We start from the raw sequence: 57,671 nt of genomic DNA on the forward strand, positions 1-57,671 counted from the left end.
GGTCGGGCAGAGGGCCGGGAAGAGACTCCAGGGAAGAGACTCGCTTCGCTCGCGGTCGGGCTCAGGGCAGGGAAGAGACTCGCTGCGCTCGCGGTCGGGCTGAGGGCGGGGAAGAGACTCCAGGGAAGAGACTCGCTTCGCTCGCAGTCGGGCTCAGGGCAGGGAAGAGACTCGCTTCGCTCGCAGTCGGGCTCAGGGCAGGGAAGAGACTCGCTTCGCTCGCGGTCGGGCTCAGGGCAGGGAAGAGACTCGCTTCGCTCGCGGTCGGGCTCAGGGCATGGAAGAGACTCGCTTCGCTCGCTGTCGGGCTTAGGGCAGGGGAGACTCACTGCGCTCGCGGTCGGGCTCGGGGCCAAGTGCGAAGGGAGGGACTCGAACCCCCACGACCTTTCGGTCACCGGCTCCTAAGACCGGCGCGTCTGCCATTCCGCCACCCTCGCGCCGCTTCATTGTACGGGAGACCCGGCAGACGAGCGTATGGGGCTGCTACGTCTCAGCCTTTTCCAGCGACAGTCTGACAGCGAAGCTCTGCCTTCTCCCTCTCCTCCGCCTCTGCCCTCTGCCCTCTGCCTCCGCCTCTGCCCTCTCCCTCTGCCTCTGGCTCTGCCTCTGCCCCTGCCTCTGCCCTCTGCCCTGCCCTCTGCCCCTGCCTCTGCCCTCTACCCTGCCCTCTGCCCCCTGCCCCTGCCTCTGCCCTCTGCCCTCTGCCCGACAGGGAGCGATGCGAAGCGAGCGACCTTCTTCTCTGCCCTGAGCCCGACAGCGAAGCCGCGCCTGCGCCCGACAGGGAGCGAGCGAAGCGAGCGACTCTCTTCCCTGCCCTTAGCCCTTTGCCCGACAGCGAGCGAAGCGAGTCACCAGCGCTGGCCCGCTTTCTGCACGACCGCAGCGTGACGAATTTCACCCGAGGCCCCAGCAGCCCATCAGGAGGACGACTCTCATGAAGCGAGTACTCACGGCAACTTGTCTCGCGGCCAGCGTCGCGGTTGGTCTCGCGGCACAATCCACCGGCACTGCCGGAACCGCGGGCGGCACCGGCACGACCGCGCAGGACCCGCAGGGCGGGGGACAGCGCGGCGGCGGTCCGCGAACGGTGACCGGCTGCCTGCGCGCCGGTGATACGGCCGGCACGTTCATGCTCACCGACGTTCAGGGGCTCGGCGGCGGCCGCCAGGGCGGCGCGGGCGCCACGGCGGGCGGCACTACCGCGGGCGGCACCACCGCGGGCGCCACCACGGCAGGCGGCACCACCGCCGGCGGCACGGGCGCGGCCGCGACGACGGGCGGCGGCCAGGGACCGGCGATGAGCATCAACCTGACGGCTGACGCCGGCGTCGATCTCAAGCCGCACGTGGGACACAAGGTCGAAGTCACCGGCACGCTCACCGGCGGCCGCCGCGGCGGCGGTGGCGGCAGCGCGACGACCGGCACCGCGACCGGCACCACCGCCGGCAGCGGAACGGCGACCGGCACCGGCACCGGCAGCACGTCCGGCACCGGCACCGCCGGCGCGACCGCGACGGGTCAGGGCGGCGGCCGCGGCATGGGTCCGCGCAGCATGACCGTGACCTCGGTGCGGATGATCTCCGAGTCCTGTTCGTAACCAGTGGCCGGTGACCGGTCACCGGTCGCCGTCAGTGACCGCGGCCGGCTCGCGCGCTCGGTGAGCCGGCCGTGTCATGTACGAGGTTCCTATGGCCCGTTCGATGTGGAAAGGCTCGCTCGCGTTCGGCCTCGTGAACATTCCCGTGGAGCTCTATAGCGCCACGCGCGATCACCGGCCGAAGTTCCGTCTGCTGCACGCCAAGGACGAAGAGCCGGTGCGCTACGAGCGGGTGTGCCAGAAGGAAGGGAAGCCCGTGGCGTGGGAGGACCTCGTCAAGGGCTACGAGTACGCCAAAGGCCAGTTCGTCGTCCTCACCAAGGACGACTTCAAGACCGCGGCGCTCGAGAAGACCAGGACGATCGACATCCTCGACTTCGTCGATCCCAGGGAAGTCGACGAGCGCTACTTCGAGACGCCGTACTACCTGCAGGCGGGCAAGGGGGCGGAGCGCGCCTACGTGCTGCTGCGCGAGGCGATTCGCGCCTCGGAGAAGATCGGCATCGCGAAGATCATCCTGCGCGACGCGCAGCATCTCGCGGCGGTCGAAGCGATCGGCGACGCGCTGGTGCTGACGATGATGCGGTTCTCGGACGAACTGGTGGATCTGAAGGAGTTCGACTTTCCGCAGAAGGCGGAACTGCGCGCCGCGGAGTTGAAGATGGCGCAGCAGCTCATCGACAACCTGGTGTCGACGTGGAAGCCGGAGAAGTACACCGACGAGTACAAGGAGAACCTGCTCCGCGTCATCAACGCCAAGGTGAAGGGCAAGCGCCCGAAGCTCATCGACGAGGATCGCACGCCGAAACAGGCGGAAGTCGTTGACCTGATGGCACGTCTGCGCGCGTCGCTCGAAGGGCGCGGAACGAAAGCGGCCGGGGCGGGATCCTCGCGGAAGACCGCCGCATCTAAAGGACGAAAACCCGCGCGCGGCAGGAAGCGCGTGGCATAGACTGATCAGCTTCCGGCTCGTCGCTTCCAGCGTTCCGCTGGCATTCGGGAGCGGCTGGCTGGAACTGGGGGCGACATGCTTTCTACGGCGATCGACACCCGGGGTGCGGTCGAGCAGTACCGCCGCAATCGCGCGCGCACCGAAACGATCTTCGATCTCATCGCGCCGGACGCGTACTACTCGCGCCCGATCGCGCTGCGCAATCCGATCGTCTTCTACGAGGGGCATCTTCCCGCCTTCAGCGTGATCGCGTTCCTGCGCCGCGGGCTCGGGCTGCCGCCCGTCGATGCGCGGCTCGAGAGGCTGTTCGAGCGCGGCATCGATCCCGACTCCGCCGAGAGCGCCGTGCCGCGCAGCGGCGCGTCCACGGTGTGGCCGTCGCGCGACGAGGTCCGCGGCTTCGCCCGCGCGTGCGACACCGCGATCCTGGCGGCGATCGACGGCATGCGCTCCACACCCGAGGCCATCGAAGGGCTCTACACCGCGCTCGAGCACGAGGCGATGCACCAGGAGACGCTGCTCTACATGTGGCATCGGCTGCCGTATGAGCTGAAACGCGGGCGATCGGGCGCCGGGGATCGGCGCGATGCCGCGGTCGTGGCTCACGCGCCGGCATCCGTGGTGATCCCGGCCGGTCCGGCGACGCTTGGCGCCGATCGCCGCGGCGTCATCTTCGGCTGGGACAACGAGTTCGATCAGCACACGGTCGCCGTCGAGGCCTTCGGCGTCGACGTGCTTCCGGTGACCAACGGGCGGTTCCTCGAGTTCATGAACGACGGGGGCTACAGCCGTCGCGACTTGTGGAGCGAGGAAGGCTGGGAGTGGATCCAGAAGGAGGGCGTGTCACATCCCGCGTTCTGGTTGCCGGCTGACCCCTCGCTCCTCGCCTCCCGCACCTCGATCCTCGATCCTCGATCCTCGACCCTCGACCAGTGGCACTGGCGCGGCATGTTCTCCCCCGTCCCGCTGCCCGCTCACGCACCTGTCTATGTCTCCCACGCCGAGGCCTCTGCCTACGCGCGATGGAAAGGGCGCCGGCTGATGACCGAGCCCGAGTGGCATCGCGCCGCGGAAGGGGCGACGCCGGGTCATGCCGACTTCGCCGGCTACGATCCCGTCCCCGCCGGCTCGTATCCGCAGACCGCCAGCCGCTGGGGCGTGCACGAGTTGATCGGCAACGGGTGGGAGTGGACCTCCACCGTGTTCGCCCCGTTCGCCGGCTTCACCGCGATGCGCTCGTATCCCGAGTACTCGGCGGACTTCTTCGATGGCCGGCATTACGTCATGAAGGGCGCCTCCCCGGCGACCGCGATCGAGCTCACCCGTCCGAGCTTCCGCAACTGGTTCCGCGGCAACTATCCGTACGTGTATGCGAAGTTCCGCACGGTGGATCGGCAACCGGGATCGGGCACCGGGCAACGGGGATCGGGGGCCGGAGAACGGTAATGCGCACACCTGGCCCTCCGCACCTCGAACCTCGACCCTCGAACCTCGACCCTCGAACCTCGCGCCTCGAATCCGGCTTCGCCGCCGACGTCCGCCGCGATCTGGCCCTCGCGCCCAAGCAGCTCCAATCGAAGTACCTTTACGACGCGCTCGGCTCGTCGCTCTTCGAGGCGATCTGCCGGCTGCCGTGGTATCGCATCACCCGGGCGGAGCAGGCGCTGCTCGAACGGCACGCGCCGGAGGTCGTCCGCCGCATCGCGCACGATCCGCGGGCGGTGCCGCTCATCGTCGAGCTGGGCTGCGGCAGCGGCGAGAAGATCGTCATCCTCGCCGAGGCGCTGCAGCGATCCGGCCGCCACGGCCGCGTGCACCTGATCGACATCTCGCGTCAGGCGCTGGAGCAGTCCGAGCGCACGCTCGGCCGCCTGCACCACATCTCCGTCGTCGGCCACCGTGAGACCTACGAAGTGGGCCTGCGCCGCGCCGCCGCGGCGCGCGAGCCCGGCAATCCGATGCTCGTGCTGCTGCTCGGGTCGAACATCGGCAACTTCGATCGACCCGCCGCGCATGATTTCCTGTCGGCGATCCGGGACGCGCTCGCCCCGGGCGACTCGCTGCTGCTCGGCGCGGATCTCGTCAAGCCGGAACGCGCGCTGCAGCTCGCCTACGACGATCCGCTCGGCGTCACCGCCGCGTTCAACAAGAACCTGCTGGTGCGGATCAATCGAGAGCTGGGCGGGACGTTCGATCTGGACGCCTTCCGGCACGTCGCGGTGTGGAACGCGGCGGAGCGGCGCGTCGAGATGCACCTGGAGAGCCTCGAGGAACAGCGGGTGCTGGTGAACGGCGAGGCCGTCGACTTCGCGCGAGGCGAGCGGATCTGGACGGAGAGCTCCTACAAGTACGCGCCGTCGGAAATCGCCGACATGGGCCGCGCCGCGGCGTTCGTCACCGCCGAGCAGTGGCTCGACGAGGACGCGGGTTTCGCCCTGACGCTGCTGCGCGCGCGCTGAAACGGCCGGCCGTTCGCGCGTCTCAGCCGCCTGTTGACGCGGGTGGGGACGGGTTGGGACGCGGTTCAGATATCGCGCGCGAACGGACCGTTCCAGCCCTTGCGGGTCAGCATCTCTTCGAGTTCGACCGACCGGCGGTTCAGCGCCGACGAATCATCGAACGTCTCCACCCGTTCCGTGCCGTCCGGCAGCGTGACGACGAGCGCGAAGCGATCGCCCTCGACCTGCTGCCGGATCTCGCACCGCATGTGTTCACCGGACCGCTCGTAGAACCAGATCACGATCCGGCTGCACCGCAAGAAGTGCGCCCGGGGGGTGCCGCGCCGTTTGCGTGCGCGGCCTCGCCGGCGCCGGCGCCCGGCGCCGCGTCTGTTCAGATCCGGCACAGCTGTCCCACGCTTTCGTTCGGCGAAAACTGAGGCCCCTGCAAACCCCTGGAGGCCTTCGCTCGTCTAAGCCTCCAGTCCGGTGCTAAGAATTTGCCTCCTCACGCTGGCACTCGCCGCAGGGCTTGACGCGGCGCCTCGGCCGAGCGCTTCGATCGCCGCCGTCCCGGTCCCCTCGGCGACGGCCATCAAACTCGACGGCGAGTTCAACGAAGCCGTCTGGGAGCGCGTGCCGGCGGTGGGCGGGTTCCGCCAGCGCGAGCCCAAGGACGGCGAGGCGGCGACGTATCCGACCGAGGTCAAGGTCGTCTACGACGCCGAGCACATCTATGTCGCGGTGCTCGCCCGCGATCCGGAACCCGCTCGCATCATCGGCCTGCGCACGCGCCGGGATTCGGACTCCCCCTCCGACTGGATTCGGGTGTTCATCGACTCGTTCTACGACCGGCGGTCGGCGTTCGAATTCGCGGTCAATCCCGCCGGCGTGAAGCGCGACGTCGCCTGGTCGAACGACAGCAGCGAGGACCCCGGGTGGGACGGCGTGTGGGACGTGTCGGTCTCGCAGTCGTCGGACGGCTGGCGCGCCGAGTTCCGCATCCCGTTCTCGCAGTTGCGCTTCCGCCGCGCGGACAACGCGACGTTCGGCTTCGCGGTGGCGCGCCAGATCGGGCGCCTCAACGAGACCGACACCTGGCCGCTGCTCTCGAAATCGGCCAGCGGCGTCGTCTCCTCGTTCGGCGATCTCACCGGCCTGCAGCTGACTCAGTCACCCAAGCGCCTCGAGGTGATGCCGTACGTGGTCGGACAGGTGAACACGCAGCCGCGCGAGCCCGGCAATCCCCTGGTGTCGGCGCGCGAGCCGAAGGGGGCGATTGGCGCCGATCTCAAGTATGCCGTGCGCCCCGGATTGACGCTGACGGCGACGGTGAATCCGGACTTCGGCCAGGTCGAGGCGGATCCGGCGGTGGTGAATCTCAGCGGGTTCGAGACGTTCTTCTCGGAACGGCGCCCCTTCTTCGTCGAAGGGAGCGGCATGTTCACGTTCAATCTCGACTGCAACGACGGCAACTGCAGCGGGCTGTTCTACCCGCGGCGAATCGGCCGATCGCCGCGCGGCTATCCCGCGCTCGTCGAAGGACAGTACGCGCGCGTGCCGCAGCAGAGCAGCATCGTGGGCGCGGCCAAGCTCACGGGGCGGCTGGGGCGCTTTTCGTTCGGCGCCCTCAATGCCGTCACCGCAGACGAGGAAGCGACGATCGCGCACGGTTCGCTGCGCACGCGGCAGTCGGTCGAACCGCTCTCCAACTTCACCGTCGTCCGCAGCCGCCGCGAGTTCGCCAACCAGTCGACGATCGGGTTCATGGTCACCGCGACGACGAGGCGGTTGAGCACGTTCACGGATTTCCTGCCGGAGAACGCGTTCACCGGCGGGCTCGACTGGGATCTCCGCCTCAAGAAGCGCTACGCGCTCCAGGGCTACTGGGCCGGCAGCTCGGTCAGCGGCAGCGAAGACGCGATCGCGCAGCTGCAGACGAGCACGGTGCACAGTTTCCAGCGTCCGGACGCCGATCACGTGGAGCTGGACGCGGCGCGAACCTCGCTGCGCGGCGGCGGCGGACAGATCGCGTTCAGCAAGATCGCCGGTTCGAAGGTCCGTTTCAATTCCAACTACAGCTTCAAGACGCCCGGCTTCGACATCAACGACCTGGGATTCATGCGCCGCGCCGACACGCGCTCGATGAGCAACTGGCTGCAGTGGCGCAACGATCGCCCCACGAAGTACACGCGCACCTTCCGGTTCAACGTGAACCAGTGGGCGACGTGGAACTTCGCCGGCGAGCGGCTGAATCTCGGCTACAACGTCAACGCGCACGCGTCGTTCCACAACCAGTGGAGCACCGGGATGGGGCTCAACGCCAATCCCGCGAACTTCGACGACCGCGCCACGCGCGGGGTCGGCCCTGGCGCGCTGGGCATGCCCGGCTGGAGCTACTGGAGCTATCTCAGTTCGGACAGCCGCAAGCCGATCGGCTTCGACGTGTTCTTCAACGTCGGCGGCGATCGCTCCGGGTCGAAGTACAGCGGCATCGACACCAACGTGACGATCCGTCCGACGTCGTATCTCTCGATCAGCGGCGGTCCGGGCTGGAACTTCAACCTGCAGGATGCGCAGTGGGTGGAGAACGCCGCGGACGGCCGCTACGTCTTCGGCCGTCTCGATCAGACGACCGTGTCGTGGACGACGCGCGTGAACTACACCATCACGCCGGATCTCAGCGTGCAGATCTATGCGGCGCCGTTCGTCTCGGCGGGCGAGTACGATCGCTTCAAGCGCCTGGTCGACGGCCGCGCCGCGCGCTACGACGATCGCTACGCGGCGATCGACTACGAGGGCAATCCCGATTTCAACTACCGCTCGTTCCGCACCACGAACGTGCTGCGCTGGGAGTACAAGCCCGGCTCGGCGCTCTTCGTGGTCTGGCAGCAGGGGCGCGAAGCGGTGCTCGACAGCGGCCGCTTCGACTTCGCCCGCGATTTCGGCGGCGCCTTCACCGCGCCGGCGCGCAACGTCTTCCTGGTGAAGTGGAGCTACTGGATCAACCGCTGATCTCGAAGCTCCTTCACCTTCGCCCCTTCGCCCCTTCGCCCTTCGCCCCTTCGCCCTTCGATTCCTTCGCCCTTCGACCTTCGATTCCTTCGAGGTGGAGACGTGTGCTCCTTCGTCCCCCTTCGTCAACCTTCGATACTTCGATTAAAACGACAGCAGCACGTCACACGACGTCATATCTCTCCGCCGCCCGATCGATCTCCCCCTTGATCTGCTCGGCCAGCGAACGCGGCGCGACCACCCGCGCCAGCGGACCGAACGACAGGATCCAGCTGCGCAGCGCCCAGTCGTTGCACACGTCGAGCGACAGCACCACGCCGCCGTCCTTGCGATCCGACGTCGCCTGCGACGGATGCCACCGGCGCTCGCGGATGTAAGGGGCGATGCGCGGCTCGAAGGCGATCTCGATGTGTTCGGGCGGTCCCTCGTTGATGCCCAGCGAGTGGGCGAACGCCGCGTCGGGGATCTCGGCCGGCGTGAAGCGCTCCTCGTGGAGCGAGATGGCGCGGATCCGCTCCACGGCGAACGTCCGCAGATCCTTGTATTCCGGCACGAACGCCAGCAGATAGAGCCCGCCGGGGGAGTAGATCAGCCGGTACGGCTCGATGACGTACGCCTTCTCGCGGCCGCTCGACATCGAGAAGTAGGTCATGGTCGCGCGGCGATGATTGAGCGTCGCATCGAGCAGCCGCGCGATGTGCTCCCGTTCCGCCTTCGCCGCGCCGGGCTGCGACGCCCGCGGCGGCGCGCCCTTGGCCTGAAACACCAGCGGCAGGCGGTCGAGGAACTGGCGCATCCCCGGCGTCAGCGCGCCGGCGAGCTTGTCGAACGCCGCGGCCACATCCTGCTGGAACGGGGTGGCGGCAAGACACTCGACCAGCGTCCGGCTGAAGTACAGGGCACTCAGCTCCGCGAGGGTGAACCCGGTGTCGTCGAGGCGTCGGAAGGCCTTCGCTTCCAGCAGCCAGTAGCGCTTGCCGTCGATGACCTCGTCGAACAGCGGGAACCCCGAGGCCTGCAGCGCCTCGAGATCGCGGCGGATCGTCCGCGTCGTCACCCCCGTGCGGGCCGCGAGGTCGTCGATGGTGAGCCGGCGCGAGGCTTCGAGATCCCGCAGGATCGACCACTGCCGGATGACTTCCGCGTTACGCGGCATGTTCACCCGAGGGGCTGGCGCGGTTCACTCGCTGCCGGTGGTTCGCGCTCACGATGTCACCGTCTGATAGCCCGAGGCCGCGATGCGGGCCTCGAGCGCCCGGCGCCGCCGTCCGTGCCAGGCGCCCCAGAGGAAGTGTCCCGGTCCCATCAGACAGAGCGATGCGGGGGAGAGCGGCGCCCAGGCGAGCGGCGCGAGCGCCGCGATCGACAGCGCGACGAATCCGACCAGCGTGCTGACCACCATGTGCCCGGCGAGCGACATCAGATCGAACACGTCCAGCTCGGTCAGCTCGAGGTCGCGCCGCCGCGCATAGGCGCGCGCGTAGAGCAGCACGAACATCAGCATCATGAGAATGAAGCCGATGGCGTAGACCACCGACGCGTTCGCGAGCTGGAACAGCGCCATGGGCTCGGGCGGGTGCGCGCGCGGCACGAACCGCGCGAACATCGAGTCGAACATGAACTTCAACGGGTAGACGTAGAAGAGCACGACGAACAGCAGCGCCGCGTTGATCAGGATGGTGACGTTGTCCTGCAGCCCGTAGCGGCGGAAGAACGCGTTGTGCTCGTGCCAGATCCACACCAGCAGCGCGAAGCAGCAGGCGAAGGCGGGAAACCCCGCCATCACGTCCATCAGCTCGGCGTAGCTGCGCGGCACCTCGAGGGAGACGACCAGCAGCGTCAGCGCGAACCCGAACACCGCGTCGCTGAACGCCTCCAGACGCGTGATCTCATGCCGCGGCATCGCGCTGATAGTAGATCATCGCGATACCACCGCCGTTCCGGCCGCCGTCGACGTGTTGCCGGCGCCGTCCGTGCAGGTGATCGTGATGGTGTAGACCCGTCCCGTCCCGGTGCCGGATCGCTCGGCGCGCAGCTGGACGCGGTGCGCGTCGAGCACCAGCCAGTCGACGCTGGTATTGCCGTCGCCGGTCGTGTTCGGGGCTTCGTTGCTGGACACGCGCAGCGAGCACGCCGGCGCGCCGCTGAAGTCGGCGGCGGTGTAGCCCACGGTCACGTCCACCATGCGGTGGCTCGGCACGCCGAGATCGTCCGGGGTCGTGGTCACCGCGGCAATCGCCGGCGCCGTGGTGTCGACGACGCGGAGCGACGATTGAGCGGCGGCGTCGGCGAAGTTCTGGCTGCCGGCAAAGCTGAACGCGACCGTGTAGGGCGTGGACGACGCGGCGAGCGCGCCGGTGGGCACCGCGGCGGTGAAGCGGCCGTCGGCGGCGATCGACGCCTGCGCCGTGGCGCCTCCCACGGTGACTGCCACGGCGCCGGCCGGAATCAGCGCTCCGGCCGACAGCGTGCCGCTGATGTTCACCGACGCCGTGCCGGCCTCCACGGTCGGCGCGTCGAGGGCGCTGAACGCAGGTGCCGCCCTGGCGATGGTGATCGTCAAGGTGGCGTCAGGCGCCGGCTCGTAGAGCGCGCTGCCTGCCTGCGACGCGGTGATCGTGCAGGTCCCGCCCGAGACGATGGTCGCGAGCACGCTGCCGTTCGAGCCCTGCCCGGTGCAGGCGCCGCCGGCGGTGAGGCTCACCGGATTGCCGGACGCGCCGCCGGCGGCCGTGATGGCGAAAGGCTGATCGCCGTAGGTCGGCGACGGCACCGGCGTGCCGAATGCAATCGTCTGCGTGCCCTTGACCAGCGGCGGATTGTCGCCGTTGATGCCGGCCTCGACGCAGCGCTGAATCGGCTCCGGCAGGTTCGAGAACAGGTCGTAGCCCGTCAGCGCCTCGACGGCATCGACGGTCGTCAGATAGTTTTCCCAGAGATCGTTCCTGATGCCCTGCGTGTTCGGCATGATCACGGCGATCGTCCGCGACGAGCAGCTCACGCGCGCGGCGTCGTCGCCGCCATCCTTGGGCAGCACCAGCGCCGCCTTCCACGTGTACGCCGGCACCGTGACGTGTCCGTTCGCCACCGTCGCGGTGACGCCGCCGTTGCTGCCGGAACCGCCCACCCCCGCGCCGCCGGCGACGACATACAACTCGTCCCCGGGGAGCAGCGTGCGCAAGTAGTTCTCGAGCGCCGCCCACGGGCCCTGGTTGTTGTCCGGCGCCTGCGCCAGCATGTTGGTCATCAGGAACGTGGCCTGGTTGATCGGGATCGAGGTTTCCCTGTCGCGGTCCGCATTCGGCACCATGTGCCCGCGATCGAATCCCGTGTCCGAGAAGTCGAACGACTGCACGCGGTACCAGTCGGGTGGCACCGCCGGATCGGCCCGGAAGCTGTCCACCCGCGTGAGGCTGCCGACCCACTCGTCCGAGAGATGCCAGCTGACCCAGTTCGGGCGGCCGAGATCGCGGTTGTACGCCAGCGCGAACTCCGGCTTCTCCATCAGGTAATCATCCGGCTGCCCGACGCTCGCAATCGCCCCGCTCGGATTCCCCATCGTCAGATGCACGCTCGGCGGATACGGCGGCGCGGTGCCGGCCGCGACCGTGAAGGTCCAGACGTAATTCGCCGGCAGCGTGTCCGTGTCGGGCGCGCTGTCGTCCAGATCCCGATCGGCGACCTGATCCTTGAAGATCGTCACGGTGCACTGCTCGCCCGGCAGGAACGGGCTATTCGGCGTGATGTAGTGGGCCTGCCCGCCGCCGGCGAACGTCGCGCTGTTGTGCGGGCCGCTGCCCGCGCACGTGATGTCGTACCACGCGCCCGCGACGTCGACGGCTTCCGTGAACATGACCTGGATGGTCGCGTCGCGCGCCGCGTTGATCCGGTTCGATCCCGGATCGGTGCCCAGCACCATCGGCCCGAGTTCGACGATGGGCGCCGTGCGGCGCGGCGCGGCGGCGCCGGCGACGAAGTCGCTGCCGTTGCGATCGGTATCGATGCTGCCGTTGCCGAGGCGCAGGATCGCATTCGTCGCGCTCGGCGACGGCGCGGTCGTCGTCCCTTCACGGCAATCGGCGGATCCATAGCCGACGAAGTCCATCACGCTGGGATCGCCCGTCGGGCAGTTGCCGGTGAGGGGGGTGAAGCTGTTGACCAGCGCGAGCTTGCCGTTGGCCGCGCTGAGATTGATCTGTCCCTGGATGTTCGCCGGCGGCAGCGCCGCCCCCTCCGCCCCGTTCGAGCCGAGCGCAACCAGGTAATACTCGCCCGGCGCGATCGTCCCGCCGAGCGGCTGCCGCGTGAAGTCCCACCCGCTGCCGGTCGCCGAGGCGTACTGCAGCGACCATCCGCGAATGTCCACGGGCGCGGCGCCGCGGTTGTACAGCTCGACGAAGTCGTTCTGCAGCGCCGCCCCTGGATTGCCGCCGCCGCCGTAGATCTGGCTGATCACGATGACGCTGTTGCTGGGCGGAGGCGGAGGCACGCAGTTGTTCGCGCCGCCGGGCGTCGGCGCCCCCTGGGCGTACGGGGACGTGTTGCGCGCGCCGCCCGCGCCGTTGGGGCAGCGCTGATTCGACTGCGTCGCGCCGCTGCCCCCGCCGTTCTCGTTGGCGGGGACTTGTCCGGCGTTCAGCAGCACCAGCAGTCCCGGTTCATCGGCGTCGTCCGTGTCGTAGACGATGGCGTCGCGGAGGTTGGCGGCGGTCACCAGGGTGCCGTTCGGAAAATCCGACGCGTTCCCGGCGTAGAGCGCGACCGCATCCTCGCCGTTCTGCAGCAGGCCGGAGGCGCCGGGGTTGAACACGAGATCGACGCCCGGCACCGCAGGATTGCCGATCGTGAAGTAGCCATTCGCGTCCGTCGAGTAGCCGTCCAGATCGAAGGCCGCGTACGAGGCGCCGCCGTTGCCGTTGAAGAAGACCAGCACGAGGCCGTCGAGGGAGGTACTGCCGGCGCCGCCGTCGTACAGCTCGACGAACTCCGCGGTATCCGTGCCCGGCGTGTCGGAATCCACCTCGTTGATGAGCACGTTCGTCGCCGCCGGCGGCGGCGGATTCGCGGTGGTGAACGATGCGACGAAGTCGGCGTCCATCTGATCGGGGGGATCGTCGGCGTCCGCGTCGGAGATGCCCGACGCCGCGACGGTGACGGTACACGTGGACGTGTACGGCAGCGGCGACGCGGGCGTCAGGGTGAAGCTGCTCGCCGGCGACGTACCCATGGCGAGCGTTTGCGGCGCCCCGTCACATGCGAGCGCGAACGCGCCCGCGGCGGCGCTGACGCTCTCGCTGAACGTGACGGCAATCGTCGAGCCCGCCGGGACGTTGACGGCGCCGTTCGCGGGCGCAATCGCCGTGACGGCCGGCGCGGTATCGGGCGGCGGCGTGTCGTCGACGATCCCCGTGATGTTGATGTCGTCGATCGCAAGCGCCTGCGCGTTGCTCGTCGTCGTGCCGCTGGCCACCGAGTAGTTCCACGCGAGATAGAAGGTGCCGCCGGCGGGAATCGCGGCGCTGAGCGCCTTGTTGACGCCGACCGTGACCCCGGGCGCCGAGGCGTAGCCGGCATTCGCCGCGTCCGCCGGGAACGCGGTCGTGAAGTCAGAGCCGGCGGAGGTCCAGGACGCGCCGTCGTTCGAGTAATACAACTGGATGCGGAACCCGGCCGCATTGGTCCCGCCGCGGTACTTCTCGACGTTGTACGAGATCTGCAGGCCGCTCAGCGCGGTCGGCGTGGTGTTGGCGAGCTGCGCGTACAGGTTGCCGCTCTGGGTCGCGGTGCCCGACGAGAGGAATCCGACGGCGCGATCGTTCGCGTTCGCCGTCGCGCCGAAGTTGTAGGCGCCGTTTGCCGCCGTGCTCGACAGATTCGTCCCGCCGGCCTGGGTGGTGCTGCCCAGCGCCGCCGCGTAGGTGCCGACCGTGCGGACCGTCGCCGGGCGATCCAGCCGGAAGTCCGACGGCAGGGCGGCCGTCGCGGAGGTGCCGAGTGTGTCGAACGCCTGCCCGTACGGCGCGTCGGTCGGGATCGAGATCGCGGCGGACAGGACCGCCGCGAGAGCGGAGAAGAGCGCACACGCGGCAAGCGCGCGGACGGATAGGGAGCGCATGAAGACCCAGCCTCTGAGTTTTGAAGATGAAGGGACCGGCCCGGTGCGCCGGTCAGGCGGGAAATTGTGCGTCGGCTCGTGCAGTTCCGTCAACCGCCCGTACGCAGAATCTGCCGCGGCGGCGTACGGCTTGGCGGTTTCTGCCGGGGTTGACGCGACGGACCGGAAACACGCCAGCCACCGCGGGACCTCCTCTGTCACGACCCGCCGCTACAGTCGCCGACAGGAGGCGGCCATGGTGCGGACGCGGACGGCGCTGGCGGCGAAACTGGATTCTGGCGACACGAGGGTACAGGCGAGCCGCAGGGGGCTCACGCTGGTCAGCGGAAGGCTGGATACCCGCGGACCGGAGAAGTACCGGCTGCTGGAGTTGAAACGCCGGCGGGCGCAGATTCGCGCCCGCCGGCTGCTTGAACTGCTGAGTTAGGCCGCGGTCGGGGTTTTCTTGAGTTCGAGCTTACGGACGACGATCCGGGCGGGCCGCCTGTGGTCGCACTCGTGCCACCAGAGCCCTTCCCGGATCCACCAGCCGTTTTCACCCTGATCATCGAACAACGATCCGCAGCGTGCGCAGACGTCGTAATCAAGTTTCGGCATGTTCAGTACCCGCTTATGAGCTGTAAGACGCCCGAGATGGCGCCAGCGTTTCACCTGTGTATACAGGAAACCGCCAGGCTCGGCCGAACGCGGGAAACTGCTGAGGAGAAAAGGCTTACTCGGCGTAAGGACCGGGTTCGATGGCGCGCACGGTGCGGTCCGCGGCGAGCCGCTCGACGCTCTGCAGCGGCAGCAGCCCGACGATCGAATCGTAGGTCTGCGACTTCGACAGCACGATACCGCCGAGCGCCTTGAATTTCTTCTCCAGCTCGGGGCGGACGTGCGCGCGGACGTCGATCAGCGCGCGGCCGTGGCGATCCACCTCGACGCGGGCGGCCCAGGCCGGGGTGGCCTTGCCTTTCGCATCGCCGCGGCGGTGGTAGATGGCGGCGAGGACGCGCGGATTGATCTTCTGCTGCGCCATGGTCCGCAGGTCGCGGGCCTTGCGTTCGACCGAATCGGCCCGCTGTGCCCGGACCGCCGGCATGACGATGGTGGCCAGCAGCACCAGGCAGAACAGCGCGAAAGTAAGCGACCGGACGGTTCGCACGTCAGCAGACCTCTGAAAAGGAACCGAGATGGTAGCACAGCCTCGATTTCGGGCTAGACTGGCGGTCCCGGCGTGCTCCTCTTACTCATCCTGCTCCAGGTTTCCGCCCCTTCCTGCACCGACACCGCCGACTGCCGCCGCCTGGCGCTCGAAGCTGCGTCACGGGGGGAGGCCGAGACGTTCCACGACCTCGCCTGGCGCGCCGTGCAGAAAGGCAAGCGCAACGATCCCGAGCTGATGCTGATCCTGGCGCGGGCGCAGTCCCTCAGCGGGCGGCCCGGGGACGCGCTCGTGATGCTGACCCGGATTACGGACCTGGGCGTCATTCCGGACGTTCTCACCGACCCGGACTTCGCGCGGGTCCGCGCCCTCCCGGGTTGGTCCGGGCTCGAAGCCAGGCTCACCGGCAAGCCGCCGGCGGCAGCGCCTGCCCCGCCCCCTTCCGCATCGCCGGCGGCGGCAGCGGCTCCGCCAACGCCCCGGTCCGCGCCGCCGGAGCCGTCCGGGCCGGCGCCGAAGCCGGGGAATGCCGCTGCGCCCTCCGCGCCCGCGACGGCACCGGCGGAGCCGGGCCTGGCGTTCGCGGCGCCCGGCGTCGACGTGACCGGCCTCGCGCACGATTCGGTCTCACGCCGCTTCGTGCTCGGCGATGGCACCGGCCCACGGCTGATGATCGTCGACGAAGCGTCACGCAACGTCGTCCCTTACGTCCGCGGGGCGTCGGCGGGATTCTTCGATCAGCTCGCCGGCTTCACGATCGATGCGCGCCGCGGCGACCTGTGGGTCGCGAGCACGAAAGGGGATGACGCGCTCGCCGAGTCGATCCTGCACAAGCTGCAGCTCGTCTCGGGGCGGACGCTGCAGGAGGTGCGTCCGGCCAGAGACGCAGGGCCGGTGAAGCTCGCCGCCGTCGCCGTCGCGGGGGATGGGACGGTGTATGCGGTTGACGAACGCTCGAGCGGTGCGCGTGTCTTCCGTCTGCGACCGGGGGCACGAACGCTCGAGCCCCTGATGAATCTGGAGCTGAAGCGGCCGGCGGGTCAGCGTCCCGCGATCGCCGCGGCAGACGACGGCGCGCTGTTCGTCTCGGACGCGGCCGGCCTGATCCGCGTCGATCCGGCGGCCCGCACCGCGGCGCGGGTGAAGAGCGCGGAGGATCTGGGCGGCTTCGAGTCGCTCGCGTGGCGCGACGGCGCCCTGCTCGGGATCGAACGCGTGGCCGCCAGTTATCTGGTCGTGCGCGTGAGGCTCGACGGCTCGGGCACGCGCGCGCGGCCGCGGCAAATCCTCGCGGCGTCTCCGACTCCTGCGGTGGGCACGCTCGCCGGTGACGGCTTCTACTACGTCGCCGAGGATCAGATCATCCGGCGCGTGATCGTGCGTTAGCGGCGCGGCGGACGAGGACGGCGCGCGGGTAGAGCAGCTCGAACCCGGCGCGCTGCACGTTCTGCTGCGACTTCGACGCCGGATCCGTGGTGACGACCGCGAGATCGCAGCCGCGCGAGGCGGCGTCGACGAGCCGGGCGCGAAGGAGCGCCGACTGCACGCCGCGCCGGCGGTGCGCCGGCAGCGTGGCGGCCCCGGAGAGCTGCGCGAGACCGTCCGAGATCCGCACCGAGCCTCCACCGGCCACTTCGCCGTCGCGCCGCGCGAGGTAGAGCGCGTTACTCCGCGACCGCACCAGGCCCTCGTAGACGCCCATCAGGATCTCGCGCGAGAAGGATTCGGTGGGCGGCGGTCCATCGTTGTGGTCCGGTTGCAGGAAACCGTCCGCGACGGTCTCGATCCACACCTTGATCTCGTCGTCTTCAGCCCGCGAGATCGCGATGCCCGCGGTGATGTCCTGCTTCATCCGCTGCGACATCTCGTCGACGATTGCCGGGGTCAGCGCGAGGCCGAGCACGTTCTCGTAGCCGATCAGCTCGTAGCCACGGCGCGTGAGCATGATCGCGACGGACGGATCGGCAAGCGTGGCCTGTTCGACGCGAATCTCCGCCGCGCGCGCGTCGTACTTCGCCTCCAGCGCGGCCAGCGCCGCCTCGTCGACCGGCCCCGCGAAGCCCAGGCCGACGATCTTGTTGAACGGCTCGCCGGGGCCGCCGTACACCGCCGTGGTGCCGCCGATCGGCTCGATCATCACGTCCTTGCCGCCGGCGCGCGCGCCGGCGGCGAACTCGGCCGCGACGGCCGCTTCGGCTCTCTCGATCCGCGCCGCGAGCGTGCTGGTGGCGAAAAGCATGAGTGAATCTTATCTGCGGCGCGGGCACCGCCGGTACGATTGGTGCGTCGTATCTGCATATGCCGACCCTGTTCACGCCGCTGCCCCTTCGCGACGTCACCCTCCGCAACCGGATCGTCGTCTCGCCGATGTGCGAGTACTCGAGCCCGAATGGTTTCGCGACGGACTGGCACGTCGTGCATCTCGGCAGCCGCGCGGTGGGAGGAGCGGGACTGGTGCTGACCGAGGCCACGGCGGTCACGGCGGACGGACGGATCAGTCCCGCGGACCTGGGCATCTATCTCGACGACCACGTCGAGCCGCTCGCGCGCATCTTCCGATTCATCGAGTCGCAGGGGGCGGTGCCCGGGATGCAGCTCGCGCACGCGGGGCGCAAGGCGAGCACGGCGGAGCCATGGAAGGGGGGCGCGCCGGTGGCCCTCGAGGATGGCGGCTGGACGCCCATCTGGGCGCCGAGCCCGCTGCCGTTCCGCGAGGGATGGCAGACGCCGCGCGCGATGACGGAGTCGGACATCGCCAACGTGGTGTCCGCCTTCGCCGCCGGCGCCCGCCGCCTGCTGGAGGCCGGCGGCAAGGTCGCCGAGATTCATGCCGCGCACGGTTACCTGCTGCACGAGTTCCTGTCGCCGCTCAGCAATCAGCGGAACGACCGCTACGGCGGATCGTTCGAAAACCGCACGCGGTTCGTGCGCGAAGTGGTGGATGCGGTGCGTGCCGTATGGCCCGAGCGGCTGCCGTTGTTCGTCCGCATTTCCGCGACGGACTGGACGGACGGAGGATGGACGATCGACGACTCGGTGGCGCTCGCGGCGCAACTGAAGGATCGCGGCGTCGATCTGATCGACTGCTCCACCGGCGGCAATGTGCCGCACGCCAGGATTCCGGTCGGGCCCGGCTATCAGGTGCCGTTCGCGGAACGCGTCCGGCGCGAGGCGGGGATCAAGACCGGCGCGGTCGGCCTGATCACCGAGCCCGAACAGGCCGAGGCGATTCTCGCCCGCGAGCAGGCCGACGTGATCATCATGGCGCGCGAGCTGCTGCGCCAGCCGTACTGGCCGCTGCACGCTGCCCGCGCGCTCGGCGCGCCGGTGCATCCGCCGGTGCAATATCAGCGCGCGTTCTGAACGCAGGCGCGCCGCCGGACGACTCCCGGTGTAATATTCAGCCACGGCTCGCGTGGCGCGGCCGTTTCCGGTGACCCGGCATGGCGGCCGCGGGGGCGGGCATGGCAACTCTCATCGAATCTTCTTCCGCACAACTCCGGCTCGACGCCGCGCGAGACTTCGTGCAGGCGCGCGCGCGCCGCGGCGACGTCTGGCTGGTCGGCGCCTCCCGCGGATCGGTGGACGATCTGGCGCGCACGATCGCGTCGGGGGCCGGGGCGACCATCGGGCTGCATCGCTTCAGCCTGACGCAGCTCGCCGCGCGGCTGGCCGCGCCGGTGCTCGCCGACCAGGAGCTCGCGCCGGTCACCTACCTCGGGTCCGAAGCCGTGGCCGCGCGCGCCACGTTCGAAGCGCAACGCGAGGGGGCGCTCGACTATTTCGCGCCGGTCGCGAGGACGCCGGGTTTCCCGCGCGCGCTGGCGCGCACGCTTCAGGAGCTGCGGCTGGCGGGCGTCGGTCCCGACCGGCTGCGGACGCTCGACCTCGGCGGCCGCGATCTCGCGGCGCTGCTCGAGCGGTTCGACCGGCAGTTCGCCGCCGCGTCCGCGACGGACCGCGCGACGCTCTTCGCGGCCGCGACCGAGGCGCTGGGCTCGGACCGTCACCCGATCGATCGTCCGGCGGCGCTCGTGCTGCTGGACGTGCCGATCGATTCCGACGTCGAGTTCGCCTTCGTCCGCGCGCTGATTGCGGGCGCCGCGTCCGCCGCCGCTCCGGGATCGACGGCGCGGACGCTGATCACGGTGCCCAGCGGCGACGTCGGCACGCTGGCGCGCCTGGCCGCGCTCGACCTCCGCCCTGAGACGCTGGAGCCGTCGGATGACAGCGACCTCGCCGCGCTGCGCCGCCATCTGTTCGAGCGGACGAATCCGGCCGCCCGCCGGCCCGCCGGTGACGTTCGCTTCTTCTCGGCGCCCGGTGAAGGGCGCGAGTGCGTCGAGATCGCGCGGCGGATCGTGCAGGAGGCGCGGAGCGGGGTGCGTTTCGACGAGATCGCCGTCTTCCTGCGCGCGCCCCAGCGCTATGTCGGGCTGCTCGAGCACGCGCTGGCGCGCGCCGGCATCCCGGGGTGGTTCGATCGCGGCACCCGCCGGCCCCATCCGGGCGGCCGCGCGTTTCTCGCCATGCTCGCGTGCGCCGGCGAGCATCTCTCCGCCCGCCGCTTCGCCGAGTATCTCTCGCTCGCACAGGTCCCGCGCCTCGACGAGCGGAAGCCGCCCGAGTTCGTGCTGCCGCTGGACGACGAGCTGACGCTCCCGGGAGCGCGCGCCGATGCGCCCGCGCCGGACGTGCCGGCCGCCGACCTCCAGCTCTCGACCGAAGACGACGCGATCGTCGACGGCAGCCTGCGGGCGCCCTGGAAATGGGAGACGCTGATCGTCGAGTCCGCGGTCATCGGCGGCGATCCGGAGCGCTGGGCGCGGCGGCTGAACGGGCTCGCGAACGAGCTGCGCCTGCAGCGCGAGGCCGAGCGCAAGGAGGATCCCGACTCGCCCCGCCTGGCGCGGATCGAGCGCGACCTCCGCAATCTCGGCCACCTGCGCGCCTTTGCGCTGCCGATCGTCACTCGTCTCGCCGCCTGGCCGGCGTCGGCCGCCTGGGGGGAGTGGCTCGATCGCTTTGCGGAGCTCGCGCCCGACGTGCTGCGCCAGCCCGAACGCGTCCTTCGCGTGCTCGAACAGCTGCGGCCGATGGCGGAGATCGGGCCGGTCTCGCTCGACGAGGCCCGCGACGTGATTGCCGATCGGCTGCAGATGCTCGACATGGATCCGCCGCGCAGCCGCTACGGCCGCGTGTTCGTCGGCAGTCCCCATCAGGCGCGCGGCCGCGCCTTCCGCGTCGTCTTCGTCGCCGGGCTGGCGGAGCGGATGTTTCCGCAGCGGCCGCACGAGGATCCGATGCTCCTCGATCGCGAGATGCGGCTCCCGCTCGACGCGGGCCTGCCGCTGCAGGAGGATCGCGCCAGGACCGAACGTCTGCTGCTGCGGCTTGCCGTCGGCGCGGCGCGCGAGCGGCTGTGGCTCTCGTATCCGCGCCTGGAGCTGGCGGAATCGCGTCCGCGGGTGCCGAGCTTCTATGCGCTCGACGTCATGCGCGCGGTCACCGGGCGGATTCCGCAGCCGCAGCAGCTGCAGGATGCCGCGGCGGCCGAAGGCGGAGCGGGGCTGGCGTGGCCGGCGCCGCCGCAGCCGGGCGACGCCATCGACGATCTCGAGCACGACCTCTCGGTGCTGCGCGAGCTGCTGCAGATCGAGCCGCGCGCCGCCGTCCGCGGCCAGGCGCATTACCTGCTGAAGCTCAACGACGCGCTGAAGCGATCGGTCGTCGCGCGCTGGTCGCGCGGCCGCTCGGCCTGGACGCCGTACGACGGCATCACCCGGGTGACCGGCATGACCAGGCCGATGCTCGAGTCACAGCGCCTCGCGGCGCGGCCGTACTCGCTCTCCGCGCTGCAGAAGTACTCCTCGTGCCCGTATCAGTTCCTGCTGTCGGCGATCTACCGGCTCGAGCCGCCGCGCGAGATCGAGCCGCTGCAGAAGCTCGACCCGCTCACCCGCGGATCGATCTTTCACGAGGCGCAGGCGACGTTCTTCCGTCAGTTGAAGCAGGACGGCCGCCTGCCGGTCACGCCCGAGCGCGTGCCGCACGCGCTCAGGACGATCGACGCGGCGCTCGCGGCGGTCGCGAGGAGATACAAGGACGAACTGGCGCCGGCCATCGAACGGGTGTGGGACGACGAGATCGCCGACATCGGACGCGACCTGCGGGTCTGGGTCCGCCGGCTCCCGGGTGAAGACGCGTGGGTTCCCACCTACTTCGAGTTCGCGTTCGGGCTCCGCGACCAGAGCGGCCGCGATCCCAACAGCGTCGACGAGCCGGTCGTCGTCGACGGCCGGTTCATCCTGCGCGGTTCCGTCGACCTCGTCGAGACGCAGGGAGACTCGCTGCGGATCACCGACCACAAGACGGGAAAGAACCGCACCACCTGGAAGACGGTGATCGGCGGCGGCGCCATTCTGCAGCCGGTGCTCTACGGCCTCGCCGTCGAGCAGGCGCTCGGCAAATCCGTGAAGGCTGGCCGTCTGTTCTATTGCACGACGGCCGGCGCCTTCACCGATCACCAGATTCCGCTGAACGAGGCCAACCGCCGGATGGGCATCGAAGCGCTCGAGATCGTCGATCGCGCGATCGAGCTGGGCTTCCTGCCCGCGGCGCCCGCCGACCGCGCCTGCACCTGGTGCGATTTCCTCCCCGTCTGCGGTCCCGACGAGCCCCGCCGGGTCCGCAACAAGGCGTCCGAAAAGCTCGGCGACCTCGAGGCTCTGCGCGAAAAGCCGTGAGCGGCGGAGTTCACATGCACCAGACACTTGCAGACGCCGGCGCGCGCCACGCCATCGCCACCGCGCTCGACCAGACGCTCGTCGTCGAAGCCGCGGCGGGCACCGGCAAGACGACCGAGCTGGTCAGGCGCATCGTCCGCATCCTGGCCACCCGCCGCGCCAGGGTGGACGGCATCGTCGCGGTGACCTTCACCGAAAAGGCGGCGGGCGAGCTGAAGCTGCGGCTGCGCGAGGCGCTCGACGTGGCGCGGAACGACGCGCCGGAGGACGAGCGCGATGCGCTGAACGATGCGCTGCAGTCGCTCGAGGAAGCGCACGTGAGCACGATCCACGGCTTCTGCGCCGAGCTGCTGCGCGAGCGCCCGGTCGAAGCCCGCGTCGACCCGCTGTTCGCGGTGCTCACCGAATCGCAGGCGGAGCGGCTGTTCGCGCAGGCCTTCGGCGCCTGGATCCAGGCGCAGCTGCGCGAACCGCCCGAGGGGGTCCGCCGCGCGCTGCGGCGGTCGATCTGGCAGGGCTTCGGCGCCGCGGTGCGCGAAGACACGCCGATCGATCGCCTCGAGCGCGCCGCCTGGGAGCTGGCGCAGTGGCGCGACTTCACCGCGCCGTGGACGCGTCCGCCGTTCGACCGCGATCGCGACGTCGATCGGCTGATCGACGAGCTGCACGCCTTCGCCGGTCTCACCGACCAGCCGTCCTACGCGAAGGACACGCTCTTCCTCGACACTGCCGCGGCGCGGCACCTGTCGGCGGAGATCGCGATCCAGCAGGAGGGGACGGCGGACTACGACGGGTGGGAAGCGAGGCTGGTGGACCTCTCGCGCGACCGCAGCTTCTCCCGCGCGCGCCACGGCCGCGGCCCCGGATACAAGCAGGGCGTCTCGCGCCAGCGCGTCATCGACGCCTACGATGCGCTGAAGCCGAAGCTGGATCAGTTCCGTCTCGATGCCGACGCGGATCTCGCCGCCGCGCTGCAGCGGGAGCTGGCCGGCGCGATCGCCGGTTACGAAGCGCTCAAGGCGAGGGCGGGGGCGCTGGATTTCCTCGACCTGCTGCTCAAGGCGCGCGACCTCGTGGCCGGCAACGCCGGCGTGCGCCGCGGGTTCCAGGCGCGCTTCAGTCACATCTTCGTCGACGAGTTCCAGGACACCGATCCGCTGCAGGCGGAGATCCTGCTGCTGCTCTCGTCGGCCGATCCGGCCCAGGACGACTGGCGGCAGGTCACGCCCGTACCGGGGCGCCTGTTCATCGTCGGCGATCCGAAGCAGTCGATCTACCGGTTCCGGCGCGCCGACGTCGGCATCTATCGCGACGTCTGCGAGCGGCTGGCCGCCTGCGGCGCGCGGCCGGTGCAGCTCACGACGAGCTTCCGCGGCGTGCCGGAGATCCAGGCATGCGTGAACGCCGCCTTCGCGCCGGTGATGACGGGCGACGCGTTCACCCTGCAGGCTCACTACGTGCCGCTCGACCGGTATCGTCCCGGTCACAAGGGGCAGCCCGCGGTCGTCGCGCTGCCGGTGCCCGAGCCGTACGGGACGCGGAACATGTCGGCGCTCAAGATCGAAGCCTCGCTGCCGGACGCGGTCGGCGCCTTCGTCGAGTGGCTGACTGGCGAAAGCGGCTGGAAGATCGACGGACGGCGAATCCAGGCGCGCGACGTGTGCATCCTCTTCCGCCGCTTTCTCAGCTTCGGTGACGACGTGACGCAGCCGTACGTCCGCGCGCTCGAGGCGCGAGGCGTGCACCACGTGCTCGTCGGCGGCAAGACCTTCCACGATCGCGAGGAGGTGGAAACGATCCGCGCCGCGTTGTCGGCGATCGAGTGGCCCGACGACGAGCTGGCGGTGTTCGCGGCGCTGCGCGGCGCGCTGTTCGCCGTCGGCGACGAAGAGCTGCTCGAATGGAAGCAGCGCTTCGGCGCGTTCCATCCGTTCCGGATTCCCGGCCTCGACGATCGCGGCCCGAACGCCGCCCACCTGCAGCCGATCGTCGAGAGCCTGCACCTGCTGCAGCGTCTGCACCGCCGGCGCAACTACCGTCCGGTCGCGGACACGATTCAGGAGCTGCTCGACGCCACCCGCGCGCACGTGGGCATCGTGCTGCGCAGCGCCGGAGAGCAGGCCCTGGCCAACGTGTTCCACGTCGCCGAGCTGGCGCGCGAGTACGAAGCGGGCGGCGGCCTGTCGTTCCGCGGGTTCGTCGACGAGCTGCGCCTGGCGGCGGAGACCGCGGCGGCCGGGGAAGCGCCGATCCTCGAGGAGGGCAGCGACGGCGTCCGCATGATGACCGTGCACAAAGCCAAGGGGCTCGAGTTTCCGGTCGTCGTGCTCGCGGATCTCACCTGCAAGCTGGCGCGCGCCGAAGCCGGCCGCTGGCTCGATCCCGAGCGCAATCTGTGCGCGCTCAAGATCGGCGGCTGGTCGCCGATCGACCTGCTGCTGCACGATGCCGAGGAAGCGGCGCGCGATCGCGCCGAATCGCAGCGCCTGACCTACGTCGCCGCGACTCGCGCGCGCGACCTCCTGGTCGTCCCCGCGATCGGCGACGCGCCGTACGAAGGCGGCTGGCTCGATCCGCTCGTCCCCGCAATCTACCCGCCCGAGTCCGCCCGCCGCCAGCCCTCCCGCGCCCCCGGCGTGCCGGTGTTCACGTCCAGGGACACCGTGCTCGTCCGTCCCGACGGCGATCCCGCCACGCCCCACACCGTCGCCCCCGGCACCTACGTCCTGGCACCCGCGCACCCGGCGCCCGGCACCCCGTACCCGGTGACCTGGTGGGATCCGCGCGCGCTGCGGCTGGGGGCGACGTCGTCATTCGGCCTCAAACGCGACGACCTGATCGTGAAGGACGGCGACATGTTCGCCGTCGACGAGCGGCTTGCCGCGTACGAGCGCTGGCGTGAGGCGCGCGCGCAGACGCTGACGGACGCGTCCCGGCCGACGGTGAAGTTTCAGACGGCGACCGCATGGGCCGCCGAGGCGGCGAGCAGCGGGCTCGACCTGGCGATGCTCGACGGAGCGGGCGCGGACGACGTCCGGCTGATTCAGCTGCCGGGCGCAGCCGACCGTCCGCGCGGCGCCGCCTTCGGCACGCTGGTGCACGCCGTCCTCGCCACGGTCGCGCTCGACGCGAGCGATGAATCGATCGGACGCACGGCGCAGACGCAGGCGCGCATCATCAACGCGTCCGCGTCCGACGCCGCCGCCGCCGCCAATGTCGTCGCCGCCGTGCTCCGTCACGATCTCCTCGGCCGGGTCCGCGCCTCCGCGTCGGTGATGCGCGAAACGCCGGTGTCATGGGTGAACGAGGACGGGACGTTGATCGAAGGGGTGCTCGACCTCGCGTTCGAGGAAGGGGACACCACCTTCGTCGTCGACTTCAAGACCGATCACGAGCTGTCTACCGGGGAGATGCGCTACCGCGCGCAGCTGCGGCAGTACGTGCAGGCGGTGGCGCGCGCGACCGGGCGCCGCGCGTCGGGCATTCTCTTTCGCGTCTAGTCCACCGCGACCTTCATGATCGCCTTCTTCAGCGGGCCGCGCCCCGCCAGCGGCGCGTGGGCGTCCTGCGGGAAAAAGACGACGAAGGTTCCCGCCGGAACGGCCAGCCAGGTGGTCGGCCGCATGTCGAAGAATCCGACGTCCCTGGCGTCGTCGAACGGCGACGCCAGGGCACCGCAGTTCGCCAGCGGCATCCAGCCGATCTCTTCCGCGCCGTCGATGGTGTACTGGATGTCGATGTAGCGCCGGTGCGCCTCGAGCCGCGCGCCGTCGCGGCCGCGTCCCTGCACGTGATCGATCGAGAGGTAGAGACGGTCGCCGTCGACGGGATGGCGTCCCGGCGCGAACGACCGCAGATCGGCGTCGGCGAGAAAGCGGAAGGCGCGGGCGAAGAGCGGGTGGAGGGGCGCGTAGCGGTGGCAGAACGCGCCCGCGTCAATGATCATGGCGCGGGCGCTCCGTGCCTACTTCGTGATCTTGAAGTTGCTGACGTTCACGTCGACGTTGTGCGCGACGCGGATGCCCGCGATGCCGTCGAGCGACGTGAGCTTGCCTTCGCCGACCAGTTCCGCCTTCGGGAAGCTGGCGACGACGGTGCCGTTGATCTTGCAGTCCGCCTTCTCCGGCGTCACCACCCAGGCGACTTCCTGCGTGATGCTGCCGCCGGCCGTCGCCTTCTTCACCGCCTCGTTCGCGATCGGCTTGCGCCCCGCGCCGGGCGCGAACGGCGCCGGCCCGAAGCCGCGCACGATGAACGTGCCGTTGCCGTACGGCGTGCAGTACAGCAGCGATGCCTTGTCGGTGTCCAGGTTGGCGCCGCCGATGAACAGCCCGTACGGATGCGGGTGATCGTTCGACGACATGTATTTGGGCTCGGTGAAGGTCGCGCTCACCGTGTAGCTGCCGCTCGCGGTGTTGGCCGGGTTCCAGTAGACGGCGGCCGGGCCGTTGTTGATGTGGAACTCGCTTCCCTGCTGCGCGAACTTCGAATCGGTGAGCTTGCCGCCTTTCGAGGCTTCAGCGGCGTCGACCTTGCCCTGCCAGCCTTTGGCGGTGATGCCGCCGCCGGCGACTTTCCGGGAGGCGTCACCCTGTGCGGCCCCGGCGGCAGGCTGTTGGGCCTGCGTCCCGGCGACGGACAAGGCGGTGACGAGAGCGAACGTAATGGCGTAAACGCGGCGCATGTCTTGAACTCCTTCTGTGGCGGTCAGACTGCTGAATATATCTCAGTCCGCGCGCAGCGCCGCCGCCGGCGGAATCCGGGTGGCGCGGCGGGCGGGCAGGTAGCAGGCAGCCAGCGCGACCGTGACGAGCCCGGTGACGACCGCGGCGAACGTCGCCGGATCCAGCGGGTCGACGCCGAACACGAGCCCGTCGAGCCCCCGCGAGAGCAGCGCCGCTCCGGCGACCCCGAGGATCACGCCGGCGGTGGTCATCGACAGGCCGCCGCGGAGGACGAGCGCGACGACGTCGCGCCGTTCCGCGCCGAGCGCCATGCGGACGCCGATTTCGTGCGCGCGCTCCGTAACCCCGTGCGAGACGAGGCCATACAGGCCGGTGACGGCCAGCACGAGCGCGATCGCCGCGAAGACGCCGAGCACCAGCAGCGCCATCCGCTGCCGGGCGATTGACGCCGACAGCACCTCGTCCATCGTCCTGACGGCCGACACGGTCATCTCCGGGCTGACGCCCGCGATCGCGGACTCGATCGACGCGCGCATCGAACCCGGCGGCACCGCGGTCTTCGCCAGGATCGTGAGGTCGCGCGGCGGTTCCTGGGCCAGGGGCATGTAGACCTGCAGCGGCGTGGTCTCGGTCAGGCCTTCGAACTTGACGTCGCCGATGACACCGACCACTTCGCGCCACGTGCCCGGTCGTTCCGGCCATCCCTGCTTCAGTGACTTGCCGATCGGATCGTCGCCCGGCCACAGGGTGCGCGCGAGCGTCTCGTTGACCACGGCGACGGGCGGTGACGCCGCCCGATCCGCGGCGGTGAACACGCGTCCGCGCACCACCCGCATCCCGAGCGTGTCGAAGTACGCCGGCGAGACCGGGATCATCGCGGCCACCGGGATCCGATCGCGGGAAGCGGGGATCGGCTTGTCCCTCGCGGCGAACACCGAGTTCCAGGAGGAGCCGTCGATCGGCATCGAGTAGCCCGCCGCGGCGGCCGTGACGCCGGGCAGCTCGCGAACGCGCGCGACCAGTTCGCCGGCCGCCGCAGCTCGCTTCGCATCGTCGTCGAACCCGCGCGGCAGTTCGACGCGCATCGTCAGCAGATGATCCGGACGGAAGCCGGTGTCGAGCGAGGTGAGACCCAACAGGGTGCGGACCATCAGTCCGGCGCCGGCCAGCAGGATCAGCGCCAGCGCCACTTCCGCCACCAGCAATCCGCGACGCAGCCGGTGCGATTGCGCTGACGCTCCGGCGGTGCGCGTCCGGATGACCAGTGGCTGGCCGCTCGCGCGCGACGCCTGCGCGGCCGGGAACAAGCCGAACACGATCCCGCAGACGACCGCGGCGGTCACCGCGAAGAACAGCGCGGCGCGATCGAGCGACACTTCGTCGAGCCGCGGCGTCTCCGCCGGCGCGACGCCGAGCAGCAGCCGCAGCATGCCTGCCGCGAGCAGAATCCCGATGGCTCCGCCGGCGGCCGCGAGCGTCGTGCTCTCGACCAGCAGCTGCATCAACAGCCGGGTCCGCCGTCCGCCGAGCGCGGCGCGGACCGCCAGCTCGTGCTGCCGCGACGCGCCCCGCGCGATCAGCAGATTGGCCACGTTCACGCAGGCCATCAGGAGCAGAATCCCGACGGCGCCGAACAGGACCAGCAGCGTCGTGCGCTCTTCGTTCACCAGCCGCGACTGCAGCGGCGACATCACGGTGTTCAGTCCCGAGTTCGTGGCGGGATGCTCCTGCGCGAGCTGCCGTGCGATCTGCTGGAGCTCGTCGGCGGCCGCCCGCTCGGTTACGCCGGGGCGCAGCCGTCCGACGCCGACGAAGCCCTGGTGGTTTCCGCGATCGTTCAACGACGGATTGCGCGTGAACGGCCCGACGGACGTGAAGAGGTCGTAGTCGCGCAGGTATCGGAACCCGGCGGGCAGCACGCCGACGATGGTGAACTGGAAGTCGCCGAGGTTCAGCCGCTTCCCGAGCACGCCCGGGTCTTCGCCGAATTGTGCGCGCCAGAATGCGTGGCTCAGGATCGCCACCGGCTCCGCGCCCGGCGCATCGTCCGCATCGGTGATGCTTCGGCCGAGCGCCGGCTGCACGCCGATGGTGGGAAAGAACGAGCCGGTCACCGTCCGGCCGAGGACCCGCCGCGCCTGCCCGTGCCCCGTCATCGTGAACGACGAATGGCGCGACACCGCGATGCGTTCGAACGATCGCTGCCGGACGCGGAGGTCCTGGAAGTTCGGCCACGACACCGACACGACCGCGCCGCTGCTGTTCGCTTCGCTGATCCACATCAGGCGATCGGACTCCGGGAACGGCAGCGGCCGCAGCAGCACGGCGTTCACGATCGAGAAGATGGCGGTCGACGATCCGACGCCGAGCGCCAGCGTCAGGACCACGAGCGCGGTGAAGGAGGGGGCCTTCGCGAACGAGCGGCAGGCGAAGCGAAAGTCCTGCAGGAGACTGTCGAGCGTCAGCATGTTCTTGTACCCGTGTCCGCGGAAGAGGAGGGAGAGCGCCTCGCGCCAGTACCAGGCGCGGGATTGCCGGCGGCGGAACTCCTCGAGGAGATCGCCGCGGACGACGTCGTTCTGCCGATCGAGCGGCAGGAAGCGGCGCAGCAGCCATTCGGCGAGCGGCGGCGGATCGTGCCGCATCAGCCGCGCCCCGGATCGTTCAGCCGCGCATCCAGCCCGGCCCAGAGCCGCCGCACCACGTCGCGCGCGGCACGCAGCGACGCCAGCCCCACGGGAGTGACGGCATACAGCCGCCGCGGCAGGCCATCGCGGGCTTCGGTGCCCGGCACCGTGTGCCACCGCAGCAGTCCCTTGTCTTCGAGACGATCGAAGGTCGTATAGAGCGCGCCGCGCGACACGCGGCGGCCGGCGCGGGCCTCGAGCTCGCGTCCGATCTCAGGTCCGAACGCCGCGTCCTTCAGCCGGACCACCACGAGCAGCACCTGCTGCTCGAACTCGCCGAGGTAAGGGGGGCTCGTCATGTTGTCTACGTCGTAGACATCCTCGAAAGGCTTTGACGGACGGCGATCCCCGGCGGTTTACCGCGATCGAGCAACTTCGTAATGAAGCACGGCAGTCTTGTCGGCCGGACGCCGCGGAGCGGCGCACACGGCGGGCGCAAGTCACAGCCGCCAAAGTACTTACAATGTTGAGCCGGCGCACACCCCCGTGGAACGTGTCTTGCGGATCCACCCGTCACCATGAAACACAGCCTTATCGGAATCGCGATTCTGACGATGGTGACGGCGGGGCCGGCGTTCGCGGCGCAGAAACCGAAGGGCGGCGCCCCCAAGCCGCACGCCGTTTCGAAGACGGTCGTGAAGTCGCAGCCGACGGCGCACGGCAAGTCGACCGTCAAGCTGCAGTCGAAGAGCACCGTGAAGCCGGTCAAGGTCAAGGCCACGGTGAGCAAGACGACCGTGAAGTCGAGCCCGAAGTCGACCACCAAGTCGACCACCGCGTCCGCCAGGACGTCGGTCAAGACGACGAAGAAGACGGAGGTCGCGCGGACGTCCACGCCGACGACCACGACGACCACCACCACCACGACGACGAACACGACGCAGCTCTCGCCGGTGCAGCAGAAGCTGGAGCGCAACACGAACCTGGCGGCGAAGCTGCGCAGCCGGCTGCCCGCGGGCACCGACCTGATGACGGCAGCGGCCGGCTTCAAGAACCTCGGCCAGTTCGTTTCGACCGTGAACGCGTCCTACAACCACAACCTCTCCTTCGAGGGGCTGAAGCAGCGCATCGTCTACGAGAACATGAGTCTCGGCCAGGCGATGAAGGACATGCGGTAGGCGCCGATGCGTACGTGGATCGCCGTCCTCGGGACGGCTGCCGCGGTGCTGGTGTGTGACACCGGCACCGCGTTCGCGCAGGGCAACGGCCGCGGCAACGCGTTCGGACACTACAAGAGCACGGTAACAGCGGCGTCGAACCCCTCGAGCGCGGTGCCCGGGAGCAACATCGCGGGAACCGGCGTCCGCAACTTCGGATCGTGGCTGGACGACGCGTCGGTGATGGAGGCGGGGACCGGGTTCGTCAGCTTCGGCGTCGGTCTGTTCAAGACGCCGGTGTATCGCGAGCTCGATCTGCCGACCGTCGACAGCGGCGTCGCGATTCACCGGCGCGTGCAGATCGGCATGAGCGTGCCGTACTACCGCGCCTCCGTCACGGGCGCGCCCGTGGTCCGCGGCTTCGGCGACATGTATCTGAGCGCCAAGGTTCAGCTGCGCGAGCCGGGTCCGTCGCGGCTCGGCTTCGGCGTGACGCCGATGCTCGAGGTGCTCAGCGTCGATCCGCCGGACGGCAGCAGCCGCGTCACGTGGGCGCTGCCGGCCAGCGTCGAGCTGCAGCGCCAGGGCTGGCGCCTGTTCGGCAGCGCCGGCTACTTCTCGCGCGGCGCGATGTTCGGCAGCGGCGCCGTGGAAATCGAGGTGTCGGATCGGGCCTCGATCAGCGGCGCGATCAGCCAGTCGTACTCCGTGCACCACGACGATCTCAGCGCCGCGCTCGGCCTGCACAAGGCGCGGACCGACGTGAACGGCGGCATCTCGTTCGTGCTGCGCCCCGACGTCGCGCTCTACACCAACGTCGGGCGCACCATCTCGGCGCGCGACGACAACAGCGCGACGCTGATGTTCGGCGCCGGCGTGCTGCTCGGGTTCAAATAGCTACGGTTCTTCGTCCCTCACGCGCGGCTGCCGCCGGCCGGGCGGCGGCGCGCTGAGGACGCCGTCCAGCCACGCCGCGACGACGGCGTGGAAATCGGCGCGGCGCGCGTCGCCGCGCAGCGCCTGCTCCGCGTCGGATCCTTCGAACAGATCGACGAACACCTCGGCGAGGAACTCGCGGTCGCCGATGGAGGAGCGGACCCGGTCCGGCGGAGGCCCCGCCATCTCGATGCCGAAGTCGTGTCCGCGCGACTGCGCGAGCCGTTCCAGGAAGAACCCGTCCGCCTCGGCCGGATTGCCTCGTCGGGCCGAGGCGAGGATGCGGGTCTCGCCGTCGCCGGAATCGCAGTAGAGCAGGATGCCGGACGGCAGCGCCACGACCCAGAGCTCCCATCGGTGATCGCCCCACGTCAGCTCGAGCACGGTGCGCGAGCGCAGCGCGTCGGCCTCCACCCCGCCCTCGCCTTCGAGCGCGCTCTCGATCACGTCTTCGAGATCGAGCGGCGCGTGCGGCACGCGAAACGGCCAGATTCCGCCGCGCGACCGGAACTGTCTGGCGCGCAGTTCCAGCGCGTCGAGCACGCGCACGCGCCGCTGGCGGACCGACGACAACACGCCTCATCATCGCATCCCGGCGCGCCGCGCCGTGGTAGCCTTGACCGCAGAGCTCTTGCAGCTCTGCCATTCCTGCGAAATGGCGGCGGAGGAGTGGTGCGGCCCGAGTCCAATTCAGGCGTCATCGCGCGGGTGCTGGCGAAGGCGGCGGTCATCGTCGTCGTCGCGCCGGCGGCAGCCTGGCTGTTCCTGGCCGGGCTGCGGGCGCTGCCTCCGCTCGACAAGCCGGCCGACGCGGTGCTGGGCGCCGCCTACAGCGTGGCGTGGATGCTGGTCTGCGTCGTCGTCGCCCGCGCCTATCAGCGCTCGAACGAGGATCGCAACCGCTGCCGCGAAGCCAACCGCGTTGCCGAACAGGCCGAGCGGCTCGCCCAGCTCACCGCCGCGCTCGCGCAGGCGCGGACCCCCGCGGCGGCGATCGAGGCGGCGCTGCAGGAGCCGCTGCACGCGCTGCGCGCCGACGCCGGGCTGGTGCTGCTGCTGCGGCGCGACGGCAGCACCGCGGAGGTGGCGCGCGCGGTGGGATACCGGCCGGAGGAGCGCGACGCCCGCGGCGAGGAATCGCTGGACGTGAAGACGCCCGCCACCGATGCGATCGGCCGCGGCGCGCCGGTGCTCATCGAATCGCCGTCGAAGTGGGACCACGAGTACCCGTCTGGCGCGCGCGGCGAGTTCGGTTCGGTCGCCGCGGTTCCGCTGCTCGTCGGCAGCAGAGTCGTCGCCGTGGTGCGGCTCGAGTTCCGCGAGCGGCGCGCGTTCACCACTGCCGATCGCGATTACGTGCAGGCGCTCGCCGCGCGCGGCGCGCAGGCCCTCGATCGCACCTGGCAGCACGAGTCGGCGCTGAGCGGACGCGCCGAGGCGGACGCCCAGCGGCAGCGCGCCGAGCGCGAGCTGGTGGAACGGCAGAAGGTCGAAGCGGCGCTCCGCGCCAGCGAAGCGCGCTACCGGGCGCTGGTGGCGCGCACCACGCGGCTGCACGGGCTCGCCGCCGCGCTGTCGGAAGCGGCGACCCTCGATCACGTCGCCCGCGCCGTCGTCCAGCACGGGCGCAACGTGCTCGGCGCCGCGAGCGGCGACGTGGCGATGCTCGTCGACGGCGGCACGGCGTTCGAGACGGTCTTCGCCGACGGTCCGCGCGCCGCCGGCCCCAGCGCGCGCGAAGCGGCGGTGCCCGGACTGTGCGCCACCGAGGCGGTGCACAGCCGCGCGCCGGTGCTGGTCAGCTCCTTCGACGAGTGGCAGGAGCGCTACGCGCGATCCGCGACCATCGCCGCCGACGGCGGCTACGTCTCCTCGGCGACGCTGCCGCTGCTGGTGGATGGCGTGGCCGTCGGCGTGCTCGGGTTCCACTTCACCAACCCGGTGAACTTCGACGACGACTACCGCGACCTGCTCGTCTCGGTGGCGCGGCACTGCGCGCAGGCGGTGGAGCGCGCCCGCCTCTATGAGGCGGCGGACCGCGCGCGCGCCGATGCCGAGACCGCCAACCGGCACAAGGACGAGCTGGTCTCGATCGTGTCGCACGAGCTGCGGACGCCGCTGAACGCGATCATCGGATGGACCTCGATGCTGCAGCAGGGCGCGCTCGACGAGCAGGGCATCCAGCGCGCCCTGCAGTCGATTGCCGACAACGCGTCGCGGCAGCTTCGCCTGGTCGAGGACCTGCTCGACTTCTCCCGGCTGCAGTCCGGGCGGATGTCGCTGGACGCGGCGCCGGTCGATCTCCGCGCGCTCCTGCGCGAGGTCATCGAGTCGATCATCCCGGTCGCCGCGTCCGGCGGGATCCACCTGGACGTCTCGCCCGTCCCCGACGTGCACCTGACCGCCGATCCCCGGCGTCTCGAGCAGATCTTTCTGAACCTGCTCGGCAACGCGTTGAAGTTCACGCCGGAAGGGGGGCGCGTCGCGGTCGCGGTGGACGCGACGGACGCCGAGGTCTGCGTCCGCATCACCGACACCGGCCCCGGCATCGATCCCGACTTCCTGCCGCACATCTTCGAGGCGTTCCGCCAGTCCCATGCCGCGTCGCGGCACTACGGCGGCGCGGGCCTGGGGCTGTCGATCGCCAAGGAACTGGTCGAGGCGCACAAGGGGCGAATCGCGGCCGAGAGTCCCGGCATCGGCCGCGGCGCGACGTTCGTCGTGACGCTGCCGACCGTCTCGTCCGCCGAGCAGGAGGCGGTCGGCCGCGGCCCCGCCTCCTCCGCCGCGGCGCCGCGCTAGAATCCGACCCATGCTGATGCGACTTCTCGCGAGCGCGCTGCTCGCGCTCACGCTCGCCGTTCAATCGGGCGCGCCGGCCGACCTTGCCATCGTCAACGCCCGCGTCTTCACCGGCGTTCCGGCGCAGCCGTGGGCCGAGGCGGTCAGCATCCGCGCGAACCGCATCGAGGCGGTCGGCACGAGCGCCGCGATCCGAACCGCCGGCGCGGCGCGGATCGTCGACGCCGGCGGCCGCCTGCTGATTCCCGGGATCAACGACGCCCACACGCATCCGGGCGCGATGCCCGAGATCGTGCAGCTCGAGGGGCCGCCGGCGATGGAGCAGGATCCGCCGCTCGACGAGGTGCTGGCGCGGATCCGCAAGACGGTCGCCGCCGCCCCGCAGGGCCGGTGGATCCTCGGCGAGATCGGCGCGAACGCCCTCGACGATCCGCGCGCCACGCGCGCCGTGCTGGATCCGCTCACGCCCGACCGGCCGCTGATGCTGTACGCCTGGACCGGGCACGGCGCGATCCTCAATACCGCGGCGCTGCGCGCGCTCGGCGTGTCGGACACGGAGCCGGATCCGGCGGGCGGCTGGTTCGGCCGCGCCGACGGCAGGCTCACCGGCCTGGCGCACGAGTATGCCGACTACCTGATCGCGCAGCGCCTCTCGATGATCCCGGACCGAGCCGCGCAGGTGAAGGCGATGCAGCAGTTCGCCGCCGAAGCGGTGACCTTCGGCATCACCAGCGTGCAGGCGATGATGACGGCGTATCCGATGGCCGACGCGGCGCCGTGGATCGAGTCCGCGAACCTTCCGATCCGCACGCGGTTGATCGACTTCCCGCTGACGCCGATGAAGGAGTGGCGGGCCCCCGCCGGACGGCGCGTCAAGGCGGCCTCCCCGCTCGTCACCGCGTCGGGCACCAAGTGGGTTCTCGACGGCACCCCCATCGAGCGGCTGGCGCTGCTGCGCGCGCCGTATGCAGACGCGCCGAAGACGAGCGGCCGCGCGAACATGACCGGCGTCGAGCTGCGCGAGTTCCTGCGGCGCGCCTACGACGCGAAAGAGCAGCCGCTGCTCCACGCGGTGGGCGATGGGGCGATCGCGCTGGCGCTCGATTCGCTGCAGGACACCGGCGGCGCGCGGTGGTTGACGCTCCGTCCGCGGCTCGAGCACGCAGACATGATCCAGGCGGCCGACTTCGCCCGCGCGGCGCGGATGGGCGTGACGCTGGTGCAGAACCCGTCGCACTTCACCATCGCGCCGATCCTGCGTCAGCGGCTCGGCGCCGAGCGCCTGGCGCGCACCGATCTGGTGAAGAGTGCGATCGCCGCCGGGGTGCCGTTCGCGATCGGATCCGACGGCCCGCTCAATCCGTTTCTCAACATCATGTTCGCCGCGGCCAACGCGGCCAACCCCTCGCAGGCGCTGACGGTCGAGCAGGCGCTCACCGCCTATACGAAGGGCTCGGCGTTCGCCGAGTTCGCCGAGCGGCAGAAGGGCACGATCGCCCCCGGCATGCTCGCCGACCTGGCGCTCCTCTCGCAGGACATCTTCAAGGTGCCGGCGCCCGAGCTGCCGCGCACCACCAGCCTGCTGACGATCGTCAACGGCCGGATCGTGCACGAGGCGAAGCCGGCCGCGGCGGTGCAGCCGCGCGCCCCGCTCACCGCCATGTCGTTCAACATCCGCTACGGCACCGCCAACGACGGCGACAACCGGTGGCCGCTTCGCCGCGACTTCCTCATCGACGTGCTGCGCGAGCAGTCAGCCGACATCATCGGCCTGCAGGAGGCGCTCGATTTCCAGATCGACGAGATCGTCGCCGCGCTGCCGGCCTACGCCGTCATCGGCACCGGCCGCGACGACGGCGCCCGCAAGGGAGAGTACGCGGCGATCCTGTTCCGCCGCGATCGCTTCCAGGTGTCCGATGCGGGCACCTTCTGGTTCTCCGATACGCCCGAGGCCGTCGCCTCGAAATCGTGGGGGAACCGCATCACCCGCATCTGCACGTGGGCGCGGCTGGTGGATCGCGACGGCCGCGCCTTCTGGCACTACAACGTGCACCTCGATCACGAGTCGCAGCCGTCGCGCGAGCGCAGCGCCGCGCTGCTGCGCAGCCGCATCGCCGGACGCCGCCACCCGGACGAGCCGGTGGTCGTCACCGGCGACTTCAACGCCGGCGAGCAGAACGCCGCCGTCACCACGATGGTCTCCGGCGGGGCGTTGGTGGATACGTTCCGCGTGCGGTTCCCGGACGAACGCGTCGCGGGCACGTTCAGCGGTTTCGACGCGGCCAGGACGGGCGGCGAGAAGATCGACTACGTGTTCGTGCCTCCGGGCACCGAGGTCATGCGCGCCGAGATCGTGCGCAGCGCGCGATCCGGGCGGACGCCGTCGGACCACTTCCCGGTGATTGCACAGATCCGCCTGCCGGCGTCGGCGAAGTGATCCCGCGTCAGCGTTCACCCGGCTTCGCCGCGCCGAGCGCCGCCAGATCTTCGCCGCCGCGGCCGGCCGCGATTACCTCGTCCATGCGCCTGGCGACGCACGGCAGTGCGACGAGCGGGCGACCCTTCGCCGCCGCCACCATCAGCGCGACGTCCTTGCGCGCCATTTCCACCGCGAAGCTGGCCGGCGTGGTCTCGCCGCGCGCCATCCGCGGACCGCGGAAGTTGATGATGTTGGCGGCCTGGAACTTCTGGAACACGCTGAGGCCGTCGAGCGGATCGATGTCGTTCGCGCGCGCCATCGTGATCACGTCCGCCAGGCCGCCGCTGATCGCGAACAGCATGCAGTTGCCGAACAGCTTGTAGGCGGCGGCGAGGTCCGTTCGCTCGCCGAGATACCACACCTCGCCGGTCATCCCCTCGAGCGCCGCGCGCACGTCGTCGAAATCGGTGCGCGGCGCCGAGACCAGCATCAGGCCGATGCCGTCGGCCGCCATCTGCGGCGACATGAAGACCGGCGCGTGCACGTACCGCACGCCGGTGGCGCGCATGCGTTCGGCGCGCGCCCTGGTCGCCTCCGGCAGCGTCGTCGAGTGATCGACGACGATCGTGCCGCGCTCGAGCGACGGGGCGATCTGCTCCAGCATCTGATTGACGACGGCATCGTCCGGCAGGACGAAATGAACCCGGTCGGCGCCCGCCGCCGCCTCGCGCGGCGACGCGGCGACCCGCGCGCCGTGCTGCTCGAGCGCGCGCGCCTTGCTCTCCGTCCGATTCCACACCGTCACGGCCGTCCCCGACCGCAGGAAACGCTGAACCATCCCGGACCCGAGCAGGCCCGTCCCGAGTAACGCGATTCGTGCCACGCTGCCTCCTGCTGCGATTATGTCGCGCGACGGCGCGCGCCGTCCGATTGCGCTACCCGGGCGGGCCAGCTCCTGGACGAGCTCAGACGTGTGACCGACTGATGTCAGACGACTTTCACGAACCCGTGCATTTCCTGATCGAAGTGCGGGACGAGGCCGCAGACGACCAGGTAGGTGCCCTTCTCCGCGAACGTGACCGTCTCCTGCCGGTCCTGCGGCAGCGGGCGCGGATCGAGACCGCGGTAGACGCGATTGGTGGAATCGTCGACGAAGCCGGGGAACGGCGGCGGCCCTGGCGTCGCTTCGACGACGTTGCGGGTGATGCTGTCGAGGGTCGTTCCGGGCGCGTAGATCAGCACGAGATGCACGCCGTTGATCTGGAACGTCACGGCGCCGCCCGCCCGGATCGTCGCTTCATACGGGCGCAGCTTGTGATGGTTCGCCTGGCGCGGGCTGTTGTTCGGGTAGCGATCCAGCGGCAACATCCACTGGCCGAACGACACCGTCGCATTCGCAAGCGGACCGTCGAGCTGCGAGTGGTGATCCTGCGTCTCCTGTTTACCCGCGGCGACGCTGCCGAGCGCGCCGGCGGCCGCGAGCGTCACCGATCCGACGCCGAGTTTTTCGACGAATTCCCGTCTTTTCATCGGGTACTCCCTTTGGCTCCGGGGGCCGGCGCCCCGAGGCCGCGCCAGTCTCTTCGGTTTTGGGCTCCAAGACAAGCCGCGGCCGCGTTTTGCGCTGCGCAACACGGCGTATTTCCTTGCGATACCCGCCCCGGTCGGCTACACAAGTGCTCGCAGGAGGAGTTCGAATGCAACGCCTGAAGATCGTCGTGTGCGCGTGCCTCGCGCTCGCGGCGGCGGCAACGTCCGGGTTCGCCCAGGATTCGCGCGGCACCATCAGCGGCACCGTCCGCGACACGAGCAAGGGGGTCGTCCCCGGCGCGACCGTGACCATCACCAGCGAGGCGATGGGCAACGCCATTACGGCAGTGACCAATCAGGACGGCTTCTTTCAGGCGCCGTACCTGATCGCCGGCACCTACAAGATCGCGGTGGAGCTGCAGGGCTTCAAGAAGTACGTCCGGGAAGGCATCGAGGTGCGCATCGCGGATCGCCTCGATCTGGACATCACGCTCGAAGTCGGCGGCACGGTGGAAGAGGTGACCGTCGCCGCGACCACGCCGCTGCTCCAGACGACCAACGCCTCGCTCGGCAACGTGGTCGACGCGCGCCGCATCGCCGAGCTGCCGACGCCGCACGGCGATCCCTACGCGCTCATCGGCCTCGCCGCCGGCGTCGCCTACACGGGATCGCTGCGGCTCGATCGCCCGTTCGAGCCGACCCACATCGTCGGCTACGCGATGGACGGCACCCGCGGCAACCGCAGCGACCTGACGATCGACGGCGTGCCGAGCACCGCGACGGCGAACGCCAACGAGGTCATCGCCTCGTACGTGCCCCCGCCCGACGTCGTCCAGGAATTCAAGGTGCAGACCGCCACGTTCGACGCGAGCTTCGGCAACACCGAAGGGGGCGTGACCAACCTGAGCATCAAGTCGGGCACCAACGAGCTGAGGGGGACGGCCTACTTCGTGAAGACGCCGCCGAGTCTCTTCGCGAGCGATTTCTTCAGCAACGCGAACCGGCTGCCGCCCACCGACTTCAGTTACAACCGCTACGGCGGGATGGCCGGCGGCCCGGTCGTGCTGCCCGGCTATGACGGCCGGCGGAAGACGTTCTTCACCTACGGCTTCGAAGGCATCCACGAGGCGCGGCCGCGCAACAACGGCACGCCGACGGTGCCGACCGAGAAGATGCGCAACGGCGACTTCTCGGAGCTGCTCGCGCTCGGACCGCAGTACCAGATCTACAACCCGTTCACGCGGCGCGCGGTGGCGAACGGACGCTTCCAGCAGGATCCGTTCCCGGGCAACATCATCCCGGCGGCTCTCATCAACCCCGTGGCGAAGGCGGCCCTCGAGTACATCGGCCGTCCGCTGTCGCCGGGGAACGCCGACGGCACCGGCAACTTCCAGCAGCCGTCGCTGCCCGAGACCATCAAGTACGCGACCAACACGATCCGCGTCGACCACGTCGCCACCGAGAAGCAGCGCGTCTACGGGCGGTTCAGCTGGTACGACCGGAACAGCAACTACAACAACTACTTCAACAATCTCTCCACCGGCGAGTGGTTCCAGTTCATCTCGCGCCAGGCGGCGTTCGATCACGTCTGGGTGATGAACTCGTCGACGGTGATGAACCTGCGCTACGGCTTCAACCGCTTCGTCCGCGGCACCGACACCAACCCGGGCAACCACGGCTTCGACCTGACGTCGCTCGGCTTCCCGGCGGCATACAACTCGGCGATCGGCCAGGACCTGCGCCGCTTCCCGCGCTTCGACATCACCGGCTATCAGGGCACCGGGTTCGGCGGCGAGTTCCGTCCGAACGAGACCCACTCGTTCATCGGCACGATGACCCGGTCGATTGGCGCCCACTCGCTGCGCACCGGCATGGAGTTCCGGCGCTACGCGGAGACCTCGACCTTCTTCGCCAACGATCAGACCGGCCAGTTCGTGTTCGACGGGACCTGGACGCGCGGCCCGCTCGACAACTCGCCGACCGCGCCGGGACAGCTCGGCCAGTCGTTCGCCGCGTTCCTCCTCGGCCTGCCGACCTCCGGACAGATCGTGCGCCGCGCCAGCTACGACGAGGCGTCGTCCACCTACGGCTTCTACGTCCAGGACGACTGGCGCGTCGGCCCGCGCCTGACGGTGAACCTCGGGCTGCGCTACGAGCTCGAGTCGGCGCTGCGGGAGGCGCAGAACCGCAGCGTGCGCGGCTTCGACGCCGCGGTGTCGCAGCCGATCGAAGCGGCGGCGCGCGCGGCGCTGAACACCGCGGCGACCGGCATTCCGCTCGACCAGTTCCATGTCCGCGGCGGCCTCACGTTCGCCGGCGTGAACGGCCAGCCGGAAGCGCTGTACGAGGTGCCGAAGAACAACTGGATGCCGCGCGCCGGCGCCACGTTCAAGCTCGACGAGAAGACCGTCGTCCGCGGCGGCTACGGCGTGTTCTACGGCTTCCTCGGCCAGCGCCGCGGCGACGTGATCACGACCGGCTTCAGCGCCAACACGCCGCTGACCGTCTCGCTCGACAACGGCCTCACCTTCATCGAGACCCTGTCGAATCCGTTCCGCGGCGGGGTGATCGAGCCGGTCGGCTCGGCTGCGGGGATCCAGACGTTCCTCGGCCAGTCGATCACCTTCTTCAGTCCCAATCCGAAGTCGCCGCGCAACCAGCGCTGGCAGATCGGCCTGCAGCGCGAGCTGCCGGGACGCCTGGTGCTCGATCTCGCGTACGTCGGCAATCGCGGCGACGACCTGCCGACCGGCCGCAATCTGAATGCGACGCCGAATCAGTACCTGAGCACCAGCACGACGCGGGACAACGCGACGAACGATTATCTGACCGCCCAGGTCCCCAACCCGTTCGTCAACCTGATGCCGGCGACGGCCGGCGCCGGGTTCCGCGGCGCCAACATCCAGCGTCAGCAGCTGCTGCGTCCGTATCCGCAGTTCGACGCGGTCAACACGACGACCAGCGAAGGATGGTCGCGCTACCACTCGCTGCAGGCGGGGCTGCAGCGGCGGTTCGCCAACGGCTACACCTTCGGCGTGAACTACACCTACTCGCGGTTCATCGAGGCCACCGAGTTCCTCAACGCCGGCGATCCGGAGCCGTGGAAAGGGATCTCGAGCCAGGACGTGCCGCACCGGCTGTCGATCAACGGCATCTACGAGCTGCCGTTCGGCCGCCAGCGCCGCTTCGCCGCCGACGCGAACCCGGCGTTGAACGCGCTGATCGGAGGCTGGCAGCTGCAGGGGATCTTCACCCTGCAGAGCGGCTTCCCGATCGGCAGCTTCCCGAACCTGTTCTTCACCGGCGACCTCGACGACATCGCCTCGGACGAGCCGACGCTCGCGCGGTGGTTCAACGTCGACGCCGGGTTCAACCGCATCACCGCCCAGCAGCCGGTGTCGAACCTGCGCACCTTCCCGCTCAGGCTCGACTCGGTGCGCGGCGATCGGACGAACAACGTGGACCTGTCGGTGATCAAGAACACGGCGCTGCCGCGCGGCAAGTCGCTGCAGTTCCGCTTCGAGGCGATCAACGCCTTCAATCACCCGCAGTTCCCGTCGCCGGGCGGCAACAGCCTCAACCCGACCAACGCGTCATTCGGGCAGGTGGTGACCTCGGCGCAGCTGAACTACCCGCGCCGCGTGCAGGTCATGCTGAAGTTCCTCTTCTGATCCGTGGCCCGAATCTCGACAGTATCCGTGCTTGGTGCTCCGTGCTGATCCGTGTTATCGGTGTTGTCCGTGGCGATTGGACGACGTGAACTGATCTGGACCGGCATCGCGGCGGCCGCCGCGGCGATTCTGGCGCCGCGGTCCGCGCGCGCCGCGGCCTCGCGCATCGACGTGCTGCTCGACGAGCCGATCGGTCCCGTCACCGCCGACTTCTACGGCCACTTCGTCGAGCACCTCGGCGGTGTCGTCTACGACGGCATCTGGGTCGGCGAGGGCTCGAAGATTCCCAACGAGCGCGGCATCCGGCGCGCGCTGGTCGAGCACATGCGGCGGCTGCCGCGCGGCGCCATCCGGTGGCCCGGCGGCTGCTTCGCCGACAGCTACGACTGGCGCGACGGCGTCGGGCCGGCGAAATCACGGCCGACGCGCTCGAATTTCTGGATCGACGAGCGCACGATGCCGAAGCGCCCGGACGGTCCGGCCAAGCACGAACCGAACTGGTTCGGCACCAACGAGTTCATTCGCTTCTGCCGCCAGGTCGGCGCGCCGCCGTATCTCGCCGCCAACCTGCGCAGTCTGCCGCCGCGCGACTTCTATCAGTGGGTCGAGTACTGCAACGCGCCCGCGGGCCGGAGCACGCTTGCCGATCAGCGCGCGGCCGCCGGCGATCGCGAGCCGTTCGGCGTCCGCTTCTGGGGCGTCGGCAACGAGTCCTGGGGCTGCGGCGGCGAGTTCACCGCCGAGGAGTACGCGACCGAGTATCGCCGCTTCACCGCCTGGGTGCCGCTCTACGGCCTCGAGCTGGCGCTGATCGGCTCGGGCCCCAACGGCGGCGACCTGGCGTGGACGCGCCGGTTCTTCACGCGGCTGCTCGAGAAGGGGGAAGGGCAGCTGCGCCGGCTGTGGGGCTGGGCGCTGCATCATTATTCCTGGAACGTCAGCCGCGGCCGCACCACCGACTGGTACGAAGGCAAGGGGGACGCGGTTTCGTTCACCGCCGACGAGTGGTACGAGCTGCTCAACGAAGCGGACAAGATGGACGGCCTCATCGCCGGCCACTGGAACGTGATGGGGGAGTACGATCGCCGCCACCGCGTGAAGCTCGTGGTCGACGAGTGGGGCGCGTGGCACCGCGAGGGAACCGAGGTCGCCCCGCACCATCTCTTCGGCCAGCAGTCGACGCTGCGGGACGCGCTGCTGGCGGCGCTCACGCTCGATACCTTCCACCGCCACGCCGACAAGGTGGCGATGGCCAACGTCGCGCAGTTGATCAACTGCCTGCACTCCCTGTTCCTCGCGCACGAGGATCGCTTCGTCGCCACCCCGACGTTCCACGTCTTCGAGATGTACGGCGCGCATGCCGGCGGCCGCGCCGTACGGACGCTGTTCTCCGCGCCGCGCATCAGCTATGCCCGGGAGAACGGCCCGGCGACGATCTGGGGTCTGGGCGGATCCGCCACGCTGAAGGAGCGCACGCTCACCCTCACCGTCGTCAATCCGCACATCGCGGAGCCGTCGACGGCCGAGATCGCGCTGCACGGCGGCAAGGTGAAAGCCGTCCGGGCGACGGCGATCGCCGCCTCCGACATCCACGCGCACAACACCTTCGATCGTCCCGACACCGTCCGCCCGCGCGAGGTCGCCGCCGAAAGTGTGCCGGGCACCGTGATCACGCACACGTTCCCGCCGGCCTCGGTGACCCGGCTGTCCGTGGACCTGGGCTGAGCCGCACCCGCGCACCCCGCGAAGTGGTACGCTTCATGGACTGCCCTGCTGCGGAGTAGCTCATGCGCATGACGGCCTCACTCGCGATCGTCCTCCTGACGCTGGCGTCCGGTCTGACGGCGGCCCAGCGCCGCGGCACGGCGCCGACCACGGGACCGGTAACTTTTGCCATCAATGTCACCGACTCGTCGGGCGCTCCGGTGCCGGACGTGCGGGTCACGCTGAGCGGCGTGGTCACGCGGACCACCCGCACCGAACGCGGGCGCACCGTCTTCGAGAATCTTCCGTCCGGTCAGTACATCCTGAAGTTCGAGAAGCCCGGGTACATCAGCGTCGATCGCCAGGTCACCGGACGCGGCGCCAAGCCGATCGAGGTTGCCGTCACCATGGAGCGGGAGCCGGAGCCCGAGCCGGCGCCGGTCGAGAAGCCGGCGGCTCCGCCGCCTCCGCCGCCCGACCTGAAGATGGCGGTGCTCGACATGCCGGCCTTCATCGAGAAGAACTACATCGGCCGCGCCGCCGGCAAGACCACGCCGATGGGCTGCGCGCCCGGCGGATCGAGCACCCTGATTCAGATGAACGAGCCGCTCGCGCAGCACACGCACGACGATGCGGACGAGTTCATCTACGTGATTGCCGGGCAGGGGATGGCGAAGCTGTCGGGGCGCGAGGAACCGCTCGGGCCCGCGGTCTTCCTGATGGTGCCGCGCGGCATGCCGCACACGGTCGCCGCTGGACCCAAGAAGCCGCTCGTGCTCATGTCGGTGCTCGCCGGCGACAAGTGCCGCTGACCGCGCTCAGCGCGCCACCGGCCCGAGGTAGCGATCCAGCCATGGAAGCACGGTGCCGAGGAGTTCGTTGGCCGGTACCGTGTGGCCCGACTCGACGCTGACCAGCCGCTTGTGTTCCGGCGCCGGGCCGAGCAGTTCGAACAGCGGCTTCTGGGCCGCTTCGTACGGCACTTCGAAATCGTAGCGGCCGGCGAGCAGCAGCGTCGGCACGCGCACGCGCGGCGCGTAGTTGCGCAGGTCGATTTCCGGCGTCGATTCCTCCTGCAGGCCGGTGCCCTGCAGAATGCTCGCCTTGAATCGTGATTCCAGCGCGGTGAGCATGACTCCGGCGTCCCCGCCCGCGCTGGTGCCGTAGAACGCCAGCCGCGTGCGATCGATGTCCGGCCGCGTTTCCAGATAGTCGATCGCCCGCGCCAGGTCGCGATACCAGGCAATGCGCAGTTCGCGGCGCGCGTTCGTCCCCATCAATTCCGGCGCCTGTCTCTCGTAGGTCCCTTTGTAGACCGGATAGAGCAGCGCGCGTCCGCTGCGAACCAGGACTTCCGCCGAGCTCAGCGACATGTCGCGGCTCGATCGCAGGCGGAAGGCATCGCTGCCGCCGAACAACACCACCGTCTGGTACGGCGGCCGGCCCGCTATCGGCAGGAACAGGTGCGCGCGCATGCGCTCGCCGCCGTAGGCCGCGTCGAACGTCACGTTGATGCGCGTCCACATCTCGGTGCGTTCTTCCTCTTCGACGACGGCGTTGAGCGGCGAGGGATCGAACGCGTACTGGCGGCGGTACACGGCGAAGATGTCGTCGCCGACCGGCGGCCGCGGCTTCGCGATCCGGTGGGCGAGCGGCGAGGCCGGCGCCAGTTCCGCCGCGCTCACCGGCCCGTCGTGTTTCGCCAGGCGGAAGCCCAGGTTCGCCGCGCGGTCGAACGGCGGGCGCGCGTCGTAGTCGGCGAACATGTATCGCGGCTCGTCCCACGCGCCGCCGAGCGCGAAGCGGCGATCGCCGGACTCGTTCCAGCACCATTCCTTGACGTTGCCCGCCATGTCGAAGGTGCCGAACGTGCCCAGCCCGGCGTGCGCGCCGACGCGCGCGGGCCCCGCGCCGTTGAAGTTGCTGAGCGGAAGGATGTCGGCGAAGCGTCCGAGCGCCGCCGCCCGATACCACTGATACATCGTCGGCAGCGCCTTTCCCGCGTAGCGGGCGTACGCGGCCGCTTCGTACCAGCTGACGCCGCCGACGGGGAAGTCGCCCTGTCCTTCTGGATAGCTGCCGTTCGTCCACGTCGCCGGTCCCGGTTTCCCGCTGCGATCGACGAACCGCGCGATCGCCGCGTCCCACGCGAGCCGGGCGCCGCCGTCGACGAAGGGCTCGCGCCAGTACGATTGATTCCGATAGCCGCCGCCATCGACGAACGCCTTGAAGGCGCGGTTCGTGACTTCGTAGCGATCGATCCAGAAATCGGCGACGGCGCGCACGTCGCCGAAGCGCACGGCGTCGCGGCCGCCGCTGACCCGCACCATCCCCGCCGGCGTCGTCCCGGCGGGATCGAGCCGCACCGTCATCTGCGGATGCGGATAGTAGGTGCCGTCGAACGGCTCGAAGCCGGCCTTGACCATGCGGATCCGCGACAGTCCGCGAGGGATGCGGACGCCGCGCAGCGGCGTACGTCCCAGCGGCAGCCACGCGGCTGACGGCGTCCGGTACGTCGACAGCAGCACGTCGGCGCCCTCGGGATCGCTGGTGAGGACCACCGGGATCGGCACCGAGACGTCGAGCCACAGCTGCTCGATCACCGGATCCTGCGGTCTGACCTGCCGTGCCTCGTGCGCGAGCAGGAACGCCGCGGCGACGTCGCCGGCGGCGCTCAGGCGGCGGATCTCGGGCGCCGCGACCTCGTGCGCCCATCGCGCCTGCGCCGCGGCGCGGTACTGGAACCACCCCGCCCCGGCGGCGAGCGCGGCGAAGGCCGCCAGCGCCGCGATCACCGCGGGACGGCGGACCAGCGCCCGCAGGCGCAGATCCGGCGGACGCCGCTGCTCGACGATGGCGTCGAGATCGCCGACGACCTGCGGCATCGACCCCGCGCGGCGATCGCGATCGGGTTCCACGCAGCGCGCGATCAGCGCCGCGAGCGGGGCCGGCGGATCGGGGGCGATCTCGCGCAGCACGGCGCCGAACGAGAAGACGTCCGCGCGCGCGTCCACCGGCTCGCCGCGCGCCTGCTCCGGCGCGACGTAGCCGGGCGTCCCGCCCGACACACCTTCGTCGGCGGCAAGCGCCGCAATTCCGAAATCCACCAGTTTCACCCCGCCGTCGGCCGTCAGGAAGATGTTCTCGGGCTTCAGATCGCGATGGACGATGCCGCGGGCGTGCGCGGCGGCGAGTCCGCGGGCGACCTGCAGCGCGACGTGCAGGGCCGCGTCGAGCGGGAGCGGATCGCGCGCCTGGCGCGCGCGCAGCGACTCGCCGTCGAGACATTGCATGACGATGAAGGGCGCGCCGCGGTGGTCGCCGACGTCGTGGACCGTCAGCAGGTTGGGGTGATTCAGCGCTCCGGCGGCGCGGGCCTCGCGTTCGAAGGCGCTGGCCCGCTGGCTCAGGTCGGCGGCATGCGGCAGCAGCAGCTTGATCGCGACGTCGCGTCCGAGCCGCTCGTCGCGCGCGCGCCAGACCTCGCCCATGCCGCCCGCCCCGATGCGCGCCGTGATGGTGTAGGCGCCGAGGCGATCGCCGACGCGCACCGTCCAGCCCTCACGCGACACCTGCCGCGCGAACGCGTCGAGCGCCGGCGACGACAGGAAGTCCCGCGACGCGTCCGCCGCCTCCAGCAGCGAGACGACCTCGGCCCGCATGCCGGCGTCGGCGCAGTGGCGTTCGACGAACGGCCGGCGCGCCGCCGGAGGCTGGGCCAGGGCCGCCGAGAACAGCGTCTCGATCTCGCGCCAGCGATCAGTGTGCACGGTCCCGGCTCAGCGCGCGATACAGCCACGCGCGCGCGAACGTCCAGTCGCCGTGGACGGTCCGCGGCGACACGTCGAGCGCGCGGGCCACCTCGTCGACCGAGAGCCCGCCGAAGAAGCGCAGCTCGACGACCTGGGCCTTGCGCGGGTCGACCCCGGCCAGCGCTTCGAGCGCGCGGTCGACCGCGAGCAGATCGTCTCCCGGCGGCGGCGCGGCGACGTCGACGCTGTCCAGCGGCACGCGGATCGCGTCCCGCCCGCCGCGCCGTTCCGCCGCGCGCCGCCGCGCGATGTCGACCAGGACGCGGCGCATCATGCGCGCCGACACGCCGTAGAAATGCGCGCGGTTCTGCCAGCGCACCGGGTCCCATCCGAGCAGGCGGACGCACAGCTCGTTGACGAGCGCCGTCGGCTGCAGGCTGACCGCCGACCGTTCGCCGGACAGGTAGCGCGCCGCCATCCGGTGCAGCTCGTCGTACACCAGCGGCAGCACCCGTTCGAACGCGTCGGCGTCACCGTCGCTCCATCCTCGGAGGAATCCCGTCAGCTCGCCGTGCGGGGTGTCGTCGGGCCGGGCCATGACCGCGACCGAGTGTAGCGCGACCATCTCTGGATAAGGCGCAGAACGCGCGCCGATCCCGCAATTGCAGCTTTCCCGCCCCGGCCGCGCCTTTATGGATCGAAGGAGCCCCCGTGAACAAGGTCAGCACCGCCAGCACACGCGCTTTGCTCTTTGCCGCCGTCGCGGCCTTTGCCATCGGATTGACCGCCGCGGCCGCCGCCGTGCAGCCGTCCGCCCCGCACCTGGAGGTCGCGCGCGGTTTTCTCGCCTTCCTCGATCCGAGCCCCGCCGGGCTGACCGGCAACGGCCGTTCGTGCGCCGACTGCCACATGCCGACGGATCAGTTCCAGCTGTCGCCGGCGAGCGTGGAGGCGAGATTCCAGCGCCTGGAAGCCATGCGGCAGGTGAATCCGCACGCCGACGACCCGCTGTTCCGTCCGATCGACGCCGACGACTTCCGCGTCAACGGCGACGCGGCGCGCGACTACACCACCCTGCGCGAGCACGCGCTGATCAGAATCACGCTGCCGCTCCCGCCGAACATGCGCCTGATCGATCCGGCGACCAACCAGCCGTCGGACGAAACCTTCGTCGACGTCTGGCGCAGCGTGCCGACGATCAACGACGTCGCGCTGACCGGCCCCGGCGCCGGGAACCCCTGGTTCCGCGAGCCGAATCGCTTCGGCGGGTATCAGCTGGACGCGCGGATCGGGACGCTGCAGGAGCAGGCGATCGGCGCGTTCGTCAATCACGCGCAGGTGCAGTCGGCGCCGCCGCAGGCGGTGCTGGACGACCTCGCGGCGTTTCAGCGGGCGCAGTTCAGCAGTCCGCGCGTCCGCGCGCTCGCCGACGCCATTGCCGCCGGAGCGGCGGAGCTGCCGGATCCGGATCTGCCGCTCGATCCGCTGGAGCAGCAGGGGAAAGCGGTGTTCCAGCGCGCCTGCGCGCAGTGCCACGGCGGGCCGTCGGAGTCGGCGGCGGCCGCGCCGGTGATCCGCTACCACGACATCGTGTCGCAGTGTCCGCGTCCCGTCGATCCGCAGGGGCGGTTCGCCTTTGCCGCCTGCAGCCCGGGTCTCACCCGCAACGCCCGTACCTACGAGATCACCATCGGCGCCACGAAGATCCGCCGCACCAGTTCCGATCCGGGGCGCGCGCTGCTGACCGGCTTCGTCGGCGGCCCCGCGCCGCAGGACGACTGGAACAAGTTCGACGTGCCGTCGCTGCGCGGGCTGGCGAGAACGGCGCCGTACTTCCACAACAACAGCGCCGCCACCATCGAGGAGGTGGTGGACCACTACATCGAGTTCTTCAAGCGGGTCGAAGTCAACGCGCCCCCCGCGGGGCCGGTCCCGCCGGTGGCCAGCACGGACGGCGTCCATTTCGATCGCCGTCCGGCGCCGGAGGAGCGTGCCGCGCTGATCGCGTACCTCAAGCGCAAGTAACCCGGCTGGCGCGGTCGATGCATCGTCGGCCGGCGTGCAGAAGACGGTTGCCGCGTTCGTCCGTCTCGGCTACATCGCCAAGGCGGTCGTCTACGTGCTGGTGGGGGTGCTGGCGCTGAAGGTTGCGGTCGGCGCGCGCGGCGGCCGGATCACCGACCAGGGCGGCGCCTTGTATGTCGTGCTCGGGCAGCCTCTGGGTCAGACGCTGCTCATCGTCCTCGCGGCGGGGCTTCTGACCTACGCGTCGTGGCAGATCGTGCGCGCGATCTTCGGGTGGGATCACCACCGCCACGAAGGCTGGGGCGACCGCGCGCTGACCATCGTCCGCGCGCTGGTCTATGCCGGCATCGGCGTGACGGCGATGAAGCTCGGGTTCGGCCTGCGCGCCGGCGAGTCGGGTCCGGAGCCGCTGGTGCGGCAAGCGCTGCAGTGGCCGCTCGGCGAATGGCTGATCGCGATTGCCGGGCTTGGCGTCGGCTGGTACGGGCTGGTGGAAATCCGGGACGCGATCCAGGCGCGGCTCGAGCCGGATCTCGACGCCGGCACGCTGCGCCGCCGCGCCGGCAACTGGGCGCTGCAGGTCGCGCGCGGCGGCATCGGCGCGCGCGGCGTGCTGGTGCTGCTGCTCGGCGTCGGCCTCGTCCGCGCCGCCCTCGAGCGCCGCACGTCCGAAGCGTCCGGCCTGGACCGGTCGCTGGTGATCCTCAACTCCCTGCCGCAGGGCACGGTGCTCCTCGGGCTCGCCGCCGCCGGCGTCTTCGCCTACGGCATCTATCAGTTTCTGCACGCCCGCTACGCCGAGGTGTAGCCGGCGCCCGTATAATCCCCGGCTGTGACCCGTACACTTCCCGCGCTCCTCGCTCTTGCCCTGCTCGGGGCCGGCGCGCCCGCACGCCAGCCCGCGGCCAGCCACGTCCGGGCGGCGCAGACCGCCCTCGATCGCTACGTCGCCGCGCCCGATCCGAGCTACGCCTGGTCGGTGTCGAAGACGCTCCCCGCCCCCGAGGGGACGACCGCCACGCTGATCGATCTCACCTCGCAGCGGTGGCTCGACGCGGAGATCGAGCAGCCCCTGTGGAAGCACTGGCTGGTCGTCGTCACGCCGGCGAAGGTGACGAGCGACATGGCGCTGCTGTTCGTCGGCGGCGGGCGCAACGATCGCAATCCGCCGGCGGCGCCGGCCCCCTGGCAGGCCGAGATCGCGCGCGACACCGGGACGGTCGTCGCGGAACTGCGGATGGTGCCGAATCAGCCGATCGTCTTCAAGAACGATCCGGCGAAGAAGCCGCGCACCGAGGACGACTTCATCGCCTATACCTGGAACCAGTTCCTGCGCACCGGCGACGATCGCTGGCCGGCGCGGCTGCCGATGACCAAGAGCGCCGTCCGCGCCATGGACACCGTGACGGCGTTCGCCGCATCCCCCGCCGGCGGCGGTCACCCGGTCGCGCGGTTCGTCGTCTCGGGCGCCTCGAAGCGCGGCTGGACGTCGTGGGCCGCCGCGGCGGTCGACACGCGGGTCGCCGCGCTCGCGCCCGCGGTGATCGACGTGCTCAACGTCGAACCCTCGTTCGAGCACCACTATCGCGCCTACGGCCGCTACTCCGACGCGGTGGACGACTACGTCGAGCAGGGGATCATGGACTGGCTCGGCACGCCGCAGTTCCGCGCGCTGATGAAGATCGAGGAGCCGTACGAGTACCGCGATCGCTTGACGATGCCGAAGCTGCTGCTGAATTCGGCGGGCGATCAGTTCTTCCTGCCGGACTCGTCGCAGTTCTACTTCGACAAGCTCCGCGGCGAGAACCACCTGCGCTACGTGCCCAACACCGATCACTCGCTCAGCAAGTCGGATGCGCTCGAGACGCTGGCGGCGTTCTACGGATCGATGGTGAAAGGCACGCCGCGCCCCGAGTTCAGCTGGACCTTCGAGAAGGACGGCGCGATCAAAGTGGTGTCGAAAACGCGGCCGGACGCGGTGACGATGTGGGAGGCGGCCAATCCGGATGCGCGCGATTTCCGCCTGGAGACGATCGGCGCGGTTTACCGGTCGACGGCATTGACGCCGTCGGGGCCCAACACGTGGGTCGCACGCGTGCCGAAGCCTGCCAGGGGCTGGACGGCGTTCTTCGTGGAGTTGACCTTCGCGTCGGGCGGCCGGTATCCGCTGAAGTTCACGACCGCGGTTCGAGTCCTGCCCGACACGCTGCCGTTCGCGGCCCCGGTGCCTAAGCGGCCGGGGTCTGGTCGGTAGCGACCAGGGACGTCTCTTCGCGCTGCACCTCGATGGTGCAGTCCTTCGCCAGCGCGACGAGCGCGCCGATGGCGGCGAGCATCGGCGCCAGGACGGCGCCGACCACGCCCGCGGTCAGCGGGAACTCGGCGATGGTGCGCTCCCCCTGGCGGACGCGCACGCGGCGGATGTTCCCCTGGTGGACGAGGTCTTTCAGCTTGTCCAGGACCCCATTGCCCTCGGCTTTGATGGATTCCCAGCAGGTCTGTGCCATGCACGATCCTACGGATCTGCCGGGCCGGAGGTTCGCGGCGGCGTCGGGTCCGCCGGCGGGATACTCGCGTATCTCATGAGGTATATTCTGCGGCGTCCGCTTGACTCAGCCGCGACGGTTCATCCGCGCCGCGCTCGCCTGCGCCGCGCTCATCGTGCTCTCAGCCGCCGGCGCATCCGCGCAGGTAACCATCACCATTGCCCGCGTCGCCTTCAAGGACGTCGCCACCCAGCGGTTTGCGGAGGTGCTGCACGAGTCGAGGAGCGGCTGGATCTTTCCCGACATCGGGTATGTGGACTTCGGCGGCGACGTGTATCGCGAGTTCTTCGCCGGCGCCGGCCGGACGCTGCGGCGCACGCCGAAGCTCACGCTCGTCGGCAGCCTGTATTACCAGCAGAGCGCCGGGCCCGCGAGCGGCTCGGCCCGGTATCTGGTGCCGTGGTTCCTGGTGAACTGCCGCCCGCACGCGCGGCTGCAGTGCGAGGCGGTCTACTTCCCGTATCTGCCGCTCACCGAGCGGGCACAGGTGCAGCACGTCCTCGAGCGGGCGAAACTGGAATACTCGGTCCTGCCGGAACTCCGGGTCGGCGGCGGCTACGCCGCGTTCCACACCCGCGGCATCGACTGGCAGAACCTTCCGTTCGCGACCGTCACCGTCTCGCCGCCGCGGATCGGCGACATCGAAGTGTGGGTCCAGCATCTGCCCGGTCGCGGCGCGCAGATGCAGCTGCGCTTCATGAGAGTGTTCAAGTAGCCGTGCCGGGAGTACGCCTGTACCAGCGACTATCTGGTGCACGCGCGGCTGTCGAGCGTGCAATCGAGGCAGCGGGCCAACCATCGCGCTTTACAGAATTGTCAGTGAGCGCCGTTCTTGTAACGGGAAAAACCGTGTAACTCCTGAGAATCTGCGTAATTCCGGGCTTTCTGTTGGAACGATTCATGCGGTGCGCCGCGGCACACCATGAATATCGCCGCCATGTTCTCCACCGACATCGCCATCGACCTCGGCACCGCGAACACCTGCGTGTTCGCCCAGGGGCGCGGCATCGTCCTCAACGAACCCTCCATCGTCGCCTTCAACACCGTGAAGGGCGAGGTCGAAGCGGTCGGGCAGGAGGCGCACGACATGCTCGGGCGGACGCCGCCCAACATCCGGGCGGTCCGGCCGCTGCGCGACGGCGTCATCGCCGACTTCGACGCCGCCGAGCGGATGCTGGTCCACTTCGTCCGCAAGGCCATGGGGCGCGCGCCGTGGCGGCGGCCGCGGCTGGTGATCGGGGTCCCGGCGGAGATCACGCAGGTGGAGCGGCGGGCCGTGCGCGACAGCGGCTTCCGCGTCAAGGCGAGCGAAGTCCACCTGGTGGACGAGCCGATGGCGGCGGCGATCGGCGCCGGCCTGCCGGTGATGGACGCGGCGGGGAACATGGTCATCGACATCGGCGGCGGCACCACCGACATCGCCGTCATCTCGATGGCGGGCACGGTCTACGGACGGTCGCTGCGCGTCGCCGGGGACGCGATGGACGAAGCGATCATCACCTACATGCGCAAGACGTTCAACCTGCACATCGGCGAGCGCACCGCGCAGCAGATCAAGTTCGAGCTGGGCTCGGCGATGCCGCTCGACGAGCCGCTCGAGATGGACGTCAAGGGACGCCACGTCATGGAAGGCGTGCCGCGGACCGTGACGATCAAGGACTCGGACGTGCGCGTCGCGCTGAGCGAGCCGCTCGGCCAGATCATCCGCGCCGTCCGCGAATCGCTCGAGCGCGTTCCGCCCGAGCTCTCCGCCGACATCTACGACACCGGGGTCGTCCTCACCGGCGGCGGCGCGCTGCTGCGCAACCTCGACAAGCGCCTCCGCGAGGAAACCGGCCTGCCGGTCCTCGTCGCCGAGAACCCGCTGACGTCGGTGGTGCTCGGCGCCGGCAAGATGCTCGGCGACATGGCGCTGCTCCGCAAGGTGTCCTCGAACTAGCTCGCCTTTGCAGGAGGTCAGGAGCTCGGGGGCACAGGAGATATCGTCCTGATCCCTCCCGATTTTCCGACCTCCTGCGAGCCACCCGTCGCCGGTTTCCGGTTTCCGGTGCCCGGTTTCCGGTTTCCGGTTTCCGGTTCCCGGTTTCCGGTTCCCGGTTTCCGGTTTCCGGTTGCCGATCACCCGATCACCCGATCACCCGATCGCCCGATCACCCGTACAATTCAGCCTATGACCTTCGCGCGCCTCCGGCCCGTCCGCCTGACCCTCCTCTCGGTCCTCGTCACGACGGCCGCGTTCGCCCAGGCCCCGGCCGGGCGGGAGACCACCGCCGAATCGGTTGCCCAGTACGCGCTGACGCAGCAGATGCCGGTGGATCCCGAGGTCGCGCTCGGCACGCTCCCGAACGGCCTGCGCTACTACGTGCGGCCGAACTCGAGGCCGGCCCGGCGCGCGGAGCTGCGGCTCGTCGTCAAGGCGGGATCCGTCCTCGAAGACGACGACCAGCTCGGCCTCGCGCACTTCGTCGAGCACATGCAGTTCGAGGGGACGAAGAACTTCCCCAAACAGAGCCTGACGCAGTTCCTGCAGACGCTGGGCATGAGCATCGGCGCCGACGCCAACGCCGCGACGAGCTACGACGACACGCAATACATCCTGCGCGTCCCGACCGACGTGCCCGGCGCGCTCGACCGCGCGCTGCTGGTGCTCTCCGATTGGGCGGGAGGCGCGACGTTCGATCAGGACGCCATCGATCGGCAGCGCGGCATCGTCCTCTCCGAGTGGCGCATGAACCTCGGCGCCGGCGAGCGCACCGTCGACAAGATCCTGCGCGTCCAGCTCCAGGGATCGCGCTATCCGGATCGCCGCCCGATCGGCAGGCCGGAGGTCATCGAGAAGGCGTCGCGCGACACGCTGATGCGCTTCTACCGCGACTGGTATCGCCCCGACCTGATGGCGGTCATCGTCACCGGCGAGATCGATCGCGAGGCGGTCGTGAAGATGATCACGAACCGCTTCTCGATGCTGAGCAGCCCGTCGCCGGCGCGGCCGCGGCCGGTCATCGACGTCCCCGAGCATCCCGGCACGCGCTACGCGATCGTCGCCGATCGCGAGACCACGGCCACCGCCGTCCAGTTCAGCAACCTGCGGCCGGCGCGCAACCAGGGAACGGTCGGCGGCTATCGCTCGATCATGCTCGACCAGTTGTTCGCCGCGATGCTCGGCGAGCGCTTCGACGAGCTGGCGCAGAAGGAGAACGCCCCGTTCATCCGCGCGGCCGCCGATCGCAGCCTCTTCCGCATGCCGCGCACGAAGGACCAGGCGATCCTGCAGGCGCTCGTTCCCAACGACGGCGTCGCCAGGGGGCTGGAGGCGCTCGTCACCGAGCTGCGGCGCGTCGCGCTGTTCGGGTTCACCGAGACCGAGTTGGCGCGGGCGAAGCAAGAAAGGATGGCCGGCTACGAACGCGTCGTCGCCGAGAGTCCCGATCGCGAGTCCGAGAGCCGCGCCGACGAATACACCCGCAACTTCCTGCAGGGGGAGGCGCTGCCGACGATCTGGCAGGAGCTGGCGTTCCATCGCCGTTTCCTCCCCGGCGTCACGCTGAAGGAGATCAACGCGCTCACCGCCGACTGGTTCCCCGAGACCAATCGCGTCGTCATCGTCTCGGCGCCGGAGGCGGCCGGCGTCACGCTGCCCGACCAGGCGCAGCTCGCCGCGGTGTTGAAGACGGCGGAGTCGAAGAAGCTCGAGCCCTACGTCGACGCCGGCGCCGGCGAAGCGCTGATGGAGACGCCGCCCGCGCGCGGCTCGATCGTCAAGACGACGGCGCGTCCCGACGGCATCACGGAATGGACGCTGTCGAACGGCGCCACCGTGCTGCTCAAGCCGACGTCGCTGAGAGTGGATCAGATCCTCTTCCGCGCCACCGCTCCCGGGGGCACGTCGGTGGCGAGCGACGCGGACTTCGTCCCGGCGCGCGTCGCCGACGACGTGGTGTCTGCCGGCGGGGTGGGGAAGTTCAGCGCGGTGCAGCTGGATCGGCTGCTGACGGGGAAGTCGGTCGGCGTGACCGCCTTCATCGGCGAGATCGAGCAGGGCATGGGGGGCGGCAGCACGCCGCAGGATCTCGAGACGATGTTCCAGCTGCTCTACCTGCGCTTCACGCAGCCGCGCGCGGATCAGGCGGCGTTCGCCGCGATGCGCTCGCAGGCGCGGGCGCTGCTGGCCAATCGCGCGGCGAGTCCCGACGTCGTCTTCAACCAGACGATCGACGCCGCGCTCAGCCGCAATCATCCGCGGCGCCAGCCGGAGACGACCGCGACGGTGGATCAGTGGAACCTGGCGAAGTCGCTGGACTTCTACAAGGCGAGGTTCGCGGACGCGAGCGCCTTCCGGTTCGTGTTCGTCGGGAGCTTCACGGTCGACGCCATCAAGCCGCTCGTCGAGACCTACCTTGCCAGCCTGCCGGCGACGCATGCCAATCAGAGCTGGCGCGATCCGGGGATCGTGCCGCCGGCCGGGATCGTCGAGAAGACGGTCGAGATGGGGATTGCGCCGAAGAGCCAGGTGGCGATCGTCTTCTCCGGAGCGTTCGACTACACCGACCAGAACCTGCTCGCGCTGCGGACGATGACGCTGCTCCTGCAGTCGCGGCTGCTCGACGCGATCCGCCAGGAGCTCGGCGGCACCTACAGCATCACGGCCACGCCCGGCGCGGAGAAGCTGCCGAAGCCGCAGTACAGCGTGCGGATCGAGTGGACCTGCGATCCGGCGCGCACCCAGGCGCTGGTCGCGCGCGTGTTCGAGGAGATCGAGAACGTCAAGGGCACCAACATCTCCCGCGAGTGGCTCGGGCGGATCCGCGACGTGCTGCTGCGCGAGTACCAGGACAACATTCAGGAGAACGGCTACATCCTGAACCTGATCGCCAGCCACTTCGCCAACGGCGGGTCGCCCGACGTCGGTCCGGTCAGCAAGATGACCGATCTGATCGGGACGCTGACCGGCGATCGGATCCGCGATGCGGCGCGGACGTATCTGAAGACGAGCGATTACGTCCGAGTCACCCTGATGCCCGCCGGCAAACGCTAGATCAGCGGCGCTTTCGCGCGGCCGGTTTGCCGCGCCGCGGCGCCGCCTTCTTCCGCTCCGCCGCCTGGATGGCGCGGCGGCCCCATTTCGCCAGCTCTTCGCCGTCCTCGAGCACCGACACCGGGACGGCGTAATACTGCATCGTCTCCCCGTCTTCGCCGTACGGCTTGAACGGGCCGGAGCCGGCCCGCTCGAAGTCCGGCCGGTTCACCTCGTCCACTTTCAGGTACAGCACGTCGTTGTCGATGAGCGCGAAGAACGTCTCGCCGCAATAGATCCCGACGCCGCCGAACATCCGCTTCGTGCCGATCACGCCGCATCCTTCCAGCTGCTCGACGACGAAGTCGGTGAATCCCTGGCTCACTGGCATCCTGGCACCCTCGTTGCCCTCGGCCGATCCGTGGTCTCGATCATCATCCCCGTGTTCGCCGCCACCGTCCAGCGGCTCGAGCTGCTCGACGAGACGCTCGCGACGGTGGATCGGCAGTCGCCGGTCGAGTTCGCGACCATTCTGCCGGATGACCGTGGTTGGGATGGCGGCGACTGGGGCTATGATCGCTCCGGTTGAAACCCGGCACTCGACTGAACGCGTACGAGATCGTCGGCTTCCTCGGTGCCGGCGGCATGGGGGAGGTCTATCGCGCCACCGACACGCGGCTCGATCGTACGGTCGCCATCAAGATCCTGCCGGACACCGGCGCCGGCGATCCGGACCGGCGCATGCGGTTCGAGCGCGAAGGCCGGGTCGTCGCCTCCCTGAGCCATC

43 protein-coding genes and 1 tRNA gene (1 of these 44 running past the window's edge) are annotated in these 57,671 nt (G+C 70.0%); 25 read left to right on the top strand and 19 right to left on the bottom strand.

The genetic code is table 11. The features are described from left to right. Positions 1-357: 357 nt before the first annotated feature. Positions 358-440: transfer RNA gene (locus tag VFK57_06885), tRNA-Leu, on the bottom strand. A gap of 500 nt (positions 441-940) precedes the next feature. Here VFK57_06885 and VFK57_06890 point away from each other — a divergent pair. From VFK57_06890 to egtD, 4 genes are all read left to right on the top strand, one after another. Beyond that, positions 941-1,603 (top strand): hypothetical protein, encoded by a 663-nt coding sequence (locus VFK57_06890; GenBank protein ID HET7695416.1) that lies wholly within the window; start codon positions 941-943, stop codon positions 1,601-1,603. Between the two features lie 91 nt (positions 1,604-1,694). Then, positions 1,695-2,555 carry a Ku protein gene (locus VFK57_06895; GenBank protein HET7695417.1) on the top strand — a complete coding sequence of 287 codons (861 nt, stop codon included), beginning with the start codon at positions 1,695-1,697 and terminating at the stop codon, positions 2,553-2,555. A gap of 75 nt (positions 2,556-2,630) precedes the next feature. Then, positions 2,631-4,001, top strand: a complete 1,371-nt coding sequence (locus VFK57_06900; GenBank protein HET7695418.1) for an SUMF1/EgtB/PvdO family nonheme iron enzyme — start codon at positions 2,631-2,633, stop codon at positions 3,999-4,001. Next, complete coding sequence (gene egtD, locus VFK57_06905) at positions 4,001-5,014, top strand: L-histidine N(alpha)-methyltransferase (protein HET7695419.1); 1,014 nt, start codon at positions 4,001-4,003, stop codon at positions 5,012-5,014. Before VFK57_06900 ends, egtD begins: the two co-directional genes overlap by 1 nt. Before the next feature lie 65 nt (positions 5,015-5,079). On the opposite strand, the gene VFK57_06910 is transcribed toward egtD, so the two are convergent. After that, positions 5,080-5,262 (bottom strand): hypothetical protein, encoded by a 183-nt coding sequence (locus VFK57_06910; protein HET7695420.1) that lies wholly within the window; start codon positions 5,260-5,262, stop codon positions 5,080-5,082. Between the two features lie 220 nt (positions 5,263-5,482). On the opposite strand from VFK57_06910, the gene VFK57_06915 reads away from it, so the two are divergent. Further along, entirely contained in the window at positions 5,483-8,008 is a 2,526-nt protein-coding gene (locus VFK57_06915; GenBank protein HET7695421.1) for a DUF5916 domain-containing protein, read from the top strand. Between the two features lie 163 nt (positions 8,009-8,171). Here the strand turns inward: VFK57_06915 and VFK57_06920 are convergent, their stop codons facing one another. From VFK57_06920 to VFK57_06930, 3 genes are read right to left on the bottom strand one after another with little or no spacing between them, the layout of a single operon-like run. After that, positions 8,172-9,164: a WYL domain-containing protein gene (locus VFK57_06920; GenBank protein HET7695422.1), complete on the bottom strand. Its 993-nt coding sequence runs from the start codon at positions 9,162-9,164 to the stop codon at positions 8,172-8,174. Between the two features lie 48 nt (positions 9,165-9,212). Continuing rightward, the gene (locus VFK57_06925) at positions 9,213-9,911 is read right to left on the bottom strand and encodes a TMEM175 family protein (GenBank protein HET7695423.1); all 699 of its coding nucleotides are present in this window, start codon (positions 9,909-9,911) and stop codon (positions 9,213-9,215) included. Positions 9,912-9,926: 15 nt separating this feature from the next. Then, positions 9,927-14,123 carry a DNA/RNA non-specific endonuclease gene (locus VFK57_06930; GenBank protein ID HET7695424.1) on the bottom strand — a complete coding sequence of 1,399 codons (4,197 nt, stop codon included), beginning with the start codon at positions 14,121-14,123 and terminating at the stop codon, positions 9,927-9,929. Here VFK57_06930 and VFK57_06935 point away from each other — a divergent pair. After that, positions 14,122-14,550: a hypothetical protein gene (locus VFK57_06935; protein HET7695425.1), complete on the top strand. Its 429-nt coding sequence runs from the start codon at positions 14,122-14,124 to the stop codon at positions 14,548-14,550. The genes VFK57_06930 and VFK57_06935 overlap by 2 nt on opposite strands. Here VFK57_06935 and VFK57_06940 read toward each other — a convergent pair. After that, complete coding sequence (locus tag VFK57_06940) at positions 14,547-14,720, bottom strand: hypothetical protein (protein ID HET7695426.1); 174 nt, start codon at positions 14,718-14,720, stop codon at positions 14,547-14,549. The two genes, VFK57_06935 and VFK57_06940, sit on opposite strands and share 4 nt — an antisense overlap. Before the next feature lie 115 nt (positions 14,721-14,835). Then, positions 14,836-15,270 carry a hypothetical protein gene (locus VFK57_06945; protein ID HET7695427.1) on the bottom strand — a complete coding sequence of 145 codons (435 nt, stop codon included), beginning with the start codon at positions 15,268-15,270 and terminating at the stop codon, positions 14,836-14,838. Between the two features lie 72 nt (positions 15,271-15,342). Here VFK57_06945 and VFK57_06950 point away from each other — a divergent pair, with 72 nt between their 5' ends. Continuing rightward, entirely contained in the window at positions 15,343-16,656 is a 1,314-nt protein-coding gene (locus VFK57_06950) for a hypothetical protein (protein HET7695428.1), read from the top strand. Here the strand turns inward: VFK57_06950 and VFK57_06955 are convergent. Next, positions 16,631-17,509, bottom strand: coding sequence for a GNAT family N-acetyltransferase (locus VFK57_06955; GenBank protein HET7695429.1), 879 nt, complete (start codon positions 17,507-17,509; stop codon positions 16,631-16,633). The genes VFK57_06950 and VFK57_06955 overlap by 26 nt on opposite strands. A gap of 59 nt (positions 17,510-17,568) precedes the next feature. Between VFK57_06955 and VFK57_06960 the strand changes: the two genes are divergently transcribed. The 3 genes from VFK57_06960 (at position 17,569) to VFK57_06970 (ending at position 25,516) form a co-directional block, all read left to right on the top strand. Then, positions 17,569-18,633, top strand: a complete 1,065-nt coding sequence (locus VFK57_06960) for an NADH:flavin oxidoreductase/NADH oxidase (GenBank protein HET7695430.1) — start codon at positions 17,569-17,571, stop codon at positions 18,631-18,633. 101 nt (positions 18,634-18,734) lie between these two features. After that, entirely contained in the window at positions 18,735-22,016 is a 3,282-nt protein-coding gene (locus VFK57_06965) for a PD-(D/E)XK nuclease family protein (GenBank protein HET7695431.1), read from the top strand. A 14-nt stretch (positions 22,017-22,030) separates the two neighbouring features. Next, the gene (locus VFK57_06970) at positions 22,031-25,516 is read left to right on the top strand and encodes a UvrD-helicase domain-containing protein (protein HET7695432.1); all 3,486 of its coding nucleotides are present in this window, start codon (positions 22,031-22,033) and stop codon (positions 25,514-25,516) included. On the opposite strand, the gene VFK57_06975 is transcribed toward VFK57_06970, so the two are convergent. From VFK57_06975 to VFK57_06990, 4 genes are read right to left on the bottom strand one after another with little or no spacing between them, the layout of a single operon-like run. Continuing rightward, entirely contained in the window at positions 25,513-25,962 is a 450-nt protein-coding gene (locus tag VFK57_06975; GenBank protein ID HET7695433.1) for a YhcH/YjgK/YiaL family protein, read from the bottom strand. The two genes, VFK57_06970 and VFK57_06975, sit on opposite strands and share 4 nt — an antisense overlap. A gap of 18 nt (positions 25,963-25,980) precedes the next feature. Continuing rightward, the gene (locus VFK57_06980) at positions 25,981-26,700 is read right to left on the bottom strand and encodes a hypothetical protein (GenBank protein ID HET7695434.1); all 720 of its coding nucleotides are present in this window, start codon (positions 26,698-26,700) and stop codon (positions 25,981-25,983) included. 42 nt (positions 26,701-26,742) lie between these two features. Next, positions 26,743-29,346 carry an ABC transporter permease gene (locus tag VFK57_06985; GenBank protein HET7695435.1) on the bottom strand — a complete coding sequence of 868 codons (2,604 nt, stop codon included), beginning with the start codon at positions 29,344-29,346 and terminating at the stop codon, positions 26,743-26,745. Next, positions 29,346-29,687, bottom strand: coding sequence for a helix-turn-helix transcriptional regulator (locus VFK57_06990; GenBank protein HET7695436.1), 342 nt, complete (start codon positions 29,685-29,687; stop codon positions 29,346-29,348). The genes VFK57_06985 and VFK57_06990 overlap by 1 nt, the downstream gene beginning before the upstream one ends. A 219-nt stretch (positions 29,688-29,906) precedes the next feature. On the opposite strand from VFK57_06990, the gene VFK57_06995 reads away from it, so the two are divergent. Continuing rightward, positions 29,907-30,506, top strand: coding sequence for a hypothetical protein (locus VFK57_06995; protein ID HET7695437.1), 600 nt, complete (start codon positions 29,907-29,909; stop codon positions 30,504-30,506). Between the two features lie 6 nt (positions 30,507-30,512). After that, positions 30,513-31,382: a hypothetical protein gene (locus VFK57_07000; protein ID HET7695438.1), complete on the top strand. Its 870-nt coding sequence runs from the start codon at positions 30,513-30,515 to the stop codon at positions 31,380-31,382. Here VFK57_07000 and VFK57_07005 read toward each other — a convergent pair whose 3' ends face one another. Beyond that, a complete protein-coding gene (locus tag VFK57_07005; GenBank protein ID HET7695439.1) occupies positions 31,383-31,997 on the bottom strand; it encodes a hypothetical protein in 615 nt (204 codons plus the stop codon). 96 nt (positions 31,998-32,093) lie between these two features. Here VFK57_07005 and VFK57_07010 point away from each other — a divergent pair, with 96 nt between their 5' ends. Then, positions 32,094-34,223 carry a GAF domain-containing sensor histidine kinase gene (locus VFK57_07010; GenBank protein HET7695440.1) on the top strand — a complete coding sequence of 710 codons (2,130 nt, stop codon included), beginning with the start codon at positions 32,094-32,096 and terminating at the stop codon, positions 34,221-34,223. Between the two features lie 10 nt (positions 34,224-34,233). Further along, a complete protein-coding gene (locus VFK57_07015; protein ID HET7695441.1) occupies positions 34,234-36,660 on the top strand; it encodes an amidohydrolase family protein in 2,427 nt (808 codons plus the stop codon). Between the two features lie 7 nt (positions 36,661-36,667). On the opposite strand, the gene VFK57_07020 is transcribed toward VFK57_07015, so the two are convergent. Both VFK57_07020 and VFK57_07025 read right to left on the bottom strand, forming a co-directional pair. Next, complete coding sequence (locus VFK57_07020; protein HET7695442.1) at positions 36,668-37,525, bottom strand: NAD(P)-dependent oxidoreductase; 858 nt, start codon at positions 37,523-37,525, stop codon at positions 36,668-36,670. A gap of 104 nt (positions 37,526-37,629) precedes the next feature. Beyond that, positions 37,630-38,172, bottom strand: a complete 543-nt coding sequence (locus VFK57_07025) for a hypothetical protein (GenBank protein HET7695443.1) — start codon at positions 38,170-38,172, stop codon at positions 37,630-37,632. 167 nt (positions 38,173-38,339) lie between these two features. Here VFK57_07025 and VFK57_07030 point away from each other — a divergent pair, with 167 nt between their 5' ends. The 3 genes from VFK57_07030 to VFK57_07040 all read left to right on the top strand — a co-directional run bounded on the left by VFK57_07030 (position 38,340) and on the right by VFK57_07040 (position 44,359). After that, the gene (locus VFK57_07030; protein HET7695444.1) at positions 38,340-41,843 is read left to right on the top strand and encodes a TonB-dependent receptor; all 3,504 of its coding nucleotides are present in this window, start codon (positions 38,340-38,342) and stop codon (positions 41,841-41,843) included. A 69-nt stretch (positions 41,844-41,912) separates the two neighbouring features. After that, entirely contained in the window at positions 41,913-43,568 is a 1,656-nt protein-coding gene (locus VFK57_07035; GenBank protein HET7695445.1) for an alpha-L-arabinofuranosidase C-terminal domain-containing protein, read from the top strand. A gap of 62 nt (positions 43,569-43,630) precedes the next feature. Continuing rightward, positions 43,631-44,359: a carboxypeptidase regulatory-like domain-containing protein gene (locus VFK57_07040; GenBank protein ID HET7695446.1), complete on the top strand. Its 729-nt coding sequence runs from the start codon at positions 43,631-43,633 to the stop codon at positions 44,357-44,359. A 6-nt stretch (positions 44,360-44,365) separates the two neighbouring features. On the opposite strand, the gene VFK57_07045 is transcribed toward VFK57_07040, so the two are convergent. Next, positions 44,366-47,317, bottom strand: coding sequence for a protein kinase (locus VFK57_07045; protein ID HET7695447.1), 2,952 nt, complete (start codon positions 47,315-47,317; stop codon positions 44,366-44,368). After that, positions 47,307-47,924 carry an ECF-type sigma factor gene (locus VFK57_07050; GenBank protein ID HET7695448.1) on the bottom strand — a complete coding sequence of 206 codons (618 nt, stop codon included), beginning with the start codon at positions 47,922-47,924 and terminating at the stop codon, positions 47,307-47,309. Before VFK57_07050 ends, VFK57_07045 begins: the two co-directional genes overlap by 11 nt. 86 nt (positions 47,925-48,010) lie before the next feature. On the opposite strand from VFK57_07050, the gene VFK57_07055 reads away from it, so the two are divergent. The 3 genes from VFK57_07055 to VFK57_07065 are packed head-to-tail and all read left to right on the top strand — an operon-like array spanning position 48,011 to position 51,578. Continuing rightward, a complete protein-coding gene (locus VFK57_07055) occupies positions 48,011-49,324 on the top strand; it encodes a hypothetical protein (protein ID HET7695449.1) in 1,314 nt (437 codons plus the stop codon). A gap of 34 nt (positions 49,325-49,358) precedes the next feature. Next, on the top strand, positions 49,359-50,132 hold the full coding sequence (locus tag VFK57_07060) for a DUF1206 domain-containing protein (GenBank protein HET7695450.1): 774 nt from the start codon (positions 49,359-49,361) through the stop codon (positions 50,130-50,132). Positions 50,133-50,156: 24 nt separating this feature from the next. Further along, entirely contained in the window at positions 50,157-51,578 is a 1,422-nt protein-coding gene (locus VFK57_07065) for a PhoPQ-activated pathogenicity-related family protein (GenBank protein ID HET7695451.1), read from the top strand. On the opposite strand, the gene VFK57_07070 is transcribed toward VFK57_07065, so the two are convergent. Beyond that, positions 51,553-51,831: a DUF4342 domain-containing protein gene (locus tag VFK57_07070; protein ID HET7695452.1), complete on the bottom strand. Its 279-nt coding sequence runs from the start codon at positions 51,829-51,831 to the stop codon at positions 51,553-51,555. The two genes, VFK57_07065 and VFK57_07070, sit on opposite strands and share 26 nt — an antisense overlap. A gap of 100 nt (positions 51,832-51,931) precedes the next feature. Here VFK57_07070 and VFK57_07075 point away from each other — a divergent pair, with 100 nt between their 5' ends. From VFK57_07075 to VFK57_07085, 3 genes are all read left to right on the top strand, one after another. After that, positions 51,932-52,585 (top strand): hypothetical protein, encoded by a 654-nt coding sequence (locus VFK57_07075; GenBank protein ID HET7695453.1) that lies wholly within the window; start codon positions 51,932-51,934, stop codon positions 52,583-52,585. 207 nt (positions 52,586-52,792) lie between these two features. Next, a complete protein-coding gene (locus VFK57_07080; protein HET7695454.1) occupies positions 52,793-53,809 on the top strand; it encodes a rod shape-determining protein in 1,017 nt (338 codons plus the stop codon). A 231-nt stretch (positions 53,810-54,040) separates the two neighbouring features. Then, the gene (locus tag VFK57_07085; GenBank protein ID HET7695455.1) at positions 54,041-56,905 is read left to right on the top strand and encodes an insulinase family protein; all 2,865 of its coding nucleotides are present in this window, start codon (positions 54,041-54,043) and stop codon (positions 56,903-56,905) included. A gap of 1 nt (position 56,906) precedes the next feature. On the opposite strand, the gene VFK57_07090 is transcribed toward VFK57_07085, so the two are convergent. After that, a complete protein-coding gene (locus VFK57_07090) occupies positions 56,907-57,275 on the bottom strand; it encodes a TfoX/Sxy family protein (GenBank protein HET7695456.1) in 369 nt (122 codons plus the stop codon). Positions 57,276-57,305: 30 nt separating this feature from the next. Between VFK57_07090 and VFK57_07095 the strand changes: the two genes are divergently transcribed. Both VFK57_07095 and VFK57_07100 read left to right on the top strand, forming a co-directional pair. After that, entirely contained in the window at positions 57,306-57,473 is a 168-nt protein-coding gene (locus VFK57_07095; GenBank protein HET7695457.1) for a hypothetical protein, read from the top strand. Then, on the top strand, positions 57,470-57,671 hold the 5' portion of the coding sequence (locus tag VFK57_07100) for a protein kinase (GenBank protein HET7695458.1). Its footprint extends 2,444 nt past the window's final position; only the first 202 of its 2,646 coding nucleotides appear in the window; the start codon lies at positions 57,470-57,472; its stop codon lies beyond the right edge, outside the window. Before VFK57_07095 ends, VFK57_07100 begins: the two co-directional genes overlap by 4 nt.

The organism is Vicinamibacterales bacterium, from assembly GCA_035699745.1.
Classification (GTDB): Bacteria; Acidobacteriota; Vicinamibacteria; order Vicinamibacterales; family 2-12-FULL-66-21; genus JAICSD01.

Coding starts and splice junctions, on each gene's coding strand:
- VFK57_07080 (HET7695454.1), top strand. CDS start 52,793: ATGAATATCGCCGCCATGTTCTCCACCGACATCGCCATCGACCTCGGC.
- VFK57_07030 (HET7695444.1), top strand. CDS start 38,340: ATGCAACGCCTGAAGATCGTCGTGTGCGCGTGCCTCGCGCTCGCGGCG.
- VFK57_06990 (HET7695436.1), bottom strand. CDS start 29,687: ATGACGAGCCCCCCTTACCTCGGCGAGTTCGAGCAGCAGGTGCTGCTC.
- VFK57_06975 (HET7695433.1), bottom strand. CDS start 25,962: ATGATCATTGACGCGGGCGCGTTCTGCCACCGCTACGCGCCCCTCCAC.
- VFK57_06920 (HET7695422.1), bottom strand. CDS start 9,164: ATGCCGCGTAACGCGGAAGTCATCCGGCAGTGGTCGATCCTGCGGGAT.
- VFK57_06985 (HET7695435.1), bottom strand. CDS start 29,346: ATGCGGCACGATCCGCCGCCGCTCGCCGAATGGCTGCTGCGCCGCTTC.
- VFK57_07000 (HET7695438.1), top strand. CDS start 30,513: ATGCGTACGTGGATCGCCGTCCTCGGGACGGCTGCCGCGGTGCTGGTG.
- egtD (HET7695419.1), top strand. CDS start 4,001: ATGCGCACACCTGGCCCTCCGCACCTCGAACCTCGACCCTCGAACCTC.
- VFK57_06995 (HET7695437.1), top strand. CDS start 29,907: ATGAAACACAGCCTTATCGGAATCGCGATTCTGACGATGGTGACGGCG.
- VFK57_06970 (HET7695432.1), top strand. CDS start 22,031: ATGCACCAGACACTTGCAGACGCCGGCGCGCGCCACGCCATCGCCACC.
- VFK57_06940 (HET7695426.1), bottom strand. CDS start 14,720: ATGCCGAAACTTGATTACGACGTCTGCGCACGCTGCGGATCGTTGTTC.
- VFK57_07070 (HET7695452.1), bottom strand. CDS start 51,831: ATGGCACAGACCTGCTGGGAATCCATCAAAGCCGAGGGCAATGGGGTC.
- VFK57_06955 (HET7695429.1), bottom strand. CDS start 17,509: ATGCTTTTCGCCACCAGCACGCTCGCGGCGCGGATCGAGAGAGCCGAA.
- VFK57_06935 (HET7695425.1), top strand. CDS start 14,122: ATGAAGACCCAGCCTCTGAGTTTTGAAGATGAAGGGACCGGCCCGGTG.
- VFK57_07015 (HET7695441.1), top strand. CDS start 34,234: ATGCTGATGCGACTTCTCGCGAGCGCGCTGCTCGCGCTCACGCTCGCC.
- VFK57_06965 (HET7695431.1), top strand. CDS start 18,735: ATGGCAACTCTCATCGAATCTTCTTCCGCACAACTCCGGCTCGACGCC.
- VFK57_06895 (HET7695417.1), top strand. CDS start 1,695: ATGGCCCGTTCGATGTGGAAAGGCTCGCTCGCGTTCGGCCTCGTGAAC.
- VFK57_06925 (HET7695423.1), bottom strand. CDS start 9,911: ATGCCGCGGCATGAGATCACGCGTCTGGAGGCGTTCAGCGACGCGGTG.
- VFK57_07025 (HET7695443.1), bottom strand. CDS start 38,172: ATGAAAAGACGGGAATTCGTCGAAAAACTCGGCGTCGGATCGGTGACG.
- VFK57_06910 (HET7695420.1), bottom strand. CDS start 5,262: ATGCGGTGCGAGATCCGGCAGCAGGTCGAGGGCGATCGCTTCGCGCTC.
- VFK57_06960 (HET7695430.1), top strand. CDS start 17,569: ATGCCGACCCTGTTCACGCCGCTGCCCCTTCGCGACGTCACCCTCCGC.
- VFK57_06900 (HET7695418.1), top strand. CDS start 2,631: ATGCTTTCTACGGCGATCGACACCCGGGGTGCGGTCGAGCAGTACCGC.
- VFK57_07090 (HET7695456.1), bottom strand. CDS start 57,275: ATGCCAGTGAGCCAGGGATTCACCGACTTCGTCGTCGAGCAGCTGGAA.
- VFK57_06980 (HET7695434.1), bottom strand. CDS start 26,700: ATGCGCCGCGTTTACGCCATTACGTTCGCTCTCGTCACCGCCTTGTCC.
- VFK57_07050 (HET7695448.1), bottom strand. CDS start 47,924: ATGGTCGCGCTACACTCGGTCGCGGTCATGGCCCGGCCCGACGACACC.
- VFK57_06890 (HET7695416.1), top strand. CDS start 941: ATGAAGCGAGTACTCACGGCAACTTGTCTCGCGGCCAGCGTCGCGGTT.
- VFK57_06930 (HET7695424.1), bottom strand. CDS start 14,123: ATGCGCTCCCTATCCGTCCGCGCGCTTGCCGCGTGTGCGCTCTTCTCC.
- VFK57_07040 (HET7695446.1), top strand. CDS start 43,631: ATGCGCATGACGGCCTCACTCGCGATCGTCCTCCTGACGCTGGCGTCC.
- VFK57_07085 (HET7695455.1), top strand. CDS start 54,041: ATGACCTTCGCGCGCCTCCGGCCCGTCCGCCTGACCCTCCTCTCGGTC.